Annotated in this window: 40 protein-coding genes and 2 pseudogenes; 23 read left to right on the top strand and 19 right to left on the bottom strand. The window is 55.4% G+C overall.

The annotated features are described in order from the left end of the window. The 5 genes from ACFOFO_RS24155 to pcaH form a co-directional block, all read right to left on the bottom strand. A partial coding sequence (locus tag ACFOFO_RS24155) for a 3-oxoacid CoA-transferase subunit A (protein ID WP_390333219.1) occupies positions 1–353 on the bottom strand: 353 nt, incomplete at its 3' end. Between the two features lie 79 nt (positions 354–432). Beyond that, positions 433–1695 carry a bifunctional 4-carboxymuconolactone decarboxylase/3-oxoadipate enol-lactonase PcaCD gene (gene pcaCD, locus ACFOFO_RS24160; RefSeq protein ID WP_390324232.1) on the bottom strand — a complete coding sequence of 421 codons (1263 nt, stop codon included), beginning with the start codon at positions 1693–1695 and terminating at the stop codon, positions 433–435. Between the two features lie 107 nt (positions 1696–1802). Further along, positions 1803–3206, bottom strand: coding sequence for a 3-carboxy-cis,cis-muconate cycloisomerase (gene pcaB / locus ACFOFO_RS24165; protein ID WP_390333221.1), 1404 nt, complete (start codon positions 3204–3206; stop codon positions 1803–1805). 40 nt (positions 3207–3246) lie between these two features. Continuing rightward, positions 3247–3765 carry a peptidase associated/transthyretin-like domain-containing protein gene (locus tag ACFOFO_RS24170; RefSeq protein WP_390324234.1) on the bottom strand — a complete coding sequence of 173 codons (519 nt, stop codon included), beginning with the start codon at positions 3763–3765 and terminating at the stop codon, positions 3247–3249. A gap of 13 nt (positions 3766–3778) precedes the next feature. Then, positions 3779–4471 carry a protocatechuate 3,4-dioxygenase subunit beta gene (pcaH, locus tag ACFOFO_RS24175; protein WP_390324236.1) on the bottom strand — a complete coding sequence of 231 codons (693 nt, stop codon included), beginning with the start codon at positions 4469–4471 and terminating at the stop codon, positions 3779–3781. A gap of 234 nt (positions 4472–4705) precedes the next feature. Here pcaH and ACFOFO_RS24180 point away from each other — a divergent pair, with 234 nt between their 5' ends. Both ACFOFO_RS24180 and phaP read left to right on the top strand, forming a co-directional pair. Continuing rightward, positions 4706–5527, top strand: coding sequence for an IclR family transcriptional regulator domain-containing protein (locus ACFOFO_RS24180; RefSeq protein WP_390333222.1), 822 nt, complete (start codon positions 4706–4708; stop codon positions 5525–5527). Between the two features lie 395 nt (positions 5528–5922). Further along, a complete protein-coding gene (phaP, locus tag ACFOFO_RS24185) occupies positions 5923–6486 on the top strand; it encodes a TIGR01841 family phasin (RefSeq protein ID WP_390324239.1) in 564 nt (187 codons plus the stop codon). Positions 6487–6728: 242 nt separating this feature from the next. Here phaP and ACFOFO_RS24190 read toward each other — a convergent pair whose 3' ends face one another. Further along, on the bottom strand, positions 6729–6908 hold the full coding sequence (locus ACFOFO_RS24190) for a recombinase family protein (protein ID WP_390333225.1): 180 nt from the start codon (positions 6906–6908) through the stop codon (positions 6729–6731). A gap of 73 nt (positions 6909–6981) precedes the next feature. Further along, on the bottom strand, positions 6982–7932 hold the full coding sequence (locus tag ACFOFO_RS24195; RefSeq protein ID WP_390324242.1) for a LysR family transcriptional regulator: 951 nt from the start codon (positions 7930–7932) through the stop codon (positions 6982–6984). A 455-nt stretch (positions 7933–8387) separates the two neighbouring features. Between ACFOFO_RS24195 and ACFOFO_RS24200 the strand changes: the two genes are divergently transcribed. The 4 genes from ACFOFO_RS24200 to ACFOFO_RS24215 all read left to right on the top strand — a co-directional run bounded on the left by ACFOFO_RS24200 (position 8388) and on the right by ACFOFO_RS24215 (position 21219). Next, a complete protein-coding gene (locus ACFOFO_RS24200) occupies positions 8388–8984 on the top strand; it encodes a Crp/Fnr family transcriptional regulator (RefSeq protein WP_390324244.1) in 597 nt (198 codons plus the stop codon). An 80-nt stretch (positions 8985–9064) separates the two neighbouring features. Further along, a complete protein-coding gene (locus ACFOFO_RS24205) occupies positions 9065–10120 on the top strand; it encodes an extracellular catalytic domain type 1 short-chain-length polyhydroxyalkanoate depolymerase (RefSeq protein ID WP_390333227.1) in 1056 nt (351 codons plus the stop codon). A gap of 518 nt (positions 10121–10638) precedes the next feature. Continuing rightward, positions 10639–12015: a sigma-54-dependent transcriptional regulator gene (locus ACFOFO_RS24210; protein WP_390333230.1), complete on the top strand. Its 1377-nt coding sequence runs from the start codon at positions 10639–10641 to the stop codon at positions 12013–12015. A 483-nt stretch (positions 12016–12498) separates the two neighbouring features. Continuing rightward, complete coding sequence (locus ACFOFO_RS24215) at positions 12499–21219, top strand: glycoside hydrolase family 94 protein (RefSeq protein WP_390333233.1); 8721 nt, start codon at positions 12499–12501, stop codon at positions 21217–21219. A 991-nt stretch (positions 21220–22210) separates the two neighbouring features. Here the strand turns inward: ACFOFO_RS24215 and ACFOFO_RS24220 are convergent. Then, positions 22211–22537 (bottom strand): annotated as a pseudogene (locus tag ACFOFO_RS24220) (NAD(P)H-dependent oxidoreductase); the annotation flags it as partial. A 35-nt stretch (positions 22538–22572) separates the two neighbouring features. On the opposite strand from ACFOFO_RS24220, the gene ACFOFO_RS24225 reads away from it, so the two are divergent. The 6 genes from ACFOFO_RS24225 (at position 22573) to ACFOFO_RS24250 (ending at position 25358) form a co-directional block, all read left to right on the top strand. Beyond that, positions 22573–22746, top strand: a complete 174-nt coding sequence (locus tag ACFOFO_RS24225) for a DUF1328 domain-containing protein (RefSeq protein ID WP_390333236.1) — start codon at positions 22573–22575, stop codon at positions 22744–22746. A gap of 49 nt (positions 22747–22795) precedes the next feature. Continuing rightward, a complete protein-coding gene (locus ACFOFO_RS24230; protein ID WP_390333239.1) occupies positions 22796–23710 on the top strand; it encodes a YihY/virulence factor BrkB family protein in 915 nt (304 codons plus the stop codon). 293 nt (positions 23711–24003) lie between these two features. Beyond that, complete coding sequence (locus ACFOFO_RS24235; RefSeq protein WP_390324253.1) at positions 24004–24567, top strand: BON domain-containing protein; 564 nt, start codon at positions 24004–24006, stop codon at positions 24565–24567. A gap of 18 nt (positions 24568–24585) precedes the next feature. Then, a complete protein-coding gene (locus tag ACFOFO_RS24240; protein ID WP_390324255.1) occupies positions 24586–24825 on the top strand; it encodes a ChaB family protein in 240 nt (79 codons plus the stop codon). 57 nt (positions 24826–24882) lie between these two features. Then, positions 24883–24993, top strand: a complete 111-nt coding sequence (locus ACFOFO_RS24245; protein WP_390328049.1) for an entericidin A/B family lipoprotein — start codon at positions 24883–24885, stop codon at positions 24991–24993. Between the two features lie 131 nt (positions 24994–25124). Further along, entirely contained in the window at positions 25125–25358 is a 234-nt protein-coding gene (locus ACFOFO_RS24250) for a CsbD family protein (protein ID WP_390324257.1), read from the top strand. Positions 25359–25586: 228 nt separating this feature from the next. Here the strand turns inward: ACFOFO_RS24250 and ACFOFO_RS24255 are convergent, their stop codons facing one another. Continuing rightward, the gene (locus ACFOFO_RS24255) at positions 25587–28346 is read right to left on the bottom strand and encodes a hybrid sensor histidine kinase/response regulator (protein ID WP_390333242.1); all 2760 of its coding nucleotides are present in this window, start codon (positions 28344–28346) and stop codon (positions 25587–25589) included. 394 nt (positions 28347–28740) lie between these two features. Here ACFOFO_RS24255 and ACFOFO_RS24260 point away from each other — a divergent pair, with 394 nt between their 5' ends. The 8 genes from ACFOFO_RS24260 to ACFOFO_RS24295 all read left to right on the top strand — a co-directional run bounded on the left by ACFOFO_RS24260 (position 28741) and on the right by ACFOFO_RS24295 (position 35294). Then, entirely contained in the window at positions 28741–28899 is a 159-nt protein-coding gene (locus ACFOFO_RS24260; RefSeq protein WP_390324262.1) for a DUF3309 family protein, read from the top strand. Between the two features lie 54 nt (positions 28900–28953). Next, a complete protein-coding gene (locus ACFOFO_RS24265) occupies positions 28954–29205 on the top strand; it encodes a DUF2188 domain-containing protein (protein ID WP_390324263.1) in 252 nt (83 codons plus the stop codon). Positions 29206–29390: 185 nt separating this feature from the next. Next, positions 29391–30470 carry an ATP-binding protein gene (locus tag ACFOFO_RS24270; protein WP_390333243.1) on the top strand — a complete coding sequence of 360 codons (1080 nt, stop codon included), beginning with the start codon at positions 29391–29393 and terminating at the stop codon, positions 30468–30470. Positions 30471–30843: 373 nt separating this feature from the next. Beyond that, complete coding sequence (locus ACFOFO_RS24275) at positions 30844–31266, top strand: PRC-barrel domain-containing protein (RefSeq protein ID WP_390324266.1); 423 nt, start codon at positions 30844–30846, stop codon at positions 31264–31266. A gap of 78 nt (positions 31267–31344) precedes the next feature. Next, positions 31345–31716, top strand: a complete 372-nt coding sequence (locus ACFOFO_RS24280) for an ElaB/YgaM/YqjD family protein (RefSeq protein WP_390324268.1) — start codon at positions 31345–31347, stop codon at positions 31714–31716. Between the two features lie 140 nt (positions 31717–31856). Further along, positions 31857–32015, top strand: coding sequence for a hypothetical protein (locus tag ACFOFO_RS24285; protein WP_390324269.1), 159 nt, complete (start codon positions 31857–31859; stop codon positions 32013–32015). Between the two features lie 532 nt (positions 32016–32547). Then, on the top strand, positions 32548–34734 hold the full coding sequence (locus ACFOFO_RS24290) for a putative bifunctional diguanylate cyclase/phosphodiesterase (RefSeq protein WP_390324271.1): 2187 nt from the start codon (positions 32548–32550) through the stop codon (positions 34732–34734). A 215-nt stretch (positions 34735–34949) separates the two neighbouring features. Beyond that, positions 34950–35294, top strand: coding sequence for a hypothetical protein (locus ACFOFO_RS24295; RefSeq protein ID WP_390324273.1), 345 nt, complete (start codon positions 34950–34952; stop codon positions 35292–35294). A gap of 63 nt (positions 35295–35357) precedes the next feature. On the opposite strand, the gene ACFOFO_RS24300 is transcribed toward ACFOFO_RS24295, so the two are convergent. Further along, positions 35358–36683, bottom strand: coding sequence for a PQQ-dependent sugar dehydrogenase (locus ACFOFO_RS24300; RefSeq protein ID WP_390328052.1), 1326 nt, complete (start codon positions 36681–36683; stop codon positions 35358–35360). 25 nt (positions 36684–36708) lie between these two features. Then, complete coding sequence (locus ACFOFO_RS24305; protein ID WP_390333246.1) at positions 36709–37083, bottom strand: hypothetical protein; 375 nt, start codon at positions 37081–37083, stop codon at positions 36709–36711. A 122-nt stretch (positions 37084–37205) separates the two neighbouring features. On the opposite strand from ACFOFO_RS24305, the pseudogene ACFOFO_RS24310 reads away from it, so the two are divergent. Then, a pseudogene (locus ACFOFO_RS24310) lies at positions 37206–37410 on the top strand (MOFRL family protein); the annotation flags it as partial. A gap of 21 nt (positions 37411–37431) precedes the next feature. Here ACFOFO_RS24310 and ACFOFO_RS24315 read toward each other — a convergent pair. From ACFOFO_RS24315 to ACFOFO_RS24340, 6 genes are all read right to left on the bottom strand, one after another. After that, positions 37432–38340, bottom strand: coding sequence for a DNA ligase (locus ACFOFO_RS24315; RefSeq protein ID WP_390333247.1), 909 nt, complete (start codon positions 38338–38340; stop codon positions 37432–37434). 268 nt (positions 38341–38608) lie between these two features. Beyond that, positions 38609–40003: a PepSY-associated TM helix domain-containing protein gene (locus ACFOFO_RS24320; protein ID WP_390324276.1), complete on the bottom strand. Its 1395-nt coding sequence runs from the start codon at positions 40001–40003 to the stop codon at positions 38609–38611. 10 nt (positions 40004–40013) lie between these two features. Next, positions 40014–42320 (bottom strand): TonB-dependent receptor, encoded by a 2307-nt coding sequence (locus ACFOFO_RS24325; protein ID WP_390324278.1) that lies wholly within the window; start codon positions 42318–42320, stop codon positions 40014–40016. Between the two features lie 133 nt (positions 42321–42453). Continuing rightward, complete coding sequence (locus ACFOFO_RS24330) at positions 42454–42855, bottom strand: DUF2946 domain-containing protein (RefSeq protein WP_390324279.1); 402 nt, start codon at positions 42853–42855, stop codon at positions 42454–42456. Between the two features lie 118 nt (positions 42856–42973). Further along, positions 42974–43819 (bottom strand): EamA family transporter, encoded by an 846-nt coding sequence (locus ACFOFO_RS24335; protein ID WP_390333250.1) that lies wholly within the window; start codon positions 43817–43819, stop codon positions 42974–42976. A 43-nt stretch (positions 43820–43862) separates the two neighbouring features. Continuing rightward, positions 43863–44396 carry a nuclear transport factor 2 family protein gene (locus ACFOFO_RS24340; RefSeq protein ID WP_390333252.1) on the bottom strand — a complete coding sequence of 178 codons (534 nt, stop codon included), beginning with the start codon at positions 44394–44396 and terminating at the stop codon, positions 43863–43865. Between the two features lie 238 nt (positions 44397–44634). On the opposite strand from ACFOFO_RS24340, the gene ACFOFO_RS24345 reads away from it, so the two are divergent. Further along, positions 44635–44760 carry a hypothetical protein gene (locus ACFOFO_RS24345; protein WP_390324282.1) on the top strand — a complete coding sequence of 42 codons (126 nt, stop codon included), beginning with the start codon at positions 44635–44637 and terminating at the stop codon, positions 44758–44760. 178 nt (positions 44761–44938) lie between these two features. Here ACFOFO_RS24345 and ACFOFO_RS24350 read toward each other — a convergent pair whose 3' ends face one another. Both ACFOFO_RS24350 and ACFOFO_RS24355 read right to left on the bottom strand, forming a co-directional pair. Continuing rightward, positions 44939–46306, bottom strand: coding sequence for a DEAD/DEAH box helicase (locus ACFOFO_RS24350; protein ID WP_390324284.1), 1368 nt, complete (start codon positions 46304–46306; stop codon positions 44939–44941). Between the two features lie 260 nt (positions 46307–46566). Continuing rightward, entirely contained in the window at positions 46567–47358 is a 792-nt protein-coding gene (locus ACFOFO_RS24355; RefSeq protein WP_390324285.1) for an inositol monophosphatase family protein, read from the bottom strand. 243 nt (positions 47359–47601) lie between these two features. On the opposite strand from ACFOFO_RS24355, the gene ACFOFO_RS24360 reads away from it, so the two are divergent. Next, positions 47602–48360: an RNA methyltransferase gene (locus ACFOFO_RS24360; RefSeq protein ID WP_390333255.1), complete on the top strand. Its 759-nt coding sequence runs from the start codon at positions 47602–47604 to the stop codon at positions 48358–48360. Positions 48361–48493 lie beyond the last annotated feature (133 nt).

The following is a 48493-nucleotide window of genomic DNA, read 5'->3' on the forward strand; positions in this document are numbered from 1 at the left end:
CCGATGCCAGCCCCGGCGGCACGGATTCTTTCGGCCAGATTACCTTGCGGGACCAGTTCCAGTTCCAGTTTTCCGGCGCGATATAAAGCATCGAAAACATACGAGTCGGCCTGACGCGGGAAAGAACAAATGATTTTGCGTACCTGCCCAGCCTTGAGCAGTGCTGCCAGGCCGGTATCGCCATTGCCGGCATTGTTGTTGACGATGACCAGGTTTTTTGCGCCTTGTGCAATCAGGCCGTCGATCAATTCGGCGGGCTGCCCAGCGCCGCCAAAGCCACCGATCATGACGGTCGCGCCATCGTGAATATTTGCCAGTGCTTCGTCTACAGTGGGGGTGATTTTATTTATCATATTTTCCATACGAACATTAATTTGAAAAAAATCCTAAGTTCTTATAACGAACAAATATACGTATTGAGAACTTGGTTCATCACAATTCCAGCATGAACTGTGCGACCACCTGGGCAAACGCTTGCGGCTGTTCGATTGCACTGAGATGCGAGGCGTCTTTCAGCACCACTAGGCGTGCCTGTGGAATCTTCTCGACCAGCGTTTGCGACATGGCCAACGGCGTACCCTGATCCAGTTCACCGGCGATCACCAGCGTCGGTATTCCAATCTGCGGCAGACGTGCGGTCGTGTCCACCGTGCCAACCGCATGGCAGCAGCCGATATACCCATCGGCGCCGGTGCTGGTCAGGCGCTGGCGGAAGCGTGCGACGGTGGCGCTGTGTTCAGCACGGAACTGGTCATGAAAATAACGTCCCATGACGGCATCGGCAATCGCCTCGATGCCTTGGGCGCGCACGGTGCCGATACGCTGTTGCCACACTTCACGCACGGCATCCGGGTAGGCGGAGGTGGTGTTGGCAATGATCAATGCTGATACCAATGACGGATGACGCAGGGTCAGCTCCTGTCCGACCATGCCGCCCATCGACAGACCGATCCACACGACTGGTCCAGAATCAAGTTCGCGCAATAAACGTGCCGCATCGTCGGCCAGGTCGGCAATCGTATATAAGTCCACTGGCGCATCGGAGCTGCCATGGCCACGATGGTCGTAGGTGATCACGCGGCAGTCGGCAGCGAGCAGGTTGGCCAGTGCATCCCACGTTGTCAGATCGCAACCCAGTGCATGGCTTAGCGCGACGGTATGACGCGGTGCCTTGCCGTTGCGGGGAGCGCGTACGCTATAGTGCAGCGCAGGTTTGCTGACCGTGGCACCTTCCTTGCCGATGCCGGGATGACAGGTATCTGTCGGTGCCGACGGCGTCAGTGTATAGCCGATCTGTTCGCCGATTTCGCGCAAAATCTGCTGCGCATGCGTGAAGCCGGTGTTAGCGGCAGGAACGCCGGCGTAGATCGCCGTCTGCATCAGCACTTCCTTCATTTCATCCGGCGTCAGCCGCGTGTCCGGATCGCCCAGCAGTGCGGCCCGCACATGCAATTCGAACTCTTCCCAGCGGGCGAGCGCCATGGTGATGGCAAGCACGATCACGCGGCGGGTTTTTTGTTCCAGTCCGGGGCGCCCCCAAATTTCATTCCACGCGAATCGCGTAATCAAATTCTGGAATTCGGCATTGAAGGTATTGCCATTGGCAAGCGAGCGGTTGACCCAGTCGTCACCGAGTATGTGGCGGCGGTTTTGCATGCCACGTTCGAAGTCATGGTCGATGGGATCGTAGTTCATGGTTTATTCACTCGTTTCATTGGTTGTAGTACGTAGTGCCGTCGGATCGGTGAAACCATCCTGTGCCATAAGCCACAGGAATGATCGGTTTCATCCATCCTACGTTGCTAGGTTAGGGCAGTCAGCGCCTGCAGCGCAGCCACTGTGGTCCGTAAAGTCTGTAATTGTTGGCGAGCTAGGGTTTCTGCCGGTCCGGTCGCGGCAACTGGATCAAACAGCGTTTGCAGGACAGAGAGGTCAATCTTGTCGCGCAACCGGGTATCCGTTTTGACTGCCGTCTTGACATGGTCAGTGATCACCGCGGCCAGGTCCTTGCCATTGGCCACCGCCAGTTGCGTCAGTTGTTCCATCAGGCCATGCGCCTGCGGCCGACCAATCGCGGCAGCGAGGTAGATCGACACAGCTTCTGCGAATACCAATCCTTGCAATGCGTCGATATTGCGGCGCATGCGTACGGTATCGACGTGCAGCCCGGCCATCGCTTCGGCCAGTGCGGTGAGTGCGCCGTGGGCACTGAGAAACATCCCGGGCCATTCCGCCAGTTCGGCTTGCCAGTTGCCCAGCCCACGCTCATGTTCCTGGCCCATGCCGGCCAGCAACGCGGCAGCCCGTTGCGGAGTACGTGCAGCCGCTGCCAGCGCGATCATTGATGACACCGGATTGCGTTTGTGCGGCATGGCTGACGAGCCTCCGCGGCCGTTGCCGGACGGCTCTGCCAGCTCGGCGATTTCGCCTTGCGCCAGCAGGCTAAGGTCAGTCGCGATCTTGCCAAGACTGCCAACCATCACTGCTACTTCCAGTCCAAGACGTACCCATTCATCGCGTTGGGTATGCCAGGCGGCATCGGCTTCGGCCAGACCCAGATCGTCGGCTACCCGGCGTGCGACAGCCGGGCCTTTTTTAGCCATCACTGCCAAGGTGCCGACCGCGCCCCCAAGTTGCAATTGCAGCGCGCGCTGCGCGGTCTCGCGCAATTGCACGCGGGCGCGTACCAGCGGGGCAGCCCAACCGACCAGTTTGAAGCCGAAGCTGGTGACTTGCGCCGGCTGCATTAGCGTGCGCGCCAATATCGGGGTTGCCAAATGCTGTTCGGCCAAATTCAGCAAGCTCTCAGTCAGCGTCTGCAAACCGTCATCGATCAGGCTCAACGCCTGACGGGTGACCAGTACCATGCCGGTGTCGATCACGTCCTGGCTGGTACTGCCCCAGTGCACATAGTTCGCGGACTCTTGATTAAACAGCGCGACGGTCTTGGTCAGCTCCTTGACCAACGGAATCGCCAGACTGCCGGCGCGGCGGCTGGCATGCACCATCGCCGGGATGTCATACAGCTGTGCATTGCAGACACTGGCGATGGCGCGTGCAGCCGCTTCCGGGATGATGCCTTCGGCCGCTTGGGCGCGTGCCAAGGCCGCCTCAAAACGAAACATCGCCTGCACAACGGACGCATCGTCGAACACGGCGATCATGTCCGGCGTGGTGAGAAAACTGTCAAAAATTGAAACGCTCACTGAGGCTCCGTTCGGGTAAGGACGACAATACCGGATGCGATCAAACGTAATCGAAAAATACGGTTTCCTTGTCGGTCTGCATCCAGATATCCCAATGATATTGCGCGTCCGCCTGTTTGCGCGCGATCAGCGTCTCGCGGCGATAATCTGGCACCTGCTTGAGGATCTCGGATTGCGGCAAACCGGTGTCATCTTCAAGAAAGACCGCGGTGAACTGATGCTTCACCAGGCCGCGTGCAAAGATCGTTGCATACAGCACCGGTTTGCCAGCGGTGGCAGGGGTTGGCAGCGATACTTCGATACGGAAGGCGCCGTCGTCGTCGGTAGGGATTCGGCGAAAGCCAGGTATTGCTTGCGCGAATTCGGCGGCGACTGCGTCCGGCAGCCAGGCTTCAATCCAGCCATCGCTAATCGGATTGCCATTGCCATCGCGGATCACGCCGCTGATGCTAATGGTTGGTGCGCTGCTAACCAGCGTGGCGCTGGCATTGACGCCCCAGCGCCACGCTTCGTGCGGAAAAGGACCGATGGTCTGTGTAGTGGTGATCTTGGAAGCCATGTTGTATTCCCTTTTAAATACCCATCGGTGTGGCATCACGGCCACGTAACACGATATCGAACTCGTAACCGAGCATTTTGTCATCGACCGTTTGTTCCAGGCTGAAGCGCGCGATCAACCGCTGACGTGCGGCGAGGTCCGAAATGCTTTGGAAAATCGGATCGTAGTCGAACAATGGATCGCTCGGAAAATACATTTGCGTCACCAGACGTTGCGCATAGACGTTGCCAAACAGCGAGAAGTGAATGTGCGCCGGGCGCCATGCCTTTTGGTGATTGCCCCACGGATAAGGGCCGGGCTTGATCGTGACAAAACGATAGCGGCCTTCGTCATCGGTCAGCATCTTGCCGAAGCCGAAAAAATTCGGATCGAGCGGTGCGTCGTGCTGATCTTTTTTGTGCCAGTAGCGGCCTGCAGAGTTGCATTGCCATACCTCCAGCAACGAGTTGCGCACCGGCTTCCCATCTTCATCGAGGACGCGGCCGGTGACGACGATCTTTTCGCCTAACGGTTCGCGCTCTCCATGTGCGGTAAGGTCGGTGTCGTGCGGCAGGATCAAGCCGCGCGAAGGCGTGATGTTGGTCTGGACCGGTGCGGCGGCGCGAATGCGCAGCGGTTCCTGGGTCGGACCGCGTTTGACGGTGGAGACGTAAGGTGGATATACGAGGGTTGGGTAGACCCCGGGTTCTATGGACTCGAATCGCACGTAAGTTCTCCTTTGGGTTGGGTCGCGTACAGCGTGGCGCCATCTGCGCAATTGGCGAGGAATGGCCATGGCTGAATGGATAGGTCAATTTGTGCGAATGCTGCGCAAATGATTGATATTCGCTACTGGTGAAAGGCATCATAGGCGATCAATAATTGGCCATCAAGGTCCCGGCATGCCGTAGCGGCCGATGATCGCCCGTATCGTGCGATAATCGCCCAAATGGAGGTTTTTATGGCGTTGAATTCCACATCTGAGACAGTTTCGGACAAGATACCCACCTCCTTGATTGAGGACGATGGGCCGCTGAAGCGTGATTTGATTGCCGGTTTGGGAAAAGGCTTGCAGGTGATTGAAGCTTTTGATCAGGAGCGGTCGCGGCTGACGATCAGCGAGGTCGCGCAACGCGCCGGCCTGACGCGCGCGGCTGCCAGACGTTACTTGATTACACTGACCCATCTGGGGTATGTCCGGCACGAGCAAAAGGTATTTTCGCTGACGCCCAAGGTGTTGCGCTTGGGGCAGTCGTATCTGCATTCAGCCCGCCTGCCGCGGATTGTTCAGCCATTGCTGTACCGTTTGGCCTACTCACTGGAAGAGGCCGCGTCGGTCGGCGTGCTGGACCACGATGAACTGATTTGCGTCGCTGCCGTCAGTGCCGGTCGCGTGGTGTCAGCGACGCTGCAGCCGGGCACGCGAGTGCCGGCGTTTTGGACGGCCAATGGTCGCGTGTTGCTGGCCAGCCTGCCGCAACAGCAGATCGAGGCGTTTCTAGCACGACTGCAGCTTGAGCCCATTACCGCGCACACCATCGTCAACAAAGAGCGCCTGTTGCTGGAAATCGCGCGTACTCGTGCACAAGGTTATTCGGTGGTCGATCAAGAGCTGGAACTGGGCCTGAGGACGATTGCCGTTCCACTCAAGAACTTTCGGGGAGAAACGGTCGCCGCGATGAACGTCAGCGTGCATGCGTCGCGCATGCCGGTCGAGGATATTGTCGAACGCTGCCTGCCTGCCCTGCTGAAAGTGCAGGTCGAGCTGGCTGCGCTGTTGTAATGGTAATGGCCGAAGTCGCATTTCTCATGGCATTCGCGCGATTGAACCAGCCGCAATCGTTGATAGTCTTCAATGGCGGATTGTGAGCCCTTGGCACCTGGGCTTTCGTGTGAGCTCATCTACACGGCAGTGACCACTGATCGTCACGAAAGAAGAGGAACCGTCTTTCGCTGAATTGCGCGCTTAATATACCTACCCAAATTCCGGCACAACTCAATTACTGCGACGGAACCGCCGGTACGCTATAGTCTGATACGCGCGCGCGTTTCGGCGCGTCAAATTTAAGGTTGTTGCAGTGCACAAGATATCTTGACAACGTGCATGCAATCCTTAAAATAGAGTTTATTGCAGCGCACAAGTTTTCAACTAACCGCCTCACCACAAGGAACAGCGCCATGACTTCCAAAAATGACCAGTTTTCCAATGCTGCCAAAGCGAATTTCGAATCCCAGCTCGCGGCAATGACCGAATTGACTAACAAGGCATTTGCAAGCGTTGCTCAACTCGTCGAGCTGAACGTCAGCGCAGCCAAGGCATCGCTGGAGCAATCGAGCGCCGCGGCGGCGCAGCTGTTGGCAGCCAAGGACCCGCAGGAATTTTTCGCGCTGACCTCCACGCAAAGTCAGCCTAATGCTGAAAACGTGCTGGCTTACACCCGCAATCTGGCCAGCATCGCCGCCGCCACGCGAGCCGAGTTCGCCAAGGCAGCTGAAGCGCAAATCGTCGAGGCTACCCGCAAGGTAACGGCGCTGGTGGATGAGGCTGCCAAGAATGCGCCCGCCGGTTCGGAAAACGCGATCGCCCTGCTGAAGTCGGCAATCAGCAATGCTAACGCCAGCTACGAGCAATTGACCAAGACCACCAAGCAAACGGCGGAAACAATCGAAGAGAACGTGAACAAGGCAGTAAGCCAGATGTCCCAGACCGCTGAAAAGGCGGCCGGCCGCGCCAAGAAATAAGCGGTTCGTACCGGCTATCGAACGGGCCGCTTGCGGCTCGTTTTTTTATGGAATCGCGATTTCCCATCGGTGACTCGATCATGCTTGGTACGCTACTGCTCGCCGCCGCACTCACCTGGCGTCTCTTCGGACGTAACGCCGCAACTGGGCGCTGGTGTTGGTACCGGCCACATATCCTTGCACCATCTCCTGACGCTTCTTCTAGTTCGTTTTCGGCGGTCTGCCGAGCATTTTTTCTTCCGCTAGGCGCCGGCCAAGCCGGCCTGGATGCGGTCCAAGAACGAGTCACGTTCCATTTCCGCGACCGCCGCCAATATTGCCCACGTCAACTTCGCGGCGGGCGAATCAAGGTGGAGGCTACCGAGCTGCAAAACAATGACTTCGACTTTCCGCTCGGCCAGACACTTGATGGTCGCCAACACCTCCTGGGCTCTTCCAGCATTTGGGGGGGAGATTTCTCCCCGCGTCTTCAATCACCTCATTGGGTTTCGCTTCCTACTCGCTTGAGAGCCTCATGTCAGCATCTGCTATCTCGTGCAATGTATTGCACAACCATTTGTGAGCGGCATTGGCAGAGTCACGCTCATGCCAAAGCATGTCTACCTGCACCGCAGGTAAGGAGAACGGCAATTTCTTCGAGACGAGGACATCGGCCATTCTGGTCGATGCGATCGAATGCCGCGGCATGATCGAGATCAGGTCGGATCCCTCTACAATCTGCCCGACGGTGAAGAACTGATTGACAGTGAGGACAATGCGGCGTTCCCGTCCCATGTTTGCAAGTACGTCATCGGCGGGCCCGTGCGCACGGCCGGAAAAGCTCACCAGCACATGGTCCGCATCACAATAGCTGTCCAGCGTTAGTTCAGCGTTTGCCAGCGGATGGTCTTTGCGCATCACGCAGACGTACTCGCCGATATACAGTCGACTATGGCGGATAGGTGATTCAGCGTCTTGTTCGGAATTCAGTTGTGCCACGACGCCGGGAAACGAGCCTATCGCGAGGTCGATGTCGCTGTGCAATAGCGCAGGACGGGGGTCACGGGTCATCAGCGGCAAGATCTGTATGCTCAGTTTCGGCGCGATCTGCTTCATCTGACGCACCAGCGACGGCATCATAAGCGCTGCAGTCGAGTCCGCCATCGACAGCCGAAAGGTCACCGGTGTTTCGGTTATATCGATTTGTTCTGGTGTGATTGCTGTTTCCAGCGTTGATAATGCAAGGCGCACGGCAGGTTGTAAATCTTCCGCCCGAGGCGTCGGCTTTACGCCATGTGGTACGCGAACAAACAGATCGTCATCCAGCGCGTAACGTAGGCGCTTGAGGGCATTGGATACCGCCGGCTGCGTCATGGCTAACCGATCCGCTGCTCGCGTCAAGTTTAGTTCGGTCATCACTGCGTCGAACACGCGCAGTAGATTCAAATCAAGATTCTGAAAGCTCATGGTGCTGCTCGCTTTCTGCGTTGAGACGCATTGGATGCAAAACGAAAGCTGCTGCCCAGCAACGCATCTTTAAAATGCGCTACGCCGTTACAGGTAATGTAGTCAATATACTGCGTTGCAGCATACGGCGCATCAGGTACGACGCTCGGAGTAATGAAGTCGTTCCCTCGTTGCGCAAGAAGCAGTCTATCGCTCTTACTCACACGAAAAAGTAGCTTGCAGAAGCGCTATTCGGTGAACCCATACCTGACATGGATAATCGAAATTGGCGCTGCTCGCCTGATAATATACACTGCAGTGCAGCATAAGAGTTTTGCCCAAAATATGTGACCACGCGCCAAGTCGCCCAGCCTTGGTGATGCCGGCCTCGAACACGTTGCTGGACGCCTGGTGTGGCGGCGCCCACGCAAATGGTGCGGGACACTAGGTGTGCATGAAGATGGGAGTGGCAGTCCATGAACTGGTTGGCGACTATCGGCTATGTGGCTTCTGTTTTGACCTTCATGACATTCTGTATGAAGGCAATACTGCCTTTGCGGTATATCGCTCTCTGCAGCAACGTGGCTTTCATCATTTACGGATATTTTTCCCATTTATACCCGGTACTCTTACTTCATCTATTTCTGCTGCCCCTGAACGGCGTTCGCATTTTGGAACTACGGAAGCTCATCGGGCAGGTCCGCCAAGCAGGGGAGGGAGATGTGTCCATTGAACATCTGCTGCCGTTCATGACGAGACGGCGCTTCCGTGCAGGCGATACCCTGTTCTGCAAGGGCGATCCGGCTCATGAGATTTACTACATCCTTAAAGGTATCGTTCGCGTCGACGGCGTTCAAAGGGATATCGGGCGAGGTCAGATTGCAGGAGTAATCGGTGTGTTTGCTCCTGAGAAGGAACGGCCATGGACGGCGGTATGTAAAACGGATGGGGAGCTGCTCACGGTATCCAACGAAAAAGTTATGCAGGCGTTTTACGAAAATCCGCGGTTTGGCATGTCTCTGGCGCGGCTCATTACAAAACGCGCCATCGCGGACATGTCCCAGCGGCATTGATGCATTTCTCACCGGCCCCCGCCAGCCATGCCACGGCTTTGCCGCTGCCGGCGGAACGACGAATTCTTGAAGAGGTATCCATGATGACAGGCAAAATGCTTGAGATGATTTACGGCGCGACGCGCCTGATAGTTACGACCGTCGTTGGCGCAAGCACGGCGCCCTTTCAGCGCATGTTCCGGACCATGGCGCCCATACGCTCTGTGCTTCGCAAAGTTAACCCAGCAGGCGCCAGGAAAAGCAGTGCGCAGTTTCTGGCCGGAACTTATACCAACGGCGTAGGTACGCTCGATTACAAATTGTTCATTCCTTCCGGCTATCGTGGCCGGCCACTCCCGCTGGTGGTGATGCTGCATGGCTGCAAACAGAATGCGGATGATTTTGCAATCGGCACCCGCATGAATGCCCTCGCCGAAGAACGGCAATGCCTGGTGGTTTACCCGACCCAAACGCAGCGCGCCAACGGCTTTCGGTGCTGGAACTGGTTCAAAGCAGTCGATCAGCAACGTGATCAGGGAGAACCCTCGATGATCGCCGGGATCACCCGCGACGTGATCCAGACTTTCAATGTCGACCGGCGCCGCGTCTATATCGCCGGCCTTTCGGCGGGTGGCGCGATGGCGGTCATCATGGGAACCACCTATCCCGAGTTGTACGCCGCCGTCGGCGTCCATTCCGGCCTGGCCTATGCCGGCGCCAACGACCTTTATTCGGCTATCGTCGCCATGCGCAGCGGCGCCCGATTCATTCTTCAACACAAAGATCATGACGCCGCGACCATCGCAAGTGCGCGCGTGATGTCAACCATCGTTTTTCATGGCGATATGGACACCACCGTGCATCCGGATAACGGCGACCTGGTGCTGGCGCAAAGCGCCTCCAATATGGTCGATGGCGCATTGTTGCAGGCGACCGATATCACCGTCGAGCAGGGCCAGGTACCGGATGGCCACGCCTATACCCGCACCATACACATGGACGCTTCCGGGCAGCCGGTCGCTGAACAATGGCTTGTGCATGGCGCCGGTCACGCCTGGTCGGGCGGCAGCGCCTGCGGCAGTTTCACCGATCCGAAAGGCCCGGACGCCACACGCGAAATGCTGCGTTTCTTGTTTACCCAATCGCAGGAAGCGTAGCAAACATTTGCTCTTTCCAAGCAAGATAAACGGCCACTATCTTTTACGATGCGGGTACGAACTAAGGATTGTGGGTTGGATGCCAGCCGCACCAGCAAAGCAGAACGGGGATAGTGTTGATTCACGCCCCCTTTTTTCTTGCGCGCGCTGACAGCACAAATAAACGCCATCTACAAATTATCCACGTTTGTTGTTCGTGCGTGGAACGCTTCTCCATCGAATCAATCGAAACAAGGCATGATGCCATTCCGACAATGCCGCATGCCCAGTGCATGCCAGCTTCGTTTTGATTTTTCCTAACATGTCTGTAATACCGGCTTGACGGGAGGCGAGCGTTATCTATGATGTATAGGCTTGATTCCGCGATTAAGTCAGCAGTCCTTCCGAGCAAGTACGACACTGAGAGGAGAGCCGGACCCAACGAATTTGTTGTGTGCAGCAGGCAACAATGAAATCCTCCAAGGCGCAAATAATGGTCTGCATTATTTGATTACCCAACTGAAAAAATTGGATGGAACATGCATGCGCTATTAGTCGACGATGACATGAATACATTGACCGGCCTCGCGGAATTGGTGGCCCGCGAAGGATTTACCACGGCAATTGCCTCCAGCCTCCAAATGGCGCGCGAACGGATGCTGGAACAACGTCCCGACGTTGTGCTGCTCGACTTGGTATTGCCGGATGGCGATGGTATGGAGCTATTTCGCGATGTTGGCGACAGTATCAATACCGAAGTGGTTCTGATTACTGGACATGCGAGTATTGAAACGTCGATCAAGGCTTTGCGCCTCGGCGCCGTCGACTATTTGATCAAACCAGTCAATGTTAATCGCCTCAAGTCAATTCTGGCGCGGGTTGCGCGGCCGACGGATCTCAAACGGGAGATTGGGTCATTACGTGGAGAATTGCGCAATCTCGGCCATTTTGGACGCTTGCTCGGCGCATCCGAAGCCATGCAAAAGGTGTATGTGCAGATCGAACGGGTGGCGCCGACCTCGGCTACCGTTTTTATTACTGGCGAAAGCGGCACAGGCAAGGAGCTGGTTGCACAAACCCTGCACGAACTGAGCCGGCGCCACAAACAACCATTTATCGCAGTTAATTGCGGCGCAATTTCTCCGCAATTGATTGAAAGCGAATTGTTCGGACACGAAAAGGGGAGCTTTACCGGCGCGCTTCGCGAACACAAAGGCTATTTCGAACGCGCCAGTGCCGGCACCCTGTTCCTCGATGAAGTCACGGAAATGCCGGCCGAACTTCAGGTCAAGTTATTGCGTGTTCTTGAGACCGGGACCTTTATGCGAGTCGGGTCGTCGCGGGAGATCGAGTCCGATGTGCGCGTGATTGCAGCGACCAATCGTAATCCCGAGCAAGCCGTGGCCGAGGGCAAATTGCGCGAAGACCTGCTATATCGACTGCAAGTTTTTCCGCTGAATTTGCCACCATTGCGTGCGCGCGGACAAGACATCGAGCTACTTGCCAATAAATATCTGCAAGAGCTGAATCAGGCGGAGCACACCAATAAGGCCTACACGCCGGATGCACTTGATCTCATGATGCATTATTACTGGCCGGGCAACGTCCGAGAACTAAAAAACGCAATACAACGCGCGTACATTCTCGCCGACGGTGTGATCGACAGTTCTTGTCTGCCCTTGCGTAAGGAAAAAGTAAAGCAAACAAGCGGAGCTTATTTACAGATCAAAGTAGGCAGCACGGTGGCCGAGGTAGAACGGTGTTTGATTCTTGCTACCATGGATCAGTGCCAGGGAACCAAGGAGAAAACTGCAGAAATTTTGGGGATTAGTTTAAAAACGCTATACAACCGTTTGCGTGAATATGAATCAAATCAGGATAACGCCAGTTCCGATGAATCTATGGAAGCTCGTTGATCGACTTTGAGGAAGTCGCATCGTGTTATTCCCGCGGTAATTCTTGCCGATAACGGTCAAGAAATGAACGCGATGAAATAATTAAGCGGCTACCGCGATCCTTGTATGGCTATTGGCATGGACGTTGCTGTGTGTATATATTGACCGAATCAATATGCCTGTCCGGTTAGCAGTTCGCGCTCATCAATCGAATCCGCAGCCACAACGTGAGCGCAAATGTTTTTCAGATTAATTGTCTGGTCCGCCCACAGTTCAGCCTCAGTTCACAATTCACAAAATTTAGAGCGGCGCTCCCTCTTTCCTTCGGCACAGCACATATCGAACACGAGACCGGCTCACGCGACACACACCAGGAAGGAGGAAAATTGGGCCGATGAAGGATGGATACCCGAGGCGAAGGAAGCTAAATAGCGGTTTCCCAGTTCGTTCATCGCCTTTTGCTATTCCTGGCTTGATGGCCGATGAGGTGAAAAAATGGGGTTCATGTCATTGATCAAAAACCGTGTTAGTACTGCTTATTTCATTGCCCCAGGACAGTTCACGCCACAGCAAGAACCGATACGCGAGGAATTGTTCAGTGCGGAGCGCATGGAGCAACTGGCATCGCATCTGGCTACCGAGCAGTCCCGCGTAGCCAAAACCCCCTCTGGTCCGAGTTTGACTACCCAAGCATATGAAAATCGTCGAATATTGCTTCAGTGCTATCAGACTATTTCGGAAAGCGCGCACACCCAGCTGGCCGCCACGCCGTCAGTGGACTGGTTGCTCGATAATTTCCACGTAGTAGAAGATCAATTAAGAGAGCTCGACGATAATCTGACCGTCCAAAGTAGTCGCGCATTGCCCAAGCTTATCGATGGCCCGTTCGCCGGCTACCCGCGCATCTACGCTGTGGTGAGAACGTTTATCGCGCATACGGACTGCCGGTTTGATCCGGCCCTGCTGACGCGCTTTCTGCAGGCATATCAGCGGATTGAAGTGCTGACGATCAAAGAGCTATGGGCCGTGCCGATGTGTTTGCGGTTTTTTATGCTCGACAATTTGCGACGTCTCAGTGTCCGTGTCATTGCCTTACAGGATGCGCGACAAAAAGCAGATGCATTCGCCGATGAATTGCTTGCGTACCGCAACCAGCCTCCTGACGTGGTGGACGCAGCATTTCGCAAGATGACGGTGCCGGATTTCTCGCCGGCGTTCGCCGTGCAATTGATTCATCGGTTGCGCTATCAGGACGTCTCGCTGCATCACCTCAACGACCTACTTCGCGAACAAAGCATGGATGGCGACGCCATTGTGCAGGCCGAACATGCGAGCCAGTCGGCCGATAATTTGTCGGTGCGCAATATCGTGGTCAGCATGAAGACCATGTCGGTATTCGATTGGCAGGGCTGGTTTGAAGGGGTTAGCCTGGTTGATGAATGCCTGAGGCGCAGCCCAGACTTTGGACTCATGGACTTTGCGACGCGTGATCGCTACCGCCATGCATTGGAAGAAATCGCTGACGGATCGAACCGCTCTGAGCTCGACATCGCGCGCAGAGTGATTGCCAAAACGTCGGCGACTAATAATTCCACCTTCGCAGCTACAGATCGGATGTCCGACGTAGGATATTTGTTGATCGCCGGGGGGCGCCGTGGATTTGAACAAGAAATAGGATTTCGTCCGTCACTTCGTCAGCACTTTATGCGGGTCTGTGTTAGCCATGCCAATGCCGCGTATTTTGGCGGCATGGCTCTGTTGACACTGCTGCTATTGGCGGTCCCTCTGGTTATCAGTGCCAGGGCAGGACTTGAATGGGGCCAGCTCATATTTCTGGCATTTCTCGGCGCCTTCCCCGCGTCTGATATGGCGGTTGGATTATTGAACAAATTCGTGAGCAAAATGTTCGGCCCGCGTTATTTGCCGCGACTTCAACTAGAAGATGGCGTTCCTGCGGGTATGCGCACTTTCGTCGTGGTACCCACACTCTTGACCAGCGAAGCGTCAGTCGCAGAGCAAATCGAACAGCTGGAGGCTAATTATCTGTCGAATACCAAGGGCGAGATTCATTTTGCTCTTCTGTCGGACTGGCTCGATGCAGATCATGAGGTCGAGGCAACGGACAGGCAATTGTTTGACCTCGCGCAAGCTGGTATCGCAGCCCTCAATACACGCTACGGTGCGCTACCAGGCGGAGAGCAACGCTTCTTCCTATTCCATCGGAAACGCCTTTGGAACGCACGTCAAAAAAAATGGATGGGCTGGGAGCGCAAGCGCGGCAAGCTGCATGAATTCAATCGATTATTGCGCGAGGCAAAAGATACTTCGTTCATTACGGCAGAACAGAATGCACCGAATTTGCCTCCCGACGTGCGTTACGTCATTACGCTAGATTGCGATACCAAGTTGCCAATCGGTGTGGTGTGTCGTCTGGTTGGCACGGCCGCGCATCCGCTGAATTGGCCTCGGCAGGATTCAGAAACGCAACGTGTAGTCGAAGGCTACGGCATCATTCAACCCCGCATCACGCCGACGTTACCGTTGGCTAGTGAGAGCTCGCTGTATCAAAGAATGTTTTCCGGACCAGGAGGAATCGATCCTTATGCCGGAGCCGTGTCCGATGTCTATCAAGATTTGTTCGGCGAGGGCAATTACACCGGGAAAGGCTTGTATGACGTGGACGCGTTTGAGGCCGCCTTGGCGGGGCGGGTCCCGGAAAACGCGATACTAAGTCACGACTTGTTCGAAGGTATATACGCGCGCTGCGGATTGATCAGCGACATAGAATTATTTGAGGATTTTCCGTCGCATTCCGAAGTGGCAGCGTCGCGAATTCATCGATGGACTCGGGGAGACTGGCAATTATTGCCGTGGATAATCGGGCCGAAAAGTCGATCGGTGCCGGCACTGGGCCGCGCAAAAATGGCCGACAATTTGCGACGCTCATTGTCCGCACCGGCCAGCCTGTTTCTCTTGCTGGGCAGTCTGACGATGTTGCATGCGTCCTATATGGTTTGGCTTGGATTCGTTTTGTTGTCTTTTGCTTTCCCGGTACTGCTGTCGATATACGATGCACTCCTACCCCGTCATCCTGGGATATCGAAACCCCATCATGTTCGGGTTCTCGCCACAGATATGATGCGCGCCGTGGGGCATGCCGCATTAGCGCTTACCCTGCTCGCACATCATGCGTGGCTGATGATAGACGCCATCGTACGGACCTTGTTTCGATTGTTCTTTAGCCACCGGCGCTTGCTCGAGTGGGTCACGGCTGCGCAAGTGCGCAACGCGGCCAATTTTTCATTCGGCAATTTTCTATGGCCATTGCGCGGCGCCACGTTTGTCGCCATCGGCTCCACTGCAATCATCCTGCTGTTCAATCCCGGCGCGATCCTCGCCGCCGCGCCATTCATAATTCTGTGGTGGGGCTCACCGATTTTTGCGCGGTTGATCAGCCTGCCGCCTCGTGAAGTCTCCAGCCAGCCTCTGCAACCACAGGAGATTAATCAACTACGCCTGCACGCGCGGCGGATCTGGCGCTTTTTCAGCACCTTTGTCGGCGAAGAGGACCATTGGCTACCGCCCGATAATTTTCAGGAAGATCCGCATCCGGTCGTGGCTCACCGCAGTTCGCCTACCAATTTCGGGCTTTACTTACTGTCCGTGATTGCCGCCAGGGACTTCGGCTGGATTGGAATCCTGGATATGGCAGACCGTCTCGAGTCGACGCTGAAGACCCTACATTCGCTGCCTCGCTATCGCGGGCATTTTTACAATTGGTACGACACTCGCGATCTGCGGCCCCTCGATCCGCAATATATTTCTTCTGTCGATAGCGGCAATCTGGCAGGGAATCTTCTCGCTCTGTCGCAGGGGTGTGAGGAACTTTCGCGGCGCGCCATTTTCAGTCCAATCGACCTGATCGGGGTCAGGGATTCGGTCATGCTGTTGAACAGGGCGCTCTCCGAGGGATACAGCGACCCTCGTACTACGACAGTAAGTATCGAACAGTTGCGTGAAATTATTAACGATGCGGATCTATTGCTGGAATTGAATGCGGCCAATGCCAAAGATTGGCGCGAGCTTGCACCCGAACTGAAATCGAAGGCAAATACCTTGATTGATGCAGTGCAAGCTCTCGTGCGGGAGAGCGATGACCCGGCAATCAGTGAAATTCAGGCATGGGCTAGTGCCGTCCATGCCGATATTCATAGTCACACGCGCGATTTGGAATTATTCCCGAGCTTAGATTTTTCCGGTAGCCATTCTGGAATTGACAGCGCGGAGTTGCAGCAGCTTTTGCAAAGTGAGCGTCAGGCGCGGTTGACGCTGAGCGACACCCCGCAATACTGCCGTGCCGTCATTGCGGCATTACAAGGCGAAAAAGCGTGGGCAAATGACGACAGCACGCATATCGACCGGACGGTATTGAATCTGCAACGTACGGCCGAGGCATCCGAACAACTGTTGACACGTTTGCGCGAGATACGGACTCAGGCACAACAATTGTTCAATGAAATGGATTTCAAATTCCTGTTTGATACGGGGTGCGGACTATTTTCAATCGGATACCGCGTGGCCGATGCCGCGCTCGACTCCAGTCATTATGATTTGCTCGCCTCGGAGGCTCGGCTGACCAGTTTCATTGCCGTGGCCAAAGGGGATGTTCCTGCCACACACTGGCTGCGGCTGGGGCGGCCCTTGATGGCTATCGATAAGGCCGCCGTATTGCTGTCATGGTCTGGATCGATGTTCGAATATTTGATGCCCTCGCTGGTCATGTATACGCCGCGTCACAGCCTATTGAATCAGACATGCCGACTGTCTATTGAGCGGCAAGTCGATTACGGCAGTAAGCGCGGTGTGCCGTGGGGTATTTCGGAGTCCGCATTCAATGTGCGCGATCGCGCTTATACCTATCAGTATCGGGCATTCGGCGTGCCGGGACTCGGGTTAAAGCGGGGCCTGGAGGACGATCTGGTTATCGCCCCCTATGCAACGGCGCTGGCGGCGATGTATGACAGCCGCGCAGCAATCCGCAACATGGACCGGCTGGAAGCGATCGGCGCGCGGGGACCCTACGGATTTTACGAGGCGGTGGATTTCACCAAAGTTCGCTTGCCGGAAAACGAGCAGGTCGCAATGGTTCGGGCCTACATGGCGCATCATCAGGCAATGTCACTGATCGCGGTGCTCAACGTGCTGCAAGACGGTATCATGCGTCACCGGTTTCATCGTGAACCGATTGTTAAAGCGGCAGACCTTCTGCTGCAGGAGCGCACGCCGCGTGAGGTACCAATTCGCGCCAAACGGATGGGGCTGGCGCGGGAGGTAATGGTCAGAGAACCTGTCGGATTTGCGTCGCGCCGTTTTCACTCCGCGCGTCTGCCGATTCCTTCCAGTCATTTGCTGTCCAACGGCCAATATGCGGTGATGGTCACGGCAGCCGGTTCAGGTTACAGCCAGTGGGGAGAACTGGCGGTGACGCGCTGGCGCGAAGACGCCACCTGCGACGACTGGGGAAGTTACCTGTTCATGCGCGATGTCATGACGGGAGAAGTATGGTCCGCGACTTACCAGCCGATCGGCGGGGAGCCTGCCAATTATCAGGCCGTGTTTTTTGAAGACAGGGCCAGAATCGAGCGTCGTGACGGTACATTGTCAACGGCGCTGGAGATTCTGGTATCACCGGAAGACAACGCCGAAATCCGCCATCTATCCATCACCAATTCCGGCTCGCGCGAGCGGGAAATAGAAATTACATCGTATGCCGAGGTGGTGCTGGCGCCGCCTGCAAGCGATATGGCACATCCCGCCTTCTCCAATCTGTTCGTGCAGACGGAGTATTTACCGGAAGCACGTGGTCTGCTGGCCTCGCGCAGACCGCGCAAGCCCGGCGAAAATCGGATATGGGCGGCGCACGTGATCGCGACCGACATTGTCGGCGCCATTGGATACGAAACTGACCGCATGCGTTTTCTGGGACGGGGACATACGGTGCGCGATCCCGTTGCCGTGATGGACGATCGTCCGTTGTCCAATACCGTTGGGCCGGTACTGGACCCGGTGTTCAGTTTGCGGACACGCCTGCGGGTGGCACCTGGCGCAACCGTGCATGCCACATTTTCGACTATCGTCGCAACGAGCCGCGAGGCAATTGTAAGCTTGGCGGATAAATATCACGATCCGGCGACATTCGAACGAATTTCGACCCTCGCGTGGACCCAAGCTCAAGTGCAATTGCACTATCTGGGTATCACGCCCGATGAGGCTCATTTATTCCAGTATCTCGCCAATCGAGTGCTGTTTGCCGATCCTTTGCGTTCGGCAGGTGACGCGATGAAGCGAAATCAGTTGAACGTCAGGGCACTGTGGCGACACGGGATATCGGGCGATCGGCCCATCGTGTTCTTCCGTATCGATGATCCGGAAGAACACGGCGTGTTTCTGCAGTTGCTTCGGGCGCATGAATATTGGCGCTTCAAACGTTTGGCCGTAGATCTTGTGGTGCTGAACGAAAAAAAGAGCTCCTATTCACAAAATCTTCAAGAATTTCTAGAGCATCTGGTACGCACCAGCAAAACTGCCGGCGATGGAACGGTGCAGGGCGCGGTCTTCATTTTAAGGTCGGATTTGTTATCCATCGAAGAAGTGGAGCAATTGCAATGCGCTGCCCGGGTAACCCTGTCTGGTAAGCAAGGTAGTCTCGCCGAGCAGGTGCTGCGGATGCGGCGCACTAAACCGATGCCGCATAGTCCAGCGCGTCCAGCAACCCGACGTATCGCGGCGGACGCCGGCGCAACTGCGAAATTGCCGCTGGAATTTTTTAATGGCTTGGGTGGATACGCCAAGGACGGGCGTGAATATATTACGGTACTGACGCACGGACAACGCACCCCGGCCCCTTGGCTTAACGTCATTTCCAATGGTGAATTTGGTTTCCAGGTTTCCGAATCGGGTTCTGGGTATACCTGGTCAGAAAACAGCCGAGAAAATCAACTAACCCCGTGGTCGAACGATCCAGTGAGCGATCCGGCCGGCGAGGCGTTCTTTTTGCGCGACGAACAATCGGGCGAGCTCTGGACGCCCACCGCGTTGCCGATACGTGTTGAATCGACGACCTATATTGCCTGCCACGGTCAGGGCTACACCAGATTCGAGAGTGCAACGCACGGGATCGCGACCGACTTGATTCAGTTCGTCAGCTGGCACGATCCTGTCAAATTATCGATATGCACCGTAGAAAATCGATCGTCGCAGGCGCGCGAGATTTCGCTCACCGCCTATCTGGAATGGGTGTTGGGTGCATCGAAAGCGACGAGCAGTGCCTATGTAGTAACTGAAATCGACGCAGGGACCGGGGCAATGCTGGCCCACAACGCATGGAATGCCGAATTTGGCGAACGCTATGCCTTTGCCGACCTATGCAGTCAGCAAACTGCCTGGAGCGCCGATCGAACCGAATTTCTGGGCCGTAATGGCGGCGTCGGTCAACCCGCGGGTTTAGCCCATGGCATGGTGCTGAGCAATCGTGTAGGAGCGGCGATGGATCCGTGTTGCGCGATGCAAACCACTTTCAAGTTGATGCCCAAGGAACGAAAGCAATTTACTTTTCTTCTCGGCCAGGCGGCAAACAAACAGGCATCGCTCGAATTGATAAAGCGCTATCGTGAACTGAATCCAATGAGTTTGTTGGACGAGGTAAGCCAGCAATGGGATGCGATTCTGGGAAAAATTCAGATTGAAACTCCCGAACGCGCGATGGACATCGTGCTCAATCGTTGGCTGCTCTACCAGTCGTTGACTTGCCGCATGTGGGCGCGCTCCGCGTTTTATCAGGCAGGCGGCGCATATGGTTTCCGCGATCAACTTCAGGACTGCATGGCGCTGGTTGTGACCAGACCCGATCTGGTGCGAGCCCATCTTTTGCGCGCAGCGGCCCGCCAATTTGTAGAAGGCGATGTTCAGCACTGGTGGCATCCGCCCACGGGGCGTGGGGTGCGTACGCATTGTTCGGATGACCGCCTCTGGCTGCCCTATGTGGTGGCACATTATATTTCGGTGACTGGAGATCACGCAGTGCTGTCAGAGATGGTCAGCTTTCTCGATGGCCCGATACTGGCGGAGGGACAAGAGGATTCTTATTTTGAGCCGAAGGACGCCGATTATCAGGGCACGTTGTATGAGCACTGCGCGCGGGCAATCGATTGCAGCCTCACAACCGGTGCACATGGTTTGCCGCTCATGGGAAATGGCGATTGGAACGACGGGATGAACCTGGTCGGACACGAAGGTCGCGGTGAGAGCGTCTGGCTTGGCTGGTTTCTGCACGCGGCCATAACGGAATTTGCTCCCTACTGCGCGCAATTTGATGATCAAGATCGCCGCACGCGGTGGTTGCGGCATGCGGAAGAGTTGCATCAGGCACTGGAGCGCAATGCTTGGGACGGCAGTTGGTATTTGCGCGCGTTTTTCGACGATGGCACACCTCTGGGAACCTCATCCGCCGCGGAATGCCGTATTGATTCTTTGGCGCAGAGCTGGAGTGCCATTACTGCGGTCGGCAATCCGGACAGGGCCCGTCGCGCCATGCAATCGGTTTACGAATACCTGGTCAGGACAGGCGACGATCTGATCTTATTGTTCACGCCGCCATTCGACAAGACGCCATTGGAGCCAGGGTATATCAAAGGATATCTGCCTGGTGTACGTGAGAACGGCGGTCAGTATACGCATGCGGCCATCTGGTGCGCGATAGCCTACTGCTCGCTCGGGGACGGCGATAAGGCGGGGGAGCTTTTCGATATACTCAATCCGGTAAATCATTCATGTACCCGCGCCGGCGCGCACGCCTACAAGGTGGAACCATATGTGATTGCGGCAGACATTTATGCGGAGTCGCCACATGTCCGCCGCGGGGGATGGACTTGGTATACCGGCGCTGCCGGATGGTTATACCGGGCTCAGACCGAGTGGCTCCTGGGGATCCGGATACAGGCCGGAAACCTAAAGATTGATCCATGTATTCCACGGCATTGGCGCAACTATAAGGTCAACTATCGACATGGTAGTGCGACTTATGAGATCCATGTCGCAAACCCGAACGGTGTAATGCGGGGAGTCGCGAGTCTGACACTGGACAGGCAGGTATTGCCGCAAGGCCAGTCCGCTATCACTCTTGTCGATGATGGAAAGCGACATCGAGTCGAAGTAGTACTCGGATAACGTCAGACCATGAATTTGCCCAGTGTCAGACGTGCCTCAATCGCAGATCGCAATTCACGATCCGGCAGCAATCTTCCTCCACCAGATATTTCCTTGCATATTGACGGCAATGGAAATGACGATCAGGCGTGTCGGGATGACCAAGTGTGGCATGCAAATTGCCTATAAACTGCACAAAAAGCAGGATTGTGACGCGACATGAGTTGCCGTACAGAAGACTTTAAGCGTTTCTTCCTTCGCTGACGTTCTTCGCGGGAAGAGAAGAAGTCTGCGAAGGCCAGATGCGAGAAGACGGAAGACAAGGCGGAGGCGGCTAAATAGGAATGCGATGCGTTGTCAGGTGACGCAAAAGACGGTCGCGTTACCAAAGGCCCAAGCCGACTATAGCCAATAACGGCTGGACGCCGTGCCATACCAACATCGCGTGGGTGTTCCATAGAGATTAATTTTTGAGCGTCGAGAGGTTCTGCGTGCCAACGGAAAATAAAGTGGGTGGTGGCGGAGCTGCATAAGGAGACCATGTGACATATTCAGCACATCACCCGGTACCGACACCCGACGAAGATGTACCGGTTGGCGATCCATCGAAACCTAAACAGCCAACCGAAGAGCCACATCCTCCCGTGGCACCGGTAACAGAGCCGCCGAGACCAAAGCCTACATTCGAGGAGCATGCCTGAGATTAATGTTGCGTGCCCATGCGCTTACGTTATTGCGGGCATTGCAGTGATATTGGATATTGGCTATTGTTAGAGGAAAAATTTGCCGAAACATTTGTAAATATTACAAACATATATTCTGCGCACCGACCATAACGATGCGAAGATGATTTCAGGAAAGGAATTTAAAATGACTCGCATGGTTTTGTTTTGGTTATTTGGCGTTCCCGTATCCGTTCTTTTACTCTTGATGATTTTCGGCATGGTATGAATCGATCGCTGCTCACTGCGACGCTGGTTGCGTCATTATTTTGGGGGGAGGTTCGCGCAACTTTCGCCAGTTGTGCGTCTTTTCCCTGAGTGCTGATTGGGTCGGGATTGTCACCGTCAGCGCACACTAGCCGGTCAATCATGAGTTTCAATGCGCTCGGTGCCGGCTATCAATAGACCGGCGTGAAAATAACGATGGCATGGACGGACACCCATTTTTCGTAGATATCCGGCATCCAGTCATTGGTCTGTCGCGACGCATGGTTAGGATAGCAACCGCATGGCCAATGACCGCAATGGCATCGCGGTCGACACGCATCCTTGCACCGGATGGATGTGCTGTCGTAGTCTGACGTTAGCAGGCTCAGGTCGAGCAGATCGACACGTATTAGGGACAGTTAAAACATCGATACAAGGAGCCGACATGTTGAAATTGGCCCTCATTTTTTTTGTCATATCGCTGATTGCCGGCGTTTTCGGCTTCTCCAACATAGCGGCTGGAGCCAAAGGTATCGCGAAAATATTGTTCTACATCGCAATTGCGATTTTCCTGATTGTCCTGGTCTTCGGCGTAATGCTTGGAAAGCTGGTGTTTTAGAAAAGCTAAGTCGACGGTGACCGCGACCGCCAATCTCATGAGGCCAAAAATGGGACCATTGGGAAAACGGAATGCCCGCCTCACCGCGCGGATGATCGCCAGCGATCCGCTTCGCTTTGCTTTACAAGTAATGAGAAGCTTCCGGGCCAATCAAGGGTTTCTGCTGGCCGGTGCGGTGGCCTACTACACACTGTTGTCTGTCGTACCGCTTTTTACTTTCTTGTTACTAACTTTGTCGAGTTTGCTTGACGAGGCGTCACTGTTGTCGACGCTTAATAAATATCTGACTCTGCTTCTTCCCAACCAAACTTCACTCATCGTTGAGCAGGCCCGCAGTTTATTAGCTCATAGACAAGTAGTCGGGTCAGTTTTGACGGTGGCGCTTTTGTTTTTTGGATCGATGACGTTTTCCATTTTAGAAAATGCGATGTCGGTGATCTTTACCCATAGGGCCGGGGTTCGTCGTCGCCACTTTCTTGTTTCCGCACTATTGCCATATTTGTTCATCTTATTTCTTGGTGTCGGCTTATTGGTGACCGCCATCATCTCCAGTCTGCTTCAGACATTGGGTGCTGAGCAGATCAATATTTTCGGCCGGGAGCTCTCGCTCGATCGGCTTTCAATCGTCCTTCTATATCTGCTCGGGCTCGGGGGGGAAATATTAATGCTTACGGCCATCTACATGGTCATGCCGGTCGGACATTTGCGTTTGCGTCATGCCCTTATCGGAGGGAGCGTCGCCGCGCTACTTTGGGAGATCACGCGTCGAATTCTGGTATGGTATTTCACGACACTGTCGCTGGTCAATGTCGTTTATGGCTCTCTTGCCAGCACCATAGTGGCACTACTGACTTTTGAATTCGCGGCAATCATCTTATTGCTTGGCGCCCAAGTGATCGCGGAATATGAGCGCCTGATGCTTGCAGGTGCCTGGAGCGAAACATCGACACCGATGCAGGTTTGACACGCATTGTTCCGAATAATCGTCCGCGCGTTACCGGTTATCGCTTAGTCTGTAAGACTACTTCACAATAATTCCTGAAAGATGCAATGACACGACAACTCTTACAAACGGATAGCATTTTTTACCGATAGATTTTCGCCACTTCTTTTAGTGCAAAACGCAATCATAGGATGTGTAAGTCCATTGCATGCTAGTGGCATGGCAATTGCGGGCCGGCTGGAAGGAAGGTCGATTCGAGCCTTGATCTCCAGATAATCTGGCCTATAAATTCTAATGAATCAAGGAGAACTGAAATGAAGCATTTGCGAACCTTCACTTGGATTGTGATCATGAGTATTGCTGCGGCCGCAAATTACGGCTGCGATAAAAATAAAACCGCGGATACGATGGGGCGCACCGATCAGACGCCAAGTGCTGCGCCCACTACCGGCGATACTACCGGCACTGCCGGGACCAGCACTGCAACTGGAGCCACCGGCAGCGCGGGTACGGCCGCTTCAACTGCAACAGGCACAAATGCCGGAACCACCACGACCGGGACGACATCGGGCGATGCAACGGCAACATCTGGTGCTGCCAGTCCCACCGGCAGCACAATGGGAACGACCGATCAGGGAGGCGCCAAGGGCGGCTCTGCCGTCAGTGATGCCGCAATCACAGCAAAGGTCAAGACTGCCATCATCGCCGAGCCTGGCCTGAAGTCGATGCAGATCAATGTCAAAACGGCAGACGGCGTGGTTACATTGAGCGGGGCGATCGATTCTCAGCAGAGCATCGACCGGGCTAAACAGGTTGCGCAATCAGTGAGCGGCGTAAAATCGGTTGACAATCAATTGACCGTCAAATCGTCGGGCTGAGTGATATCAGGAACATTCATGCCGTATAAACACCCGCAAGATCTTCCGCAAAGCGTCCGCGACAATCTGCCGCTGCATGCGCAGGAAATTTATCAAAAATCTTTCAATAGCGCTTGGCACGAATATGCCGGCAAGGAGCAGCGCCGTGACGATGAATCCAGGGAGGAAACCGCCCATAAAGTAGCATGGGCGGCAGTAAAACGAAGCTATCACAAGGACAGTGAAACAGGTAAATGGGAACCGAACTCTGCACATTAACCTGACACGCGGTCAACAACACCAACGGAGAAAATCATGTTCAAAATCTTAACAGCAATGTTCATATTGGCAGGATTCATCAGCGGCTGTAACACGATCCAGGGCGCGGGCAAGGACATTGAGCGCGGCGGCGAAAAAGTCCAAAGTGAAGCGCAGAAAGCGAAATGATGCGTCTAAATCGGCTTGCACCATCTGGCGGCCGCGAGGCGGATCTGCCAAGTGAACGCGTTGGCATACAAATTGCGTGACCCCAAGACGCAAAGGGGCAATATCAGAGGGCCATTCGAAAGGAGTACGTCATGAACTGGGATCGGATTGAGGGCAACTGGAAACAGTTAAAGGGCAAAGTCAAACAGCAATGGAACAAGCTGACTGACGATCAGGTCGACGAGATTGCCGGGCAGCGTGATCAATTGGCCGGAAAAATCCAGGAGTCATATGGAATTGGCAAGGATGAAGCGGAGAAACAGTTGAAGGATTGGGAGTCGCGGATAGACGAAGCGTCGGGTGTCAAGCGGCCACCACCACATTGAACAACTGAATTAAATCTGGCGGTCGCGCGCGTCAAACCGGGTAACTGTCAGATTGCTGTCAGATCAGATCGCGATCACTACATATCAGCGCAGACCGAAATGCCGTTCCAGCATGGATCGGTCAATTTTGGCTGTGCTGAATTTTTATCGGAAATCGCCGCACGTTAACCTGAATCCGCATGGCAAGGCTCCGAGTCCGCATACGTCAGAAAAAAGATGCCCAAGGAATCATTCGGATTCGGAAATCGCAGTCAACCTTCGTATCACTTCAATTAGTTCTCCGAGATTCACCGGTTTCGCAATAAACCATTGATATCCGACGTATTCTGCTGCTAGCTGGGACGCCTTGTCCGCGTAACCGCTCAAGGCAATAGCGGGAAGTGGTTTGCGTCCCGACGACGGCAATGACCTGATTTTCTTCATCAATTCATAGCCGTCTTCTGCTGGTAGGCCGAGATCGGACAAGAGAATATCCGGCCAGACCCGACCTAGCTCCGCGACGGCGTCACCGGCACAGGATACCGATATGACGCTGGCACCGGCCCTTTGTAAGGCAGTGTGCAGCATTTCGCGACTTCTGTCATCGTCGTCGACCGACACAATTTTCACATTGTCCAATCTGGTTTTGAGTTTTACTGTATCTATCGGAATGTGGATTGCCGCGGGCCGATGATGAAACAGTTTAGGTAGAATTTGTTTATGGATTGGAAGTTGCACGGTAAAGCGAGCGCCTTTTCCCTCTCCGTCGCTTTCCGCTTTCACCAGGCCGCCGTGCAATTCGACCAGGTGACGGACGATCGCCAGCCCCAATCCAAGACCGGCGTGCATGCGCTTGCTGCTGGAATCGGCCTGCCTGAAGCGATCAAATACGAACGGCAAGAGATCCGCGCCGATGCCTTCGCCGTTGTCCTCGATAATGAGATTGACATGCGATTCACTGCTGGTCAGATTGAAACTGATTTCGCCTTTGCGTGGCGTAAATTTGACGGCATTCGACACCAGATTCCATACGATCTGCTGTATGCGGGCGGCGTCGCCAATAATACTGTCGGCATCGGAGTTCAAACACATCGTGAAGTCGATCTGCTTGGCTGCAATGGCGGGGCGCAAAGATTCGACTGCGGCATCGATCACTGTCACGAGACTCAGGGATTGCATATCCAATCGCAATCGCCCGGAAACGATATATGACGCATTGAGTAAATCCTCGACCAATTTTGTCTGTGCCTGAGCGCTTTGCTCGATGGCATGCAAGGCGCGATTTAGGGTCTCATCGTCATGCGTGCCAATTTCAAGGGTTTGAACCCAGCCGAGAATGGCATTCAATGGTGTTCTCAATTCATGCGATAACGTCGTCAGGAAGTCGTCCTTGGCACGATTAGCTGCGTCGGCTTGCGCGCGTAAGGCCTGCTCTCGCGCCAGCAGTTCGGCACGCTCCTGTTCCGCCAGTTTTCGACTAGTCACATCAAACACGATCACCGCGGTATACACCGGTCTGTTGTCAGTATCGCGCACCAGCGAGACTGTATTGATCACCCATACCGACGTGCCGTCGGGTCGCATGTAACGTTTTTCGGTGACAAAGTCTTCGCCTTCGTTAATCAGCAGTCTGAATAGCCCATTGTTATGCTGTAGATCTTCCGGATGGGTAATGTCGCGCATGCGAAGCGTCAGTAATTCATCGGCTGTTCGGCCAACCATATCGCTAAATCGCTGATTAACGAGGATAAATTTTTCGTTCAGATCGGTTTGCGCGACACCAGCTGTGGCCTGTCTGAACATCGCTGCAAATCGTTGTTCGCTTATCCGTAGCGCATCGGCCGATCGTCTGCGTTCTGTGATGTCCCGCGCTACAATTGAGGCGCCAATGACCTCGCCATGGTCGTTGCGCAAGGGGGATATCGCGACCGACATATTGAGTAACGTGCGCCCCTTCGTCACTCCCACGGTTTCAATATGATTGATGCGTTCGCCACGTCGTATTCGTTGGAACAGCGCCAGTTCTTCTTTCTGCCGCTCTTCCGGCAGCAACATGGCGATCGGCTTGCCGATTGCCTCCTTCGCCGTGTAGCCGAAGAGCCGCTCTGCGCCGGCGTTCCAGCTCGTAATTACGCCGGCCAGCGATTTACTGATAACAGCGTCGTCCGACGATTCGATGATGTTTCCGAGTAGGGCCTTGGTTTCCTCGGCACATTTCCGTTCGTGGATGTCAATCACGACCACAAGCCATTGCCCGGCCCGTCCCCTGACCTCGCGGACTGGCGCCGTTCGCATCAGGTGCCAACGATATTCGTCGTCTGTGGCGCGCCTCAGCCTTAATTCCTTCTCCAAGGTGGTGCCTGCTGCCACGTTGTTTTGCCAATCTGCCCACACCCGTTCGCGATCGGCGGGATGGACCTGATTGATCCACGCTTCGTCCTTGTCGGATTGCAATATCAGCCCGCTGTACTCGGTCCAATATTGATTAATGAGCTGAAGGATTCCATCCGGATTGGACAGCCACACCCCTTGCGGCGAAATATTGATCAGTGAACGATACAAATTTTCGCTGTCATGCCGCGTCCGCTCCGCGTGTTCGCGATGGGCAATTTCAACTATCTTGCACCGAATCACGGGCCTGTCATGTAATAGCGCGAAGGTGTAACTGACTTCAATTTCGCATCGCCTGCCCCTCTTTCCGAGTTGCAACAACTGTTTGCAGAGCACGCCATTTGCGGCTCGCAATGCCTGGAGCGTGACAGGATTTGATTCCGATTCTCGAGACATGTCGAGTTCCCAAAGCTGTCTCCCAAGCAATTCAGCGTTGGTGTATCCCGTCAACTCACTCATAGCTGGATTGGCCTCGACGATCACCCCGCTGTCGGCATCCAGCATAAGAATGCCCTCGCGGCCCAAGTCGAATGGCGCTCGAATTCGCACTGCGGACATTTCCTGAAAGGGATTTGCGCGTCGTTGTGCTTCACTATCGGTTATACGTCTGTTTTGCATCACGCCCTGGTTCGGAAACGCAGTGTTAGATAGGAAGTGTCGGAGATGCGGTAAGGATTGCCGGTTCTGTTGTAGTCCTTACACAAGCCAGTGAGCATTTTCTGGTGCTCGTAGAGTAGATAGTTCCTGGATTTGCGAAAATTACTTCATCGCGGGATAAAAAATGTGGCATGAAAGATGCTCCATGGTTAGGGGCAACTCGTACTAACGTAACTGCATGCGAATCGGGCGACGTCGACGGAACTCAAATAATTGCATCGATCATTGCAATTGATCTTGAGATAGTTCAAGCACGGTTAGATTTGATGCATCGCGAAAATCGATTCATCGTTGTTGGAGGGTAGTTGGTCGGCATTATTGTGGACCGGAAGGTAGTCGGACAAGGAGAAATAAAATGAGCATAGGAACTATCTTGTTAATTGTGCTGGTCTTGCTTCTGATCGGCGCAATACCGACATGGCCGCATAGTAGCGGATGGGGTTATGGGCCAAGCGGCATTTTGGGGATCATTTTAATTGTTGTGATCGTGATGCTGGTAATGGGGCGCTTGTAACAGGTATTTGGCCGTCGATACAGCAAGACGAGATGCGGCTAATGGAAATCACCCATGAAACCAAATGATCGGACTACGGTTTTAAGAGTTCGCCCGATGGCCGCACGTTGGAATGTCACAAATTCCAGCAGTGTGGTGCCGATCGCCGATTTTGATGAAAGAGATGATGCGGTGGAGTATGCCATTGCGGTGGCGCAGATTAAACAGCATACGGTGGTGGAAGTTTACGGGAAGGAGGGGCGACTTGAAGCGCGAAGTGAGCATGCTTTGAATGCTTTCGAAGCCACCCAACTCGATAAACAATAATAAGGTGCCTCGCCCACCGAAGTAGGGCTTGCCGCCTGTAATTCGATTGTGATGCGTGGTAGCGTACACGGTCATCCCATTTTTTATCTGCGCGTTAATGTCACTACTGTTGCGCGATTTGGACGGAGCTTGCCAACAATGACGGGGACCGATATTGACCAAATTTGCAATCACGCTAGCCCAACATGAAATCTGCATGTGAATTCGAGCATTTGGATGCTTTAGCTCGCACGATGAATGTCGCCGTGGTGATATTGAACACTGCCGCTGATATTGAATTCGCCAGCCCCTTGGCGTATCGATTCCTCGACTGTACCGATGAAGCGGAACTGAAGGATATCTGGGTTCAATGCATTCGTCCTCAGTTCGGACATGTCGGCAAGAGCCAGCTCATAAAGTTTCGCAAGTTAAAAGTTGAGCTTCGCCGCGCAGCCAAAACTCTGCTATTTGAACTGGATGTTTTTCCGGTAGGGAAGAATAAATGCAGTGGCTACCTCATTCTGTTAAGCGACCGAACGTCCGACAATAATATTGAAGCTGCGTTTCTCGTTGCAAGCAAGACGCGTGTGCAAGACTATCTGTATTCCGCGCTGATCCACGACATGCGGGGACCGATGAACGTCATGAAAATTACACTTTCGCTTCTCGATGACATCGTGGAGGACGCGGGAGCCGGTATTCATGATGCACTCAAGAAGCACAGCGCGGTATTGCATGAAGAGTTGGGGCGGTTAAATCACACATTACAGTTCGTTCTCGATCTCAATAAGGCGCCGACGACTGATTTGCAGAAATTTGACTTGAGAGAATTGTTGCGCGAAACCGAGTCATTGTTGCGTCCGAAGACGCTAAAGCAGCGCGTCAATCTGACATTGCAGCCGCTTGAACATCAGACCTTCGTATATGGAAATCGTGATCGGATAAAGCAAAGCGTCCTGGACTTGGCGGTCATGGCCCTGTCGGAGATGTCTGAGCACGGGAATTTGCACATACAACAGACGATCAACGGCCCCAATACCTGCATTTTGCTGAAGGCTGACGGCGAGGAGGCCAGATTCGGTGAATTGCTGGATGAATTGGACAGTACTTATCTCCCCATTAATATGAGCCATCATGGGGTCGGCCTGTATATGGTTCGCCAAATATTGCGCTCTCACGGGGGTGACCTGACCGTCGACGATCAGTCAGATAAAGGAGTGACATTTTCCCTCACATTGCCGCTCGCCAGCGAGCTGTCATCGCAGACATCGTTCCACAGAAAATGAGACGATTTTGGACAGCCCCGAAATTATTCGGGCGTTCCTGAGAAGCCGCAACAAGCGCCGCTCTAGCCCATTTTCTACCCGAGCGGTTTGCGGGATATCTTTGTCTGGTCAGGAAAACGCAATGTGGGCGGTACGAAACTACCAGTTCCCGTACCGTTGGTTTTCAATCACATCCCTTACAGCGCCGGGGCGCCGAGCTCGTTTTTGGTGGCACAAAAAATGCTGTTGATCATGATGCGTTCGCGTGTTTGGCGAAGCTGCTGCGGAAATCTTCCCGATTTTACGGAGTCGAACTTGTATGACTTGTATGTTATGTCTGGCTGTCGAAGATGCAGAACGTAACCCAACCCGGCTGTTCGAAAGGAGTTGAAAAATGAGCTACTTGGATCGTGATACTTACGGCATGTACAAAAGCAATCGGAGTGGAGGCCCTGGCCCGAGCGTAATGGGCGCAGATACTCTGATCGGAAACGATGTATACAACGAAAAGGAAGAGGACCTGGGCGATATCAAGGAAATAATGATGGACACGCGCACGGGTAGGGTCAACTATGCCGTCCTTTCCTTCGGCGGCTTTCTTGGAATGGGAGAAAAATTATTCGCCGTGCCATGGGGCGCCTTGAAGCTCGACACACAGCATGAACGTTTTATTTTGAATGTCGACAAGGACCGTCTGAAAGATGCACCAGGTTTTGACAAGGACCATTGGCCCGATATGGCCGATAAGAATTGGGCAAGAAGTATCGATACCTATTACGGAATAGATACTAATTCCGGCGAATCTCCACCGTTGTAGCGTTTAAGCGTAACTGTCGGCTGTAGATAGTGGGCGGGCATTTGTCTACCCGGATATCTCGGGAAATCGAGATCTGTTGTGAAAATCAAAACAATCTTTTCTGGAGAAATCATGGAACCGTTTGAAAAACTCACTCCTAGCGCAAAACCCAACCAAGGCAATATGGCGAGCAGTCTGGACCAGGTAAGTGCCGGAGCGCACAACACCATTGACAAAGTGTCGGGTGCGGCCCGTCCTGCAGTGGATCGGATCGCATCCGGAGCACATCAGGCCGTCGATAAGTTGGCCGTCGCAGCGGGAACGCTCGGCTCCAAAGGCGACCAGTTGAAAGAGGTGCAGGCTCGATTGATGGAAGAAGCTCGCGTCTATGTGCGCGAAAACCCGGTTACCTCGCTCGGGATTGCGGCAGGCATAGGATATTTGTTGAGTCGCGTCTTCAGCTCGCGATAAGGGGGCGGCGGTTCGTCACCGCGCACCCGGTGTGATGGCATGGACGTTGCATTGATTGTCGCCGACGCTGTTTATTGCAGTGTTCTCGTGGCTTTGCCGTCGGTAAAGTCTCACTTCATTCCATTATTAGGAGCGTTGCCATGAATGCACCCACCGAAAAGCAGCATAAAGATCAGCAAAATACCCAAACGGCAGGTACGAAATCGGATGAACATAAACGGCAAGACACAAAGAGCGGCCAGGATGCACATAAAAAGCAGGAGCACAAAAGCTCTGACAAGCAGCAAAAGCGCAGTTAGATTTATCTGATCAAGGCGCGGGCCGGAGCCCGCGCTATTTTTTTGCTCATAGGGTAGACCAATCGGCATTTATTACAGCACCCCTGTAATTCCTGCCGTTTTTATGTGTCTGTTCGTACGAGTTGCCACTGCGTGGATGGATACTTGGAGAAATCAATGGGACATGCGAAAAAAGAAGCCGCCTGGGGTTACCGTGGTCCCGGAACGCGTCGAAACCAAAGTGCACAAGAAGGGCAGGAACCAGCCTGGAACCGACGCCCGCTTCAACTCTTTGCTGTGTCTGCCGAACCGGTCGCCTCTTGACGCGAGGTCGGCGACTCCAACTCCAGATAAGTCGTCGGGGTCTCCCGGTTCAACCCTTTCAAGTACGTTTTAACCAGCCGATTATCCCTGGCGGCGAGTCCTCAAGAAAACCTTGAATTAAAACAACCACAACAAGAAATGCTAGGAGTAGCACAACCAGCATTGCTGATATGCAATTAATGGGGCTATTCTGAACCACAATGAGGAAGAATCGTAGGGGGAATCGACAATGAGTAAACTCAATCTCGCAATCAGCATTCGCCAAAAGCTTACTGCCGCTTTCGTGATTGTATCGCTGCTGATCGCGCTAGTAGCGCTCTCAGCGATAAAGAAACAGTTCGAAACAATAGAGCGAGCTGCACTACTGGAGGCGGAACATCTGGCAACTTCAGTGGCCAACACCGGTATGGATGATGTGCTAAACAAGCCCAAGTTCCTGCAGGATTACATTAATGGCATGCACAACCTATACAAGCGCGACATTGGCATTGTGGACATTCACAAAAGGGGTGTCGCCGATGCAGACGTTAAAGAGGTAAACCAGATATTCCAGCACGATCCCGATAACGAAGTCGGAAAAACAATCATCGATGGCAAGGTCAGGACCTTTGTTGAGTTAAACGCGCTCCATGCAGAGGGAGCAAAGCAGATCGTTGTTGCACTGAGAAAAGACCAGTCGAAACTGGAAAGCCCAATCGTCGGCGCCGTGATTCTCGAATACACGCAGATTTATGACGAGTTGCTCGACGCTGCGAAAGCAGGCCTATATTTTGTGATCGTGACAGGGATTGCATTGGTATTGTTCTCCACAATTTTCGGAACGCAGGTAGCCCGCAGAATTACCCGGCGCCTGCGCGAACTGGAGCGCATGGTGAGCATCATCGCAGCGGGAAATTACAGCACTCGTGTACCGGTGCAAGCAGCAGATGAAATCGGCTCCCTCGGCAACGCCGTCAACAAAATGGCCGAAGCCCTTGCGCTCAGCCATGCCAGACAGAGCGAGCACGCGCATGAGCTTGAACAAAGCAACGCCTTGTTGAAACAGGAAGTACACGAACATCAGATCAGTGCGGAGAAAAATGAAACGCTTGCGTATTACGATAGCCTTACTTCGCTGCCGAACCGCATTTTGTTCGGCAAACTATTAGACCATAGCCTTGTCAATGCACGCCGCTACGACAAAGAGATCGCCTTGTTTTTCATCGATCTTGACCGTTTCAAATATATTAATGACACGCTTGGTCATGAAGCCGGCGATGAGTTACTGCAGGAAATAGGAACAAGAATCAAATCCTGTTTGCGCGAAAGTGACGCGGTAGCACGTTTTGGCGGCGACGAATTCGTAGTCCTGGTGTCCGAACTCGACGAAATCGGACGTTTGGACGTGGTCGCGCGCAAAATTCTTGGCGCCATCGGCAAATCCTTTATGCTAGTTGGCCACGAATTCCGCGTCACGGCGAGTATCGGTATCGCCACCTTTCCCGCTGCTGGCCAGGACGCGCAGTCACTGTTAAAGAATGCCGATATCGCGATGTACCAGGCGAAGAAAGAAGGAAAAAATAATTTCATTCTATTTTCCGAGGCGCTGAACACGAACTCACTGCAGCAGCTGGCGTTGGAGTCGAGCCTGCGGCATGCACTGGAACGCGGTGAGTTTGAACTCCATTACCAGGCAAAGGTCGATTCTCGTTCGGATTCGGTTACGGGCATGGAGGCATTGCTGCGCTGGAACCATCCGGATCTCGGTATGGTGGCGCCAATGCAGTTCATCCCTCTAGCGGAAGAAACCGGGTTGATTGTTGAGATCGGCAAATGGGTGCTGAGAACCGCCTGCATGCAAAATGTTGTTTGGCAGACTATGGGCATCCCGGCTCTGACGATGGCCGTCAATCTGTCGGCGCGCCAGTTTTCGGATGCGGCACTGTTGGAAGACATCACTTCGATACTTGAGCAAACAGGCATGGAGCCGGCCCTGCTTGAACTGGAAATTACCGAGAGCATGCTGATGCAAAATATTGAAAAGGCAATACAGGTACTGACCGCACTGAAGAATAAAAACATCCGTCTCGCCATCGACGATTTTGGTACAGGCTATTCTTCGCTATCCACTCTGAAACGCTTCCCCCTGAACACAATAAAAATTGATCGCTCGTTCATCCAGGACATTCCTAACAATATGGGCGACAAGACCCTCACAAAGGCGATCATCGCGATGGGTAGAAGCTTAAATCTGACGGTTATTGCAGAGGGTGTGGAGACCAAGGAGCAGGCCGACTTTCTGGCCGAGCATGCCTGCGATGAGTTGCAAGGTTATTATTTCAGTATTCCGGTGCCGGCAGACAAATTCACTGCGCTGTTGCAAACCAGGGCAATGCCCGAATTGGCGCGTGCTCGGGAAGAAATTTCCCTCCGTTGATACAGCAAGCTGGATGCCAGGAGATAGTTTGCCTACGGCCGACGTTTTCGGGATGTTTTTGCGGAAAAGCGAAAAAATGGAAGTTTATTGAACTTGCCCTATCAAAAATTTGTCTCAGTTCAATGTCCGTTCATGAAATGCAATGATTCTGCAATGCTTCCCCCGCACTCAATCTGGGGATGTTGTTCTCACAGCGATCCGATAGGAGATTCTGAATGACCCAAGATAAACATGCGCGTCAACGAGAGACTAGTGTTCATCCTGCGGTTAAACATACTGCAGTCCCGCATGAAGAAAAGTTGTTGGACTCCGCACTCAAACACACTTTTCCCGCCAGCGATCCGGTGGCCGAATTGCCAGAGGCGGCCCGACTCGATGAAGGCGAAAAAATAGCGGAATGCCTTCTTGACGACGCACTCGAATTTAGTTTTCCTGCGAGTGATCCTATTTCCATCAGTTCCGGATTTTCAAGGATTGAAAAGGCGCCGGATGTGGTGCCGGCAAAAGAGGATCATCAACTGACACCAGAACAAGATCCCAAAAAATCGAAGCATCATTAAGCGGCGATCGCGTACAAAATGGCTGGAGCCTGGCGTCGCGCGGACCGGCTTTGTAGCGTGGCCTTATTTGCTTGGGGTCGGCGTCACGCGCCAGACCACATTGCCGACATCATCCACCACTAACAGCGCCCCTGACCGGTCGAATGCAACGCCGACCGGACGTCCCAAGGCCTCGCCATCAGTATTGAGAAATCCCGTCAGAATGTCTTGCGGCAGCCCGGAGGGTTGGCCGTTGGAGAACGGCACGAAAATCACTTTGTATCCACTGCGCGGTTTTCGATTCCATGAGCCGTGTTGACCGATAAAGGCGCCACCTGTGTATTGTGTTGGCAGTAGTTTGCCCTCATAGAATGCCAGACCGAGTGCTGCGGTATGCGATCCTAGCGCATAGTCTGGGGCGATGGCCGAAGCCACCAAATCCGGCCGTGGTGGATTTACCCGGGTGTCGACATGCTGCCCGAAATAGCTGTAGGGCCATCCATAGAAGGCACCATCCTTTACCGCGGTCATATAGTCGGGAACCAAGTCATTGCCGAGCTCATCGCGCTCGTTGACGGTGGTCCACAATGCACCGGTCTGCGGCTGCCAGGCCAGACCGTTTGGATTGCGCAAGCCTGAGGCAAAAATGCGGGACTGCCCGCTCGAACGATCCACTTCCAGGATTGCGGCACGGTTGATTTCTTTATCCATGCCGTTCTCGGCCACGTTGCTGTTTGAACCGACCGTGACATACAGCTTCTTGCCATCGTGGCTTGCAATCAGGTTCTTGGTCCAATGATGATTGATTGGCCCAGCCGGAAGATCGAGCAACTTAACGCCCGGTTCGGATATTTTGGTTTGGCCTTCACGATACGGAAAGCGCATCACGCCATCGGTATTGGCGATGTAAAGATCGCTGCCAACCAAAGCCATACCAAATGGCGAATTCAAACCTTCCAGGAATACCGTGCGTAACCGTGCTACACCATGCTCGTCGATGCCGCGCAGCAGGGTGATGCGATTTGCGCTGCCTACGCCGGCGCCTGCGCGCTTCATGAAATGTTTCATGAGCGTGCCCTTGATGCCTTTCGCATCTTCCGGTTTGGGCGGCGCATTAGTTTCAGCGACCAGTACATCGCCATTGGGCAGCACATAAATCCAGCGCGGATGATCAAGGTCTTTCGCGTAGAAATCCACCGAAAGTCCACGCGCGGCGACCGGCTTTTCACCCGTATGCCAGCCCTTGGCCGGCGCAACATTGACTGTGGGTATCAGATTATGATCTGGCTCGGGCAACGTCGGCTTCGGCCCCATTCCCGATTCGATCGGCAGCGGCGGGGAAGCACTGCAAGCCTGCACGCCGCAGAGCGTCAACAACGCGGCAATATAGGTGGCAATCATCCTTTTCATGGCGACTCCAAGAAGGAAGGGCAGTCTAGCTATGCGACGCGGACCATGTCGCCGCCAGTAACAATAGAAAACCGATGATTGCGATCCCGGCATGGGCAAGTACCATCCATTTGGGGAGCGGCACCATTTTCAGGTGGTAGTTCAGGTTGAGCAGTACCCCGCCGGACGCGGCTAGCAGAAACAGGATGAGGGCGGCTTGCGCCAACTGCGGCAAACCGATTGTGACGGCAGCGTAAATCAGCAATGTCAGCGCGGCTGCCGACAAAAAACCGTGCAGCATTGCCAGCCATGAAGGCGGGCGCGGTTTGCCGCTGAAACGAATTAGCGCCATGATCAAACCGCCGACCGCCGATATCGCCAATAAACCCGTGCTGGTTTGCAGCACTGTGCTTGTTTCCACGTTGCCCCTCCTTTTGTTTTGATAAGCAGCATAGTCGACACCTAACGATTCGCCGTTGAGATAGCGCACGTGAAGCGATGATCAGTGCCATTTTCCGTGCGGTCAGCGTGGCGTCGCCACGTGACACCGACGGTATCGATGGTTCGGAAGACAATGCCGGCGCGCTCTCTGGATGATTCAATGTCGCGTGCGGCGGTACTCGGCCTGCGCCGATGCGCGCTGCGCGACAACGGCGGCTACGGATTCTTCGCGGCACTCGGCGATCTGGTGGTGAGCGGGCCGACGCGCACCAACGTCAACGATTCTCGGGCGATTCTGATTCTGTGAGAATGCATCCGACCATTGACGCTAGCGGGCTGGCGGCATGTCTTCCCGGATCCGCATGAAGGTCGCGAAGCGCGGCAGTCCGCTCGGATTGACGCCGCGAAAACGATAGGTGACCCAGGTTCCCACTGCGGGTGCTTGTTGCCGTTGCTGGTCATTCAAGCCACTGCCGAGCCGGAAGCGTTTGCCGTCTGCCGTCTCTACCAGCAATGCGCCCACCTGGCCCTGATATCGCCCATTGCCGGGCAGATGGGCGACCACTCTGGCTTCCGCGTCTTCATACGGTTTGAATTTGAGCAGATCGTCATTGCGCTCGCCGCGATACAGCGAATCGCCGCGATGCAGCACCAGGCCTTCACCACCTTGCTTGACGATGTCATCGAGTTGCGCTTGCAAGGCCTGCTGATTGGCGACCTTGAATTGCCTGACGGGCTGGACCCACGGCAGCGCCAGATCTGCCAACACCTCTTGCAGCGCCGGGATGCGCTGGTCGAATGTACCGCCATGCGCGGGCAAATCAAACACCATGAAGCGCATGGTGCGCCACGCCGCATCGTCCGGCGTTTGCTGGCGCACCGTCGAGACGGCCGTGGCAAATTGCTCGCGGCCGGCCCACAATTCGCCATCCAGTGCTAGCTTCGGCCAGCCGGCCGTGAACCAGGCCGGCGCATAAATCGGCTCGCCGTGACGCGTCAGCAGCCGCTGCCCATCCCAGTAACCGCGCACGCCATCCATTTTTTCGCTGACCCAGTATTGCGCGAGCGGGATGCCGGGTCGATAGACCTTGGCCAGCATCACCGGCGCCGGATAACTGATCGCCAGCGATGGCAGCGGCGCAAGACCGCTGGCGCTTGCCAGCAGGAATACCAGTAGGTGGCGGCGCGGCAGTTGAAGCTGGCGGTCAGACGTGGTCCATGGAGGGAAATATTGCATCAATGGGTTCCTGTTGGTTGGGGAATTCATGCAGTGCTGATGACCGGGCCAGCTATGCTAGCGCAGAGTTGTTTAAAATGCATGAAATATGAGCCATTGATGCGGCGTGCCTGTAATTTTTACCTGTTTTGCTTCCCGCATATACTCCGGCCACTAGTTGTCGTATCGCGCATATAAGTATTGGTATTTATAAATATACTGATTGGGAGTATTGTTAATTCGCGCGGTGATACTGCTCCGAAAAATCATAGGAAATCACCGGCGACCTTTAGCCAGTCGCCATTTCAGCGTTGCTGTCGGATTTCTGTAGCAGCGCCAGTCCGCATTCGACGGTGATCAGCAGCACCGCCGATACCGCCAGCAGCGGCATCGCGCCGCACATCAGCGCCGCAGTGGCACATGCCAGCGGCGAGGCCGACTTCCAGGCACCCGGCAACAAGGGCGGCAACAACTGCGCCACCATCGGCGGTAGACGTAACGCGTCGGCCCGGCGACGTTTGAAAACCATGACCCAGCCGGAGAGGATCGAAAACACGACACCTAACGCAAATAGCAGTAGCAGAGCCTGATTCCACCAGCCGAACTCACCGCGATGAAACGGAATGCCGATCGCGGTGGCTTGCGCGAAGACGGTTTGCTTGCGCCAGTCGGCGTAATACAGCGCTGCACCGTTGTAGCCGTCGAGTATCAGATCGAAACGCTTGGTCGGCTGGCTGGTATCGGCCGCAGTGACCCGCCACACACCGTGTTCGGTGGCCGGTGCCGTCAATTGCAGGCGCACGTCCGGCGCCAGCGCGCGTGCGCGATCCCATGCGGATTGCCAGCTGATCGACGCTGCGCCTGGCACCGCAGCCGATTGCAGCGAGCGCGGGACTTGCGGCGGAGTCTGGCCGATATGGTCGCGCAGCGCCCGCACCTGATCGCCGGCGTATTTGCTCCAGGTCAGTCCCGTAATCAGCACCGTCGCCGTCATCAAGCCGAGCACCACGCCGATAAAGCCGTGCCATTGCTTCCATTTATTCCGTCCGCTGGCACCCGGTTGCGGCCAGGCTTTCTGGTGTGCACGCGGCCACCACAGTGCGATGCCGGTGACCAGCATCACCATCAGCCAGCTGGCGGCGAGTTCGATCATCCAGCGCCAGCCATCTCCTTGCTGCAGACGGGAGTGCAGCTTTTTGGCCCAGGAACCGAATCGGTCGGCGTCCGCCAGGCTGCCCAGCATCTGTGCCGTCGTTGGATCGACATAGACCGTCACCGTCCTTTCGGAACGGCGCGCCGCGCTGGCGCTGAACGGTGCAAAATTGACCCTGAGGCTGTCACCAGCCGCGTAAGGCGGCACCACCGAGCGCACGGTCCAGCCATCCGGCGCACCGATCCAGGACGCCTCGACCAGCTGGTCGAGCGGGCGCATCGTGACTGCCGGCGCAACGCGGTCGAGCGAGTGATATAGCACGCCTTCGATTTGCGGCGTAAAAACATACAACATGCCGGTCAGGGCCGCCAGCAAAGCGAAAGGCGACGCAATCAACGCGGCCCAGAAATGAACGCGCCAGAACAGGCTGCGGCGCTGCGCCGTAATTGATGGCAGCGACGGCAGCGACGACGACGCCGAGGTCGCTTCGGTGCCGACCAGGCCCGCGGTTTGTTGATCCTTCATAGCCATGATGATCGCCTCACAGGTCAAACTTAAGTTCGGCCACGAGCGTGCGCTGCGTGTACGGATGGAAGGCCCAATACGTCGCGTTGTTCAGGTTGTCGATGCCGACCGCGGCGGTCCATTGTTTCGCCACGCGATACCGTATTCGCACATCGGTCACAAAGAAGCTGCTGACACCGGTGTAAGTGGCACCATTCGGATCGCTGTTGTCGAGCGTGCCGAATTGCTTGCCGCTGTAGCGGGCACCGACCGTGTACGCCCATGTTGAGTCCGGCTGATAGGTTGCGACCAGGTTGGCGCGCCACTGCGGCACGCGTGGCTGCCATTGGCCGACGCTGGCCGGAAACTTGTCATTGGCGGCGATGATCGAATGCGCATAGGTCAGGCTCGCCGACAGATCCAGCCCAGCCAGGCCAACGTCGCTGGCCTGATACGCCAGTTCCAGCCCGCTGGTGCGAATCCGATCGACGTTTTGGATGTTGGTGACATTCGGCGACACCGTCACGTTGGTTTGCGAGTACAGCGCGTCGCGCGTGTTTTCGTGGAAGAAAGTGGCGCGCAGCGTGCCATGCATTTCGCCGCTATTCAGATTGTGCTCGGCGGTCAGTTCGCTGGTCCAGGATTTTTCCGGACGCAGATTCGGATCGTTGTTGACGATCGTATTCGCCACTAACGCGCCCTGGTACAGCTCGGCGACGCTGGGATTGCGCACGGCGCGCCCGAGCGATGCCTTCAGCGCCCAATCCGGGGCGACCTGATAGGCCAGCGCCGCCTTCGGTGAGAAACTGGTTTCCTTGCGCTCGCCGAAGGTGCGCGTGGTGCTGGCATTCGACAGTTCACCACCAAACGCCTGCCATTGTTCCAGCCGGCCGCCCAGTGTGGTCTTCCAGTCGGGCGCGATGCGCCAAGTGTCTTGTGCATACAGGCTGCCGAGCTGCGTATTGCCGTTGAAGGCAGAGCTGCGCGCCGCCGCCGTTCCATTGATCCAGTCCGGCGTGCTCGATACCAACGTGCGCAACTGGTAACTGTCGCGTTGGTAACCAACATCGACGACGTGCGCGCTGCGGATGCCGAGTTGGTCATCCGAGCGCCAGGTTGCTTTCAGCGCCAGCGTGTTCCAACCGGTACCGTTCAAATCGGTGATCGAACCGGCACCACCTTGATTGGACGCCGGCAGGGCGCCGCCAGGCGTGCGTTGCTGGTCCTTGGCGTAATCGTACCGGCTAGCCGCAAGTTCCCAGTCCCACACGCCCTTGGTATTGCTCTTGATCGACAGGCCATGCATCACATGTTCCAGCTGAGCGCGGCTGGGCGCGATATGGGCCGGCGTCAGTGTGAACTGACGGCCGTTGACATTGATATTGCCGCTATACACCGGATTGCCGGACGGATCGCGCAGATAGCTGTCGGCGCTGCGCACCGCATCGTTGCGCCACCAGCCCAGCGTGTAACTGGCCCGTATCACCGGCGAAAAATCATAGGCCAGCTTGGCCTTGGCGTGGTCCTGGATGGTGTGAACCTGATTGGTTGACCCCAGGATCAGCCAGTCCTTGTTGGCCGGATTTTTGTCCGCTATGGTACCGGTCACCGGCGTGCCGCCGCTGCCGATGGTGCCGCTGCTGAGAAGCTTGTTGGCAAACGCGATCGGTTGCCCGTTGTTGTCGAGCCGGCTGACATCGAGCCACCAGGCCCAAGCACCGTTCCGGTCGCCCAGCGAGGCACTGGCCTGCTTTCCAGTGTAAGTGGTGTCGGTACCGTATTGCTGATAAGCCTGGCTGAAGCCGCTCAGCTTGGCGTGGGCTTCGAATTGTTTCGGCATCCGTGTCACATAGTCGACCACCGCACCGACCGAATTGCCGGGGTAGGCCGCCGAGAAAGGACCATACAGCACGTCGACGCGCGCGATTTCTTCCGGCGACACCAAGCCCCAGCGCGGCGTGTAATTGGCGCCGTTGCCGAGCAGGTTGGACAACAAGATGCCATCCGCATATACCAGCGAGCGTGCGCTATTGCCGGTGCCCGACGCGCGACTGGCCAGCACTGCGTGGTCGTAATCGCCGATGAAGCGCTTGCGCACATTCAGGCTCGGGAAATATTTCAGCGCATCTTCGCTGTCGGTCGCGTTGATCTTGTCGGCGATCTGCGCGGCGCTGATGCCCTCGATCGTGGTCGGGATTTGCGTCGGCAGCGAGCTGGGGCGGCCGCTGGTGACCGTGACCGTGCCGAGGGTCTTGAGCGGCGCATCGGCCATTTCCTGCGCAAATGCGCCGCTCGAGCAGGCTGCCAGCAAGGCAGCTGCGATGGGGGTGGTACGAAATTGCATGTCGAATCCTGTGATGTGATTGCGGCTGCGGACGGAAAGATCGTCGGCAGCGGGCCAGGCGTCGGGAAGACGCGATCGAATAGCCCGGCGATGGGCGCAGTGCTGCAGCGCCAGTCGCCGGAATCAGCGGTGATCAGGAAACGACGGGAGGGGCGCGCGGATTGGCTCTGGCCCACGCAAACAACGGCTTGGGCGAGCGATAGAACAGCGATGGAAATGCATCATGGCCGCCGATCAGCGCAAATGCGGTGGCAGGGGCCGGTGGCGGCGCCCAAGTATCGGCGTGCACCATACAGAACGGACAGTGCGCAGACGTGTGCAGCGCCGAATCCTGCGCCGGAGCGCCATCGGGCACCTTATCGGCGGTCAGCGACACCAGCTTGGTGCCATCGACGCTGCAGACTTCGACAAAGGCGCGGGATGAACCCTGCATGGCTGAAATTGCGTACGACAAAGAAGGCGCGAGTGCATTGAACAGGATCGCAAGACACGCGATCCAGATCTGCAGCCGTTTTCTTGCGAGCAATTTCATCATGGGCAGCGATTATAGCCGACCATTTGCCCTGCACATAGCTCCACGCGGTAGCGCGTGGAGTTGCATGCAAGCTCGGACAGCATGGGTTCGTTATCTGGGTATCGCCAAAACGGAACGCTTATGCCGCGTGTGGCGAAGTGAGAACGATGATGCCGACTGCCACCGAGCAAGCAGCTGCAAATCGCGGCAGGCTGAATTTTTCTTTCAGGCTGATTACGCCGATCAGCGACGCAAAGATCACGCTTGTTTCGCGCAGTGCAGCCACCGGAGCCATCGGCAATCGGGTCATGGCCCACAGGGAAATCCCATAGGCGCCCACTGACAACATGCCGGCTATCATTCCGATCCGCCAATGCGATCGCGCAAATTCGATGGCAGTGGAACGACGTCGGACCGTGGCCGCAATGACGACGCCCGCACCGGCGGCTATTTCCAGCCATGCGATATAGCTCAGTGCCGACCCCGCCAAACGAATGCCCAGACCGCTGAGAAAGGTATAGCCCGCGATCGTCAAGCCGGTAGCAATGGCGAAGGCAATTGCCTTGGATGGCGGTTTTCCCCGTGAAAAGGAAAGCGATAACAGGCCGGTTGAAATCAGGAAAATGGCGGCCAATTTCCAGCCGTCCAGATATTCGCCTGCGATCACGATCCCCAGAATCGTGACGACCAACGGCGCCATGCCGCGCGAAATCGGGTACACCTGGCCCAAATCTCCGAGTCGGTACGCATTCAACATGCAGGCGTAGTACACATAATGAACCGCGGCAGCCGTCAGCAAAAAGGGTAGGCTGGCGGCGGCAGGGAGGGGCACGAAACAGGCGACAATGCCGCCGACTAAGAGACCAACCGATCGAATTGCGCCCAACATCAGCAGATGGTCCTGGCTGCCCTTGACGATGCTATTCCATAGCGCATGCGCCAGTGCGGCCACTAGCACCAGGCCGTAAATCATTTCTATACGCATGAGAGGTTCAGGTAGAACGTGAATTGGACAGGAATGGGACTTGTTACTGGGGCGAGCCGTGCGACGACCACACCACGCTGAAAATTTTCCATTGGCCGTCTGTTTTCATCAGCTGCCAACTCTCGAGCCCATAGTTCTGGATTTTCTCGTCTTCCAGAAATTCAAAATCAAAGCTGGCCCATGCCAGATTGTCGTCTTGCGAGATTTTGACGTTGTAGAATTTTTCCTGTACCCGCTTTTTCGAGCCGGCGATGAATCGCGCAAAATTGGAATAACCGCCGGTAGGCAGGCCGTCGTAGTTGACGTCAACCTGTTCCCTGGCGCGAGTGATCGTTTGTTGATCGGATGGGGATGCAAACAGAATATTTGAATTGAGCATCAAGGAGGACAGCTGCTTGACGTCCTTGTTGAGCAGAGCCGATTGAAAATCGAGTAGCACCTGATTGATGGCCTGAACATCGTCGGGAGTGCTTTGATGGCGGCCGATATGGCTGGTATTCTCGGCGTGCAGCGTGGTGCAGAACGCGGAGCACGTCAGCGCAAGGCTTGCGACCAACAAGGTCATGATTTTGTGCATATGAATTTCTGGAGTGATTTATGTCAGGGTCGGCCGCAAACAGGATCGACGGATTGCAGCGCGGAACGTATTGTACCGACTGCAGCCGCAAGCGACCATGTTGACGATCGCGTAACGTTTAACTGCATTCAAGCGGATCAATCGTGTCAGCTCGTCGTTTGCGTCGTCGACTTCATTGACAATGCGCGGCTTCGGTCTTGTGACCTTGCCCCACTCGCACGATCGAAGGAGCGTGAACATGACCGCCGGCCTGATCTGCAATCATTTGCATCTCGTGGCGCAGATCATCGGCCGCGAGACAATGATTCAGCGTGAGCGCAGAAAGGGCGAGTGCGGACAGGAATTTAAGCATCGTGAATTCTGATTTTTTTTCGGGGAAAGAGGAGAATAGTCGATTTGCTAACGGTACTGCGCCCCAGTCGAGAGGTCCAGGTTCAACCATGAGGCCATAAAAAATGCGCCTTCGCCGTTGAGTGCGAAGGCGCATTGTCGTGCCTGGACGAGCGCCAAATCAGATCGTCAAAGCATTTCGACCGGCAAGCTTAGCGTCCGCGACCGCCGGAACGACGCGCTGCGGCCGGCCGTGGGCCGGATTTGGCACCACCCGGTGCCGGTGGGCCACTGCGCGGTTTGGCAGTCTGTGCGCTGCGTACCTTGACCACTGCGCCTGCCGAACGCGGCTGATTGCGGCCGCCACCGCCACCGCCATGACCGCCATTACCGGAGCGCATCTGGATCGGCTGGGCACGCGCGGCTGGATCGGGTTCGAAGCCGGGAATGACTTCTTTCGGCAGTGTCTGCTTGATCAGCTTTTCGATATCCCGCAGCATGATGTGCTCATCGACGCAGACCAGCGATACCGCTTCGCCAGTGGCACCGGCGCGACCCGTGCGGCCGATCCGATGCACATAGTCTTCCGGCACGTTCGGCAAGTCGTAGTTGACTACGTGTGGCAGTTGGTCGATGTCGATGCCGCGCGCCGCGATGTCGGTCGCCACCAGCACCTGCAGGGCGCCGTCCTTGAATTCGGCCAGGGCCTTGGTACGGGCCGACTGGCTCTTGTTGCCATGGATCGCCATTGCACCGATGCCGTCGTTATCGAGCTGCTCCACCAGTTTGTTGGCGCCGTGTTTGGTGCGGGTGAACACCAGCACCTGGCTCCAATTGTTGCTCTTGATCAGATGGGACAGCATCGGGTGTTTCTTGTCGCGGTCAACCGGGTGCACCTTCTGGGCGATGACTTCCACGGTCGAATTGCGGCGGGCGACTTCGATCATTGCCGGATTGTTCAGCAGGCGGTCGGCCAGGACCTTGATGTCGTCGGAAAAAGTGGCAGAGAACAACAGGTTCTGGCGCTTGGGCGGCAGAATCGCCAGCACTTTCTTGATGTCATGGATGAAGCCCATGTCGAGCATGCGGTCGGCTTCATCCAGCACCAGGATCTCGACCTGGTTCAGATTGATCGTGCCTTGCTGATGATGGTCCAGCAAGCGGCCCGGCGTGGCAACCAGAATGTCGACGCCATGCTTGAGCATCTTGATCTGCGGGTTGATGCCGACGCCGCCGAAGATCACGGCGGAATTGAGGTTCAGGTACTTGCCGTAGGTGCGGACGCTTTCTTCGACCTGGGCCGCCAGTTCGCGCGTCGGCGTCAGCACCAGGGCACGAATCACGCGCTGCGAGGTCTTGTTGGTTTGTGCGGCGCCGACCGCATTGGTCGACAGGCGATGCAACATGGGCAGTGTGAAGCCTGCGGTCTTGCCGGTGCCGGTCTGCGCGCCGGCTAGCAGGTCGCCTCCGGCCAGCACGGCGGGAACGGCCTGTGCCTGGATCGGGGTGGGCGTGGTGTAGCCGTGGTCAGTAATGGCGCGAACAATGGCGTCGGACAAGCCGAGTTGGGTAAAGGACATGATGATTCTTTGAGAAGAAGATCGGCCTGTCGCCATTGAAGGCGCCAGTCGCAGGCAATCGGATTAGGGGATTGTAGGACAGCGGCAAGGGGACTGGTCAATGTGCCGCGGGCCCAAGTATAACAGCGCTTTCGATTTGCCCGTAGTTTCCATCCTGCTGGCCGGACCGAACCGCAAGTCGGGCGGATCGCCAGCCGGGCCGAAGATGCCAAACGGCCCGCAATTGCTGCGGGCCGTTTGGTGGCGATGTCGGCGCTGGTTCAGGCGAATGGCGAGAGCAGACCTACCATCGGAGCGAAGATTTTCGGTGTGCCGGCCAGAACATTGCCCTTGTAAAGATAGTCCGAGTCGCCGGCAAAGGTGCCGACGATGCCGCCGGCTTCGGTGATCAGCAGCGAACCGGCCGCGATATCCCAAGGCTGCAGGCCTTTCTCGAAAAAGCCGTCGAGCCGGCCGGCCGCAACATAGGCCAGGTCGAGCGCGGCGGCGCCGGCGCGACGCAGTCCGACGCATCTTTCGGTCATGATCCGGAACATATTCATGTACTGGTCCAGGTCCGCGGTGTCGCGGAACGGGAAACCGGTGCCGATCAATGCATCGGCCATCCTGTCGCGGCGACTGACGCGGATGCGCTTGTCGTTCAGGTAGGCGCCGGCGCCCTTGGTTGCGGTAAACAAGTCGTTGCGGGTAGGGTCGAAAACTACTGACTGGGTGATGACGCCGCGGTGCTGCAATGCGATCGATACGCAGTACTGCGGAAAACCATGGATGAAGTTGGTGGTGCCGTCGAGCGGATCGATGATCCAGACATGTTCATTGTCGTCGTGCAGATTGGCGGAGGCGCCGGACTCTTCGGCCAGGATCGCGTGGCCGGGGTAGGCCTTGAGCAACACTTCGATGATCGCCTGTTCGGCGGCATGGTCGACTTCGGTGACGAAATCGTTGTGCTGTTTTTCGGTGACCTGGACGCGGTCGAGGTCGAAAGAGGCGCGGTTGATGACCGCGGCGCCGCGGCGGGCAGCCTTGATCGCCGTGTTGAGCATTGGGTGCATAGAGCTTCCGTTAAAATGACGGTGTCGTCGGTCACCCGGATATGGGTGGGCCAACGGCACAGAACGACAATGATTAAAGAGCGATGCGGCGATGATGTACTGAACAATTCAGCCGGGCTTGATCTATTTCGGACCGATCTTGGGCTGATTTTGGACTGGTTCTTGCTGGCGCCGGCGCACATCGTTACATTATCGAGGTCGCCGAAGTTCCCACATCTTTACCGCGCAATGTCGCTATTTTAAATGAAGCTGCCCCAAATCGACACGCCTGTTTTCAATCGCCTGCGTTTTGTACTGGTGGAAACCAGCCGCCCCGGCAATATTGGCGCAGTCGCGCGCGCGATGAAAACCATGGGGTTTTCGGAGCTGGTGTTGGTCAATCCGCGCTTTGCCGACGCGACCATGCAGGAAGAGGCGATCGCGTTTGCCAGCGGCGCGCAGGATATTCTGAGCGGTGCTCGCATCGTCGGCTCGATCGGGGAGGCGCTGGCGGGTTGCAATTTTGCAGCTGCCGTGACGGCCAGACTGCGCGAATTCTCGCCGCCGGTGATGGCGCCACGGGCGCTGGCCGCACAGTTGGCGGCCGAATCCGGACTGACTGCGGCGTTGCTGTTCGGCAACGAGCGCTTCGGCCTGCCGAATGAGGCGGTCGAAAAGTGCAATGTGCTGATCAATATTCCCGCCAATCCGGATTATTCGTCGCTGAACCTGGCGCAGGCGGCTCAGGTGCTGGCCTATGAATGCCGAGTCGCCGCCGTGGGTGATCAGCCGCCCGCCACCGACATCGGGTTTCAAGGCGAGGCGGCCGGCATCGCACAAATCGACGGCATGTTTGCGCATCTGGAACGGGCGTTGGTGGCGATCGATTTTCTGGATGCGGATAATCCGAAAAAACTGATGCCGCGGCTGAAACGGCTGTTCGCAAGAACCCAGCTCGAGGTGGAGGAAGTCAATATTTTGCGCGGCATTGCGAAGCAGATATTGGCTAAAACGGGTCGCTGACGGTGCCGGCGAAAAATAAATACTCACCCCTGTATTTTTGCATGCCGATTGTTTGTTCTCGCTTCAATGCCCGCGGATTCAACTATGAAGTGCAACTGACGATGGAATTTAGTGGGAGTATCTGGAGGCCAAA

This window comes from Pseudundibacterium arcticum, from assembly GCF_042646465.1.
Taxonomy (GTDB): Bacteria; Pseudomonadota; Gammaproteobacteria; order Burkholderiales; family Burkholderiaceae_D; genus Undibacterium_A; species Undibacterium_A arcticum.

Coding starts and splice junctions, on each gene's coding strand:
- pcaCD (WP_390324232.1), bottom strand. CDS start 1,695: ATGAACTACGATCCCATCGACCATGACTTCGAACGTGGCATGCAAAAC.
- ACFOFO_RS24170 (WP_390324234.1), bottom strand. CDS start 3,765: ATGGCTTCCAAGATCACCACTACACAGACCATCGGTCCTTTTCCGCAC.
- ACFOFO_RS24180 (WP_390333222.1), top strand. CDS start 4,706: ATGGCGTTGAATTCCACATCTGAGACAGTTTCGGACAAGATACCCACC.
- phaP (WP_390324239.1), top strand. CDS start 5,923: ATGACTTCCAAAAATGACCAGTTTTCCAATGCTGCCAAAGCGAATTTC.
- ACFOFO_RS24195 (WP_390324242.1), bottom strand. CDS start 7,932: ATGAGCTTTCAGAATCTTGATTTGAATCTACTGCGCGTGTTCGACGCA.
- ACFOFO_RS24200 (WP_390324244.1), top strand. CDS start 8,388: ATGAACTGGTTGGCGACTATCGGCTATGTGGCTTCTGTTTTGACCTTC.
- ACFOFO_RS24205 (WP_390333227.1), top strand. CDS start 9,065: ATGATGACAGGCAAAATGCTTGAGATGATTTACGGCGCGACGCGCCTG.
- ACFOFO_RS24210 (WP_390333230.1), top strand. CDS start 10,639: ATGCATGCGCTATTAGTCGACGATGACATGAATACATTGACCGGCCTC.
- ACFOFO_RS24215 (WP_390333233.1), top strand. CDS start 12,499: ATGTCATTGATCAAAAACCGTGTTAGTACTGCTTATTTCATTGCCCCA.
- ACFOFO_RS24225 (WP_390333236.1), top strand. CDS start 22,573: ATGTTGAAATTGGCCCTCATTTTTTTTGTCATATCGCTGATTGCCGGC.
- ACFOFO_RS24230 (WP_390333239.1), top strand. CDS start 22,796: ATGGGACCATTGGGAAAACGGAATGCCCGCCTCACCGCGCGGATGATC.
- ACFOFO_RS24235 (WP_390324253.1), top strand. CDS start 24,004: ATGAAGCATTTGCGAACCTTCACTTGGATTGTGATCATGAGTATTGCT.
- ACFOFO_RS24240 (WP_390324255.1), top strand. CDS start 24,586: ATGCCGTATAAACACCCGCAAGATCTTCCGCAAAGCGTCCGCGACAAT.
- ACFOFO_RS24245 (WP_390328049.1), top strand. CDS start 24,883: ATGTTCATATTGGCAGGATTCATCAGCGGCTGTAACACGATCCAGGGC.
- ACFOFO_RS24250 (WP_390324257.1), top strand. CDS start 25,125: ATGAACTGGGATCGGATTGAGGGCAACTGGAAACAGTTAAAGGGCAAA.
- ACFOFO_RS24255 (WP_390333242.1), bottom strand. CDS start 28,346: ATGCAAAACAGACGTATAACCGATAGTGAAGCACAACGACGCGCAAAT.
- ACFOFO_RS24260 (WP_390324262.1), top strand. CDS start 28,741: ATGAGCATAGGAACTATCTTGTTAATTGTGCTGGTCTTGCTTCTGATC.
- ACFOFO_RS24265 (WP_390324263.1), top strand. CDS start 28,954: ATGAAACCAAATGATCGGACTACGGTTTTAAGAGTTCGCCCGATGGCC.
- ACFOFO_RS24270 (WP_390333243.1), top strand. CDS start 29,391: ATGAAATCTGCATGTGAATTCGAGCATTTGGATGCTTTAGCTCGCACG.
- ACFOFO_RS24275 (WP_390324266.1), top strand. CDS start 30,844: ATGAGCTACTTGGATCGTGATACTTACGGCATGTACAAAAGCAATCGG.
- ACFOFO_RS24285 (WP_390324269.1), top strand. CDS start 31,857: ATGAATGCACCCACCGAAAAGCAGCATAAAGATCAGCAAAATACCCAA.
- ACFOFO_RS24290 (WP_390324271.1), top strand. CDS start 32,548: ATGAGTAAACTCAATCTCGCAATCAGCATTCGCCAAAAGCTTACTGCC.
- ACFOFO_RS24295 (WP_390324273.1), top strand. CDS start 34,950: ATGACCCAAGATAAACATGCGCGTCAACGAGAGACTAGTGTTCATCCT.
- ACFOFO_RS24300 (WP_390328052.1), bottom strand. CDS start 36,683: ATGAAAAGGATGATTGCCACCTATATTGCCGCGTTGTTGACGCTCTGC.
- ACFOFO_RS24315 (WP_390333247.1), bottom strand. CDS start 38,340: ATGCAATATTTCCCTCCATGGACCACGTCTGACCGCCAGCTTCAACTG.
- ACFOFO_RS24320 (WP_390324276.1), bottom strand. CDS start 40,003: ATGGCTATGAAGGATCAACAAACCGCGGGCCTGGTCGGCACCGAAGCG.
- ACFOFO_RS24325 (WP_390324278.1), bottom strand. CDS start 42,320: ATGCAATTTCGTACCACCCCCATCGCAGCTGCCTTGCTGGCAGCCTGC.
- ACFOFO_RS24330 (WP_390324279.1), bottom strand. CDS start 42,855: ATGATGAAATTGCTCGCAAGAAAACGGCTGCAGATCTGGATCGCGTGT.
- ACFOFO_RS24335 (WP_390333250.1), bottom strand. CDS start 43,819: ATGCGTATAGAAATGATTTACGGCCTGGTGCTAGTGGCCGCACTGGCG.
- ACFOFO_RS24340 (WP_390333252.1), bottom strand. CDS start 44,396: ATGCACAAAATCATGACCTTGTTGGTCGCAAGCCTTGCGCTGACGTGC.
- ACFOFO_RS24345 (WP_390324282.1), top strand. CDS start 44,635: ATGACCGCCGGCCTGATCTGCAATCATTTGCATCTCGTGGCGCAGATC.
- ACFOFO_RS24350 (WP_390324284.1), bottom strand. CDS start 46,306: ATGTCCTTTACCCAACTCGGCTTGTCCGACGCCATTGTTCGCGCCATT.
- ACFOFO_RS24355 (WP_390324285.1), bottom strand. CDS start 47,358: ATGCACCCAATGCTCAACACGGCGATCAAGGCTGCCCGCCGCGGCGCC.
- ACFOFO_RS24360 (WP_390333255.1), top strand. CDS start 47,602: ATGAAGCTGCCCCAAATCGACACGCCTGTTTTCAATCGCCTGCGTTTT.